At 66.1% G+C, this 56,382-nt stretch carries 52 protein-coding genes, 1 tRNA gene and 1 pseudogene (1 of these 54 only partly in view); 31 read left to right on the top strand and 23 right to left on the bottom strand.

Translation table 11 applies throughout. The features are described 5' to 3' along the window. Positions 1-55: 55 nt before the first annotated feature. The 5 genes from AC5RWD_RS05175 (at position 56) to AC5RWD_RS05155 (ending at position 6,055) form a co-directional block, all read left to right on the top strand. Positions 56-1,345 (top strand): ABC transporter substrate-binding protein, encoded by a 1,290-nt coding sequence (locus tag AC5RWD_RS05175; protein WP_494018988.1) that lies wholly within the window; start codon positions 56-58, stop codon positions 1,343-1,345. A gap of 22 nt (positions 1,346-1,367) precedes the next feature. Then, positions 1,368-2,315, top strand: coding sequence for a carbohydrate ABC transporter permease (locus tag AC5RWD_RS05170; protein WP_494018987.1), 948 nt, complete (start codon positions 1,368-1,370; stop codon positions 2,313-2,315). Next, positions 2,315-3,238 carry a carbohydrate ABC transporter permease gene (locus AC5RWD_RS05165; RefSeq protein WP_494018986.1) on the top strand — a complete coding sequence of 308 codons (924 nt, stop codon included), beginning with the start codon at positions 2,315-2,317 and terminating at the stop codon, positions 3,236-3,238. The genes AC5RWD_RS05170 and AC5RWD_RS05165 overlap by 1 nt, the downstream gene beginning before the upstream one ends. A gap of 52 nt (positions 3,239-3,290) precedes the next feature. Beyond that, positions 3,291-5,000 (top strand): glycoside hydrolase family 13 protein, encoded by a 1,710-nt coding sequence (locus tag AC5RWD_RS05160; RefSeq protein WP_494018985.1) that lies wholly within the window; start codon positions 3,291-3,293, stop codon positions 4,998-5,000. An 86-nt stretch (positions 5,001-5,086) separates the two neighbouring features. Further along, positions 5,087-6,055 (top strand): aldo/keto reductase, encoded by a 969-nt coding sequence (locus AC5RWD_RS05155; protein ID WP_494018984.1) that lies wholly within the window; start codon positions 5,087-5,089, stop codon positions 6,053-6,055. A 94-nt stretch (positions 6,056-6,149) separates the two neighbouring features. On the opposite strand, the gene AC5RWD_RS05150 is transcribed toward AC5RWD_RS05155, so the two are convergent. Further along, positions 6,150-7,070 (bottom strand): TauD/TfdA dioxygenase family protein, encoded by a 921-nt coding sequence (locus AC5RWD_RS05150; RefSeq protein ID WP_494018983.1) that lies wholly within the window; start codon positions 7,068-7,070, stop codon positions 6,150-6,152. Positions 7,071-7,113: 43 nt separating this feature from the next. Beyond that, positions 7,114-8,151, bottom strand: a complete 1,038-nt coding sequence (locus AC5RWD_RS05145) for an ABC transporter substrate-binding protein (protein ID WP_494018982.1) — start codon at positions 8,149-8,151, stop codon at positions 7,114-7,116. Positions 8,152-8,470: 319 nt separating this feature from the next. Between AC5RWD_RS05145 and AC5RWD_RS05140 the strand changes: the two genes are divergently transcribed. The 7 genes and pseudogenes from AC5RWD_RS05140 to AC5RWD_RS05110 all read left to right on the top strand — a co-directional run bounded on the left by AC5RWD_RS05140 (position 8,471) and on the right by AC5RWD_RS05110 (position 13,311). Then, on the top strand, positions 8,471-9,334 hold the full coding sequence (locus tag AC5RWD_RS05140) for an HpcH/HpaI aldolase/citrate lyase family protein (RefSeq protein ID WP_306924976.1): 864 nt from the start codon (positions 8,471-8,473) through the stop codon (positions 9,332-9,334). An 11-nt stretch (positions 9,335-9,345) separates the two neighbouring features. Next, a pseudogene (locus AC5RWD_RS05135) lies at positions 9,346-9,756 on the top strand (DUF2797 domain-containing protein); the annotation flags it as partial. Between the two features lie 83 nt (positions 9,757-9,839). Then, positions 9,840-10,064, top strand: a complete 225-nt coding sequence (locus tag AC5RWD_RS05130) for a DUF3188 domain-containing protein (protein ID WP_494018981.1) — start codon at positions 9,840-9,842, stop codon at positions 10,062-10,064. Between the two features lie 31 nt (positions 10,065-10,095). Then, on the top strand, positions 10,096-10,557 hold the full coding sequence (locus AC5RWD_RS05125; RefSeq protein ID WP_494018980.1) for an FAS1-like dehydratase domain-containing protein: 462 nt from the start codon (positions 10,096-10,098) through the stop codon (positions 10,555-10,557). A 2-nt stretch (positions 10,558-10,559) separates the two neighbouring features. Continuing rightward, on the top strand, positions 10,560-10,997 hold the full coding sequence (locus AC5RWD_RS05120; protein WP_494018979.1) for a MaoC family dehydratase: 438 nt from the start codon (positions 10,560-10,562) through the stop codon (positions 10,995-10,997). 94 nt (positions 10,998-11,091) lie between these two features. Then, complete coding sequence (locus AC5RWD_RS05115) at positions 11,092-12,159, top strand: UDP-N-acetylmuramate dehydrogenase (protein ID WP_494018978.1); 1,068 nt, start codon at positions 11,092-11,094, stop codon at positions 12,157-12,159. 45 nt (positions 12,160-12,204) lie between these two features. Continuing rightward, the gene (locus tag AC5RWD_RS05110) at positions 12,205-13,311 is read left to right on the top strand and encodes a winged helix DNA-binding domain-containing protein (RefSeq protein WP_494018977.1); all 1,107 of its coding nucleotides are present in this window, start codon (positions 12,205-12,207) and stop codon (positions 13,309-13,311) included. A 109-nt stretch (positions 13,312-13,420) separates the two neighbouring features. Here the strand turns inward: AC5RWD_RS05110 and asd are convergent, their stop codons facing one another. The 13 genes from asd to AC5RWD_RS05045 form a co-directional block, all read right to left on the bottom strand. Next, entirely contained in the window at positions 13,421-14,551 is a 1,131-nt protein-coding gene (gene asd / locus AC5RWD_RS05105; RefSeq protein ID WP_494018976.1) for an aspartate-semialdehyde dehydrogenase, read from the bottom strand. Positions 14,552-14,627: 76 nt separating this feature from the next. Continuing rightward, a complete protein-coding gene (locus AC5RWD_RS05100) occupies positions 14,628-15,029 on the bottom strand; it encodes a hypothetical protein (RefSeq protein ID WP_494018975.1) in 402 nt (133 codons plus the stop codon). After that, positions 15,016-15,669: a hypothetical protein gene (locus tag AC5RWD_RS05095; protein WP_494018974.1), complete on the bottom strand. Its 654-nt coding sequence runs from the start codon at positions 15,667-15,669 to the stop codon at positions 15,016-15,018. The genes AC5RWD_RS05100 and AC5RWD_RS05095 overlap by 14 nt, the downstream gene beginning before the upstream one ends. A 9-nt stretch (positions 15,670-15,678) precedes the next feature. Next, positions 15,679-16,758 (bottom strand): WXG100 family type VII secretion target, encoded by a 1,080-nt coding sequence (locus AC5RWD_RS05090; protein ID WP_494018973.1) that lies wholly within the window; start codon positions 16,756-16,758, stop codon positions 15,679-15,681. A 136-nt stretch (positions 16,759-16,894) separates the two neighbouring features. Then, positions 16,895-17,113, bottom strand: a complete 219-nt coding sequence (locus tag AC5RWD_RS05085; protein ID WP_494018972.1) for an NF038396 family protein — start codon at positions 17,111-17,113, stop codon at positions 16,895-16,897. A 3-nt stretch (positions 17,114-17,116) separates the two neighbouring features. Continuing rightward, a complete protein-coding gene (locus tag AC5RWD_RS05080; protein WP_494018971.1) occupies positions 17,117-17,701 on the bottom strand; it encodes a dihydrofolate reductase in 585 nt (194 codons plus the stop codon). Next, a complete protein-coding gene (locus tag AC5RWD_RS05075) occupies positions 17,698-18,501 on the bottom strand; it encodes a thymidylate synthase (protein ID WP_494018970.1) in 804 nt (267 codons plus the stop codon). Before AC5RWD_RS05075 ends, AC5RWD_RS05080 begins: the two co-directional genes overlap by 4 nt. Then, positions 18,479-18,979, bottom strand: coding sequence for a GntR family transcriptional regulator (locus tag AC5RWD_RS05070; RefSeq protein ID WP_494018969.1), 501 nt, complete (start codon positions 18,977-18,979; stop codon positions 18,479-18,481). The genes AC5RWD_RS05075 and AC5RWD_RS05070 overlap by 23 nt, the downstream gene beginning before the upstream one ends. Beyond that, on the bottom strand, positions 18,976-20,631 hold the full coding sequence (locus AC5RWD_RS05065) for a hypothetical protein (RefSeq protein ID WP_494018968.1): 1,656 nt from the start codon (positions 20,629-20,631) through the stop codon (positions 18,976-18,978). The genes AC5RWD_RS05070 and AC5RWD_RS05065 overlap by 4 nt, the downstream gene beginning before the upstream one ends. Positions 20,632-20,767: 136 nt before the next feature. Continuing rightward, complete coding sequence (locus tag AC5RWD_RS05060) at positions 20,768-21,739, bottom strand: NUDIX hydrolase (RefSeq protein WP_494018967.1); 972 nt, start codon at positions 21,737-21,739, stop codon at positions 20,768-20,770. Positions 21,740-21,750: 11 nt separating this feature from the next. Then, complete coding sequence (locus tag AC5RWD_RS05055) at positions 21,751-24,000, bottom strand: RNA degradosome polyphosphate kinase (protein WP_494018966.1); 2,250 nt, start codon at positions 23,998-24,000, stop codon at positions 21,751-21,753. Between the two features lie 105 nt (positions 24,001-24,105). Then, a complete protein-coding gene (gene mshD, locus AC5RWD_RS05050) occupies positions 24,106-25,077 on the bottom strand; it encodes a mycothiol synthase (RefSeq protein WP_494018965.1) in 972 nt (323 codons plus the stop codon). A 262-nt stretch (positions 25,078-25,339) separates the two neighbouring features. Beyond that, positions 25,340-26,038, bottom strand: a complete 699-nt coding sequence (locus tag AC5RWD_RS05045; protein ID WP_494018964.1) for a winged helix-turn-helix transcriptional regulator — start codon at positions 26,036-26,038, stop codon at positions 25,340-25,342. Positions 26,039-26,259: 221 nt separating this feature from the next. Here AC5RWD_RS05045 and AC5RWD_RS05040 point away from each other — a divergent pair, with 221 nt between their 5' ends. The 6 genes from AC5RWD_RS05040 (at position 26,260) to AC5RWD_RS05015 (ending at position 31,779) form a co-directional block, all read left to right on the top strand. Then, positions 26,260-27,051, top strand: a complete 792-nt coding sequence (locus tag AC5RWD_RS05040; protein WP_494018963.1) for a permease — start codon at positions 26,260-26,262, stop codon at positions 27,049-27,051. Between the two features lie 163 nt (positions 27,052-27,214). Continuing rightward, positions 27,215-27,859 carry a nitrobindin family protein gene (locus AC5RWD_RS05035; RefSeq protein WP_494018962.1) on the top strand — a complete coding sequence of 215 codons (645 nt, stop codon included), beginning with the start codon at positions 27,215-27,217 and terminating at the stop codon, positions 27,857-27,859. Positions 27,860-27,979: 120 nt separating this feature from the next. Continuing rightward, positions 27,980-28,702, top strand: a complete 723-nt coding sequence (locus AC5RWD_RS05030; protein ID WP_494018961.1) for a flavodoxin family protein — start codon at positions 27,980-27,982, stop codon at positions 28,700-28,702. A 41-nt stretch (positions 28,703-28,743) separates the two neighbouring features. Further along, entirely contained in the window at positions 28,744-29,829 is a 1,086-nt protein-coding gene (gene ygfZ, locus AC5RWD_RS05025; RefSeq protein WP_494018960.1) for a CAF17-like 4Fe-4S cluster assembly/insertion protein YgfZ, read from the top strand. Further along, the gene (locus tag AC5RWD_RS05020; protein WP_494018959.1) at positions 29,826-30,257 is read left to right on the top strand and encodes an ankyrin repeat domain-containing protein; all 432 of its coding nucleotides are present in this window, start codon (positions 29,826-29,828) and stop codon (positions 30,255-30,257) included. The genes ygfZ and AC5RWD_RS05020 overlap by 4 nt, the downstream gene beginning before the upstream one ends. Positions 30,258-30,261: 4 nt before the next feature. Continuing rightward, positions 30,262-31,779: a DHA2 family efflux MFS transporter permease subunit gene (locus AC5RWD_RS05015; RefSeq protein ID WP_494018958.1), complete on the top strand. Its 1,518-nt coding sequence runs from the start codon at positions 30,262-30,264 to the stop codon at positions 31,777-31,779. On the opposite strand, the gene AC5RWD_RS05010 is transcribed toward AC5RWD_RS05015, so the two are convergent. The 5 genes from AC5RWD_RS05010 to AC5RWD_RS04990 form a co-directional block, all read right to left on the bottom strand. Then, positions 31,776-32,501, bottom strand: a complete 726-nt coding sequence (locus AC5RWD_RS05010) for a GNAT family N-acetyltransferase (RefSeq protein WP_494018957.1) — start codon at positions 32,499-32,501, stop codon at positions 31,776-31,778. The genes AC5RWD_RS05015 and AC5RWD_RS05010 overlap by 4 nt on opposite strands. A 123-nt stretch (positions 32,502-32,624) precedes the next feature. Further along, positions 32,625-33,650, bottom strand: coding sequence for a 6-phosphofructokinase (locus AC5RWD_RS05005; protein ID WP_494018956.1), 1,026 nt, complete (start codon positions 33,648-33,650; stop codon positions 32,625-32,627). Positions 33,651-33,886: 236 nt separating this feature from the next. Next, positions 33,887-34,141, bottom strand: coding sequence for a PspC domain-containing protein (locus AC5RWD_RS05000; protein WP_494018955.1), 255 nt, complete (start codon positions 34,139-34,141; stop codon positions 33,887-33,889). Between the two features lie 3 nt (positions 34,142-34,144). Further along, the gene (locus AC5RWD_RS04995) at positions 34,145-34,429 is read right to left on the bottom strand and encodes a hypothetical protein (RefSeq protein ID WP_494018954.1); all 285 of its coding nucleotides are present in this window, start codon (positions 34,427-34,429) and stop codon (positions 34,145-34,147) included. A 1-nt stretch (position 34,430) separates the two neighbouring features. Next, complete coding sequence (locus tag AC5RWD_RS04990) at positions 34,431-36,128, bottom strand: PspC domain-containing protein (RefSeq protein ID WP_494018953.1); 1,698 nt, start codon at positions 36,126-36,128, stop codon at positions 34,431-34,433. A 125-nt stretch (positions 36,129-36,253) separates the two neighbouring features. Between AC5RWD_RS04990 and AC5RWD_RS04985 the strand changes: the two genes are divergently transcribed. Together AC5RWD_RS04985 and AC5RWD_RS04980 are read left to right on the top strand one after the other, a co-directional pair. Then, entirely contained in the window at positions 36,254-37,642 is a 1,389-nt protein-coding gene (locus AC5RWD_RS04985) for a PspC domain-containing protein (RefSeq protein WP_494018952.1), read from the top strand. Next, positions 37,642-38,319, top strand: a complete 678-nt coding sequence (locus tag AC5RWD_RS04980; RefSeq protein WP_494018951.1) for a LuxR C-terminal-related transcriptional regulator — start codon at positions 37,642-37,644, stop codon at positions 38,317-38,319. The genes AC5RWD_RS04985 and AC5RWD_RS04980 overlap by 1 nt, the downstream gene beginning before the upstream one ends. 133 nt (positions 38,320-38,452) lie before the next feature. Here the strand turns inward: AC5RWD_RS04980 and AC5RWD_RS04975 are convergent, their stop codons facing one another. Continuing rightward, positions 38,453-39,670, bottom strand: coding sequence for a pyridoxal phosphate-dependent aminotransferase (locus AC5RWD_RS04975; protein ID WP_494018950.1), 1,218 nt, complete (start codon positions 39,668-39,670; stop codon positions 38,453-38,455). A 273-nt stretch (positions 39,671-39,943) separates the two neighbouring features. Here AC5RWD_RS04975 and AC5RWD_RS04970 point away from each other — a divergent pair. From AC5RWD_RS04970 to rplL, 9 genes are all read left to right on the top strand, one after another. Continuing rightward, positions 39,944-40,016: transfer RNA gene (locus tag AC5RWD_RS04970), tRNA-Trp, on the top strand. Positions 40,017-40,097: 81 nt separating this feature from the next. Continuing rightward, the gene (gene secE / locus AC5RWD_RS04965; protein WP_494018949.1) at positions 40,098-40,382 is read left to right on the top strand and encodes a preprotein translocase subunit SecE; all 285 of its coding nucleotides are present in this window, start codon (positions 40,098-40,100) and stop codon (positions 40,380-40,382) included. A 116-nt stretch (positions 40,383-40,498) separates the two neighbouring features. Beyond that, positions 40,499-41,359, top strand: coding sequence for a transcription termination/antitermination protein NusG (gene nusG / locus AC5RWD_RS04960; RefSeq protein WP_494018948.1), 861 nt, complete (start codon positions 40,499-40,501; stop codon positions 41,357-41,359). Between the two features lie 133 nt (positions 41,360-41,492). Further along, positions 41,493-41,924: a 50S ribosomal protein L11 gene (gene rplK, locus AC5RWD_RS04955; protein ID WP_003803853.1), complete on the top strand. Its 432-nt coding sequence runs from the start codon at positions 41,493-41,495 to the stop codon at positions 41,922-41,924. 190 nt (positions 41,925-42,114) lie between these two features. After that, positions 42,115-42,822 (top strand): 50S ribosomal protein L1, encoded by a 708-nt coding sequence (gene rplA / locus AC5RWD_RS04950; protein WP_306924901.1) that lies wholly within the window; start codon positions 42,115-42,117, stop codon positions 42,820-42,822. Between the two features lie 208 nt (positions 42,823-43,030). Further along, complete coding sequence (locus AC5RWD_RS04945) at positions 43,031-44,122, top strand: GNAT family N-acetyltransferase (RefSeq protein ID WP_494018947.1); 1,092 nt, start codon at positions 43,031-43,033, stop codon at positions 44,120-44,122. Positions 44,123-44,203: 81 nt separating this feature from the next. Beyond that, positions 44,204-45,313 (top strand): GNAT family N-acetyltransferase, encoded by a 1,110-nt coding sequence (locus AC5RWD_RS04940; RefSeq protein ID WP_494018946.1) that lies wholly within the window; start codon positions 44,204-44,206, stop codon positions 45,311-45,313. 293 nt (positions 45,314-45,606) lie between these two features. Continuing rightward, a complete protein-coding gene (gene rplJ, locus AC5RWD_RS04935) occupies positions 45,607-46,203 on the top strand; it encodes a 50S ribosomal protein L10 (protein WP_494018945.1) in 597 nt (198 codons plus the stop codon). A gap of 74 nt (positions 46,204-46,277) precedes the next feature. Then, positions 46,278-46,655 carry a 50S ribosomal protein L7/L12 gene (rplL, locus tag AC5RWD_RS04930; protein ID WP_306924895.1) on the top strand — a complete coding sequence of 126 codons (378 nt, stop codon included), beginning with the start codon at positions 46,278-46,280 and terminating at the stop codon, positions 46,653-46,655. Between the two features lie 135 nt (positions 46,656-46,790). Here rplL and AC5RWD_RS04925 read toward each other — a convergent pair whose 3' ends face one another. Then, entirely contained in the window at positions 46,791-47,294 is a 504-nt protein-coding gene (locus tag AC5RWD_RS04925; RefSeq protein ID WP_494018944.1) for an aminoacyl-tRNA deacylase, read from the bottom strand. Next, on the bottom strand, positions 47,294-48,493 hold the full coding sequence (locus tag AC5RWD_RS04920; protein WP_494018943.1) for an acetyl-CoA C-acetyltransferase: 1,200 nt from the start codon (positions 48,491-48,493) through the stop codon (positions 47,294-47,296). Before AC5RWD_RS04920 ends, AC5RWD_RS04925 begins: the two co-directional genes overlap by 1 nt. Positions 48,494-48,885: 392 nt before the next feature. On the opposite strand from AC5RWD_RS04920, the gene rpoB reads away from it, so the two are divergent. Both rpoB and AC5RWD_RS04910 read left to right on the top strand, forming a co-directional pair. Continuing rightward, complete coding sequence (rpoB, locus tag AC5RWD_RS04915) at positions 48,886-52,392, top strand: DNA-directed RNA polymerase subunit beta (protein WP_306924889.1); 3,507 nt, start codon at positions 48,886-48,888, stop codon at positions 52,390-52,392. 101 nt (positions 52,393-52,493) lie between these two features. Further along, positions 52,494-56,382, top strand: the 5' portion of a protein-coding gene (locus tag AC5RWD_RS04910; RefSeq protein WP_003803831.1) for a DNA-directed RNA polymerase subunit beta'. It continues 11 nt past the right edge of the window; the window shows 3,889 of its 3,900 coding nt (coding positions 1-3,889); its start codon is at positions 52,494-52,496; the stop codon falls past the right edge of the window.

Below are 56,382 nucleotides of genomic sequence, written 5' to 3'. Positions count from 1 at the left end.
TCCGTTTCCCGCAGGGGCCGGCCATCCGTCTGCACCCGGCCCCGGTTACCGCGCTGTGAATGCACCTACGCTCAGCCGCCGCGCGCTGTTTAAGGCTGCCGGGCTCGCGGGCGCAGCAGCTGTCCTTCCACTGGCGGGCTGTGGTTCCGTGCCCAGCAGCCAGAACGGCGTCACCACGCTGCGCTTCATGCAGAACAAGCCCGAGGTGGTGGCCTACTTCAACAAGGTGATCAAGGATTTCGAGGCACTCAACCCGGACATCCGCGTCATTCAGGACTTCAATGAAGGCAACTTCGTTCCGGGCCTGGTCCGCAACGACCCGCCCGACGTCGTGACCCGCGGCTTCGCCCAGGCCACCGCCGACTTCGTCCGCAAGGGCGTGTTTGCAGACCTTTCTGACCATCCGGCAGCAGCCACGATCGACCCCAAGGTCCAGGACCTGGTCAGCTCGTGGGGGCAGTACGACGGGCACGAAACCAGTGCCCTCCCGTTCTCCCTGGCTGCTGCGGGAGTCATCTACAACCGGGACGTCTTCGAGGCCCAGGGCGTGTCCGTCCCCGCCACGTGGGACGAATTCGTCGCGGCCTGCGGGAAGTTCAAAGCTGCCGGCATCACGCCCATCTACGGCACGTTCAAGGACAGCTGGACCCTCGGCCAGGGCATGTTCGACTACGTCGCGGGCGGCTCCCTGGACGTCGCCGGCTTTTTCGCGAAGCTCACCGCCAAGGGCGCCGTCATCAGCGAAGACGCCAAAGAGTCGTTCACCAGCAACTTCGGCCCGGTCCTGCCCAAGATGCTTGAGCTGGCAGCCTTTTCGCAGAAGGGCGCCACCAGCAAGAACTACGCGGACGGCAACGCCGCGTTCGCCAAGGGCCAGGCGGCCATGTACCTGCAGGGCCCGTGGGCACTGTCCCAACTGGTGGCCGCCAACAAGGACGTCAGGCTCGGCAGCTTCCCGCTGCCCGTCACCAACAACCCCGCGGACACCAGGGCCCGGGTCAACGTTGACATGGCACTGTCCATCACGCGCAACACGCCGAATATGGCCGCGGCACGGCGGTTCGTCAGCTACCTGCTGGACCCCTCCGTAGTGAACACCTACAACGAAAAGAACGCGGCGTTCTCGCCGCTCAAGGAAGCTCCCGCCGTCGAGAATCCCCAGATCATCGGCCTCGCCGCCTCGGTGCGGGAGGGGCGGTACTACCAGGGGGCCACCACGTACTTCCCGCCGTCGGTACCGCTGTACAACTACGTCCAGTCCTTCGTATACGGCAAGAACGGCGAGCAGTTCCTTTCCGCCCTCGACGACGAATGGCGCCGGGTCGCCGAGCGCACCGCGGTCTGACCGCCCGAATTCAGGAGCCCCCATGACTTCAACCTCAGAGATGGCGCAGGCAGCCCCGGCCGCCGCGTCGGCCCTTCCCCCGAAGACCCCGGTGCGCGCCGGCCGCACCAAGGACCGCATCGACCCCGCGTACTACTGGATGGTGGTGCCGGTCCTGGCGCTGTTCGCCTTCTTCATCACGCTGCCGGCCCTCGTGGGCGTGTTCTTCAGCCTGACGAACTACGCCGGCTACGGCGACTGGAAGTTTGTCGGACTGTCCAACTACGTCAACATCTTCCGTGACCCGGCCATCCTGCAGTCCTACATCTTCACGTTCGTCTTCGCCCTGACCACCACCGTGGTGGTCAACGTCGTGGCCCTCGCGATCGCCCTGGGCCTGAACGCCAGGATCAAGTGGCGCACCGGCATCCGCACCGTCTTCTTCATCCCCATGGTGCTCTCCGCCTTGGTGGTGTCCTTCGTGTTCAACTACCTGTTCTCCAACACCCTGCCCGTGCTGGCGGACCGCTTCGGCGTGACGCCGCTGGCCACGAGCATCCTGGCCAACGAGAACCTCGCCTGGCTGGCCATCGTGCTGGTCACGGTGTGGCAGGCGGCCCCCGGTGCCACCATCATCTACCTGGCCGGACTGCAGAGCGTCCCGTCCGAGGTGTATGAAGCCGCGGACCTCGACGGCGCCGGCAGCTTCCGGCAGTTCCGGAGCCTGACTCTGCCGCTCATCCTCGGATACCTCGTCATCAACGTGATCCTGGGTTTCAAGGGCTTCCTGGGAACGTACGAGATCATCGTGGGCCTCACCGGTGGCGGCCCGGGCATGGCCACGCAGTCCGTGGCCATGCGGATCTTCTCCGGGTTCACCGGCGGGGACTACTCCTATCAGATGGCGAACGCGGTCATCTACTTCCTGATCACGCTGCTGATCTCCGTCATCCAGCTGCGCCTCATCCAGCGCCGGGGGGTTTCACTCTAATGACTGCACTTCCGCTCACCGGCCGCTCAACCGATACAGGCCGCTCAATCAAACCCGGGCGCTCAACCAGCCCACTCCGCCGGAAGAACCGCTCCGGCCGGGAGGGCTACAAGGTCAACTGGTGGCTCACCGCGCTGATGCTGGTGGCCTCCCTGACCGTGCTGCTCCCGCTGTACTTCACCCTGTCCATGGCCCTGAAGTCCCCGGACCAGATCGGGACCGGCACGGGGCTGGCATGGCCCACCCCGGTGAACTGGGATAACTTCGGTGCTGCCTACGTGGCAACGAATTTCCCGCGGGCATTCATGTCGACGGCGTTCGTCACCCTGCTCAGCGTCCTTGGTTCCCTGGCCTGCAGCTCGCTGGTGGCGTACGCCATCGCCAGGAACTGGAACCGCGGGTTCTTCCGGGGCTCCTTCGTGTACCTGCTCTCGGCCATGTTCATCCCGTTCCCAGTCATCATCCTGCCCCTGATCAAGCAGACGGCCCTCCTAGGCCTGGACAACCCCGGCGGCGTGGTGTTCCTGCACGTGCTGGGTGGCATCTCGTTCAACACGCTGCTGTACATCGCCTTCGTCCGCTCCATTCCGGTGGAGCTGGAGGAATCGGCACGGCTTGACGGCGCCACCACGTGGCAGGTGTTCCGCAGGATCATCTTCCCGCTGCTGGCCCCAATGAACGCCACCGTGGGCATCTTCGCCTTCCTCGGCTCGTGGAACGACTTCCTGCTCCCGCAGATGATGATCGCCGATCCCGCCCTGCAGACCCTCCCCGTGGTGCAGATGCTCTTCCAGGGGGAGTTCAACACCAACTACAGCCTCGCATTCGCGTCCTACCTGATGGCCATGGCACCCACCTTGGTGGTTTACATCCTGGCCCAGCGTTGGGTACTCTCCGGAGTCATGCGCGGGGCCGTCAAGTAGACCCATCACACCAGTCCAGCAACAACCCCAACCACAAGAAAAGGATCATCCCTTGTCCACCACCGCCACGCTGGCAACCCTTTCCGATTCCGACCGCCTGGCCGATCCGAACTGGTGGCGCCAGGCGTCCGTCTACCAGATCTACCCCCGCAGCTTTTCCGATTCGAACGGCGACGGCCTGGGCGACATCAAGGGCATCACGGCCAAGGTCCCGTACCTGAAGAAGCTGGGAATCGACGCCGTCTGGCTCAGCCCCTTCTACCCCTCGGCGCTCGCCGACGGCGGTTACGACGTGGATGACTACCGCAACGTGGACCCGAAGCTCGGCACCCTGGAGGACTTCGATGAGATGGCCAGCGCCCTCCACGCCGCCGGCATCAAACTGATCGCGGACATCGTCCCGAACCACTCCTCGGACCGGCACGAATGGTTCAGGGAAGCCCTGGCCTCCCCGAAGGGCTCCCCGGCCCGGGACCGCTACATCTTCCGGGACGGCAAAGGCCCCAACGGCGAGTTCCCGCCGTCGGACTGGGACTCCGTCTTCGGCGGTCCCGCCTGGGAACGCATCACCGAACCGGACGGCACCCCCGGCCAGTGGTACATGCACATCTTCGCCAAGGAGCAGCCGGACCTGAACTGGGCCAACCGGGAAATCCGCGACGACTTCCTCAAGACCCTGCGCTTCTGGTCGGACCGCGGCGTGGATGGTTTCCGCGTTGACGTGGCGCACGCGCTCACCAAGGACCTCACCGAACCGCTGCTGTCCAAGCTGGAGCTGAGCGCCGCCAACACGGGCACGGACGGGTTCGACGACGGGTCGCACCCGTTCTGGGACCGCGACGAGGTGCACGAGGTCTACGCCGAATGGCGCGAGGTCTTCAACGAGTACAACCCGCCGCGCACCGCCGTCGCCGAGGCCTGGGTGCATGCCACCCGCCGGGCACGCTATGCCAGCCCCGAGGGCCTGGGCCAGGCGTTCAACTTCGACCTCCTGCAGGCCGACTTCGACGCCGAGGAGTTCCAGGAGATCATCACCCGCAACCTGGCAGAGGCTGCCGCCACCGGAGCCTCCTCCACCTGGGTGTTCTCCAACCACGACGTCGTCCGGCACGCCACCCGCTACGGCCTGCCCAAGGGCTCCAAGGGCAAGCACGCCAAGGGTCAGGACGGCAAGGCGTGGCTGCTGGCCGGCGGGCCGGAAAAGGATCTCGACGCCGGGCTCGGCGAGCGCCGCGCCCGCGCCGCCACGCTCCTGATGCTCGCGCTGCCCGGCTCCGCCTACCTGTACCAGGGCGAGGAACTGGGCCTGCAGGAAGTGGCGGACATCCCGGAATCCGAACGCCAGGACCCGTCGTTCTTCCGCAACAGGGGAGTGGAAGTGGGCCGCGACGGCTGCCGCGTTCCGCTGCCGTGGTCCGTGGAGGGCACGTCCTTCGGGTTCGGCGACGGCGGCGCCCACCTGCCGCAGCCCGACTGGTTCAGCAGCTACGCCGTTGAGGCGCAGGACGGCACCCAGGGCTCCACGCTCGAGCTCTACCGCACCGCCCTGAAGCTCCGCCGCGAACTGCAGGCCGCCGAAGAGCTGGAGTGGATCGAAACCGGAAACCCGGACGTCCTGCACTTCAGCCGCCCAGGCGGCTGGCAGGCAGTGACCAACTTCGGCGACACCGCCGTCGACCTTCCCGCGGGCACGGTGCTGGTGAGCAGCGCACCGCTGGAGGGCGGCAAGCTGCCGGCCAACACCACGGCCTGGCTGCGCTGACATAACCCAATATCAGTACAGGTGGCGGTGCCCTGCCGGGGTGCCGCCACCTGTGCGTCCGCCGCGACTCGTGAAAGAGTGAAGCAATGACTGATCAGAGCGTTCCATCGTCCGCGCAGGAGCTCATTTACGGCTGCATGGGCCTGGGTGGGGACTGGTCGACCGAACCCCACGAAATCACCGACGTCGAGACCGCAGCTGAGGCCATCGATGCGGCGCTGGACATCGGCGTCACGCTCTTTGACCACGCCGACATCTACCGGCACGGAAAAGCCGAGGCCGTCTTCGGCGAGGTCCTGGCCGGCACCAGCGGGCTGCGGGAGCGCATCCGGCTGCAGACCAAATGCGGGATCCGGCTGAACGAGCGCGGTCTGGAAACCCACTACGACCTGAGCGCTGACGCCATCATCGAGCGCGTGAACGGCAGCCTGGAGCGCCTGCGCACCGACTACGTGGACATCCTCCTGCTGCACCGCCCGGATCCCCTGATGGACCCCGCGGAGGTGGCGGCCGCCGTCGGGAAGCTGATGGCCGAAGGCAAGGTGCGGGCACTGGGGGTGTCGAACATGTCCGCCGCCCAGATCGAGGTCCTGCAGGACAGCCTCGAGACCCCGGTGGTGGCCAACCAGCTGGAGCTCAGCCTGCTCAAGCGCGACTGGCTGGAGAGCGCCGTGCTGGTGAACCACCCGGATGCCCACGCCTACAGTTTTCCGCACGGGACGCTGGAGTACTGTGCCCGGCAGGGGATCATGCTGCAGGCCTACGGAGCCCTGGCCCGCGGCCACTACACCGGCAACCCGCCCGAGCGGCCCACTCCGGCCGAGAGCGCCACCGCCGCGCTGCTGGCGGAGATGGCCCGGGAGAACGGCACCACCGTGGAAGCGGTGCTGCTGGGGTGGCTCATGAAGCACCCGGCCGGGATTGCGCCGGTCATCGGCACCGCCAACCCTGACCGGATCCGTGCGTGCGCCGGGGCGGCCCGCGCGGCCGAGACCATGACACGCGCGGAGTGGTACCGGCTGTGGGTCACGGCCCGCGGCGGCAACATCCCTTAAACCGAAGGCGGGCCGCAGCCGAGGGTATTCTGGGTGCCCAGAACGCCATCTGCTGCGGCCCACTTGGCCTGCACAGCCCGGGACCGACGAAAACCTAGACCGGGGCGATCTCCGAGTATGTGGAGGCATCACCCTGCAGGGCCTGGCTCTGCTTGCCGTCCACGCCCACCGGGATGTCCCCGGCGATGGTGACGCGGTTCAGCTTGCGCGGCTGGCCGTCGTAGTTGTCCGGTGCGTAGTGCTGGGTGATGCGGTTGTCGAAGAGCACCAGCTGGTTGGGCTCCCAGTTCACCCGGACCACGTTTTCGGGGCGGGTCACGTAGGCCTGGAGCAGGCGGATGATGTCCTTGGACTCGGTGTTGGACAGACCCACGATCCGCAGGCGCTGCGCGAAGCCCCCAATGAACAATCCGCGCTCGCCGGTCAGCGGGTGGACGCGCACCACGGGGTGGGCCGTCTCGAACTTGAGCCGCGTGAACTCCTTGCGGCGCTCCTCGGCGTTCGCGTGCTCCAGGTTCTTGGGCACCGAGTAGTCGTAGTCGTTGGTGTGGATGGCCCAGAGGGTGTCCGCGAAGTTCCGCAGCTCATCCGGCAGGTCGCTGTAGGCGCCGGCGGAGGAGGCGATCAGCGTCTCGCCGCCGTAGGCCGGCAGGTCAATGCTGCGCAGGGTGGACGCCTGCGGCGGGTTGACCACGAAGGTGACGTCGGTGTGCCAGTTGTTGGCCGAACCGTTCTCGCTGTCCACCGGCAGGACGTTCTCCTCGCCCTCCACGGACGCCACGGTGGGGTGGGCCTTGGTGAGCGGGCCGAAGTGGCTGGCGAACTTCACCTGCGCCTCGTCGGAGAGGATGTTGGCTTCACGGAACACGAGCGCCTTGTGCTCGTTGAGGGCCGCACGGATCTGTGCAACGGTCTCCGCCGGCAGGTCGCCGCTGAGGTCCCGGCCGCGGATCTCGGCGCCGATGCGGGAGCCCAGCTTGGAGAATTCGAGTTTTGTTTCGGTAATGACAGTCATCGTTCTTTCCTCACTTTGTGCTGCGGATACTTTGAATCGGGCGTTACTTTGAATCGGTCAGGAGTCCGTTGAACTCATTGGTGTACAGCTTCTTGGCGTCCAGGTCGGATTTGATGATGCCGGCGGACTTCAGGTACTCCTCCCAGCGGGTGAAGTCCTCGTCCTTGATCTCGCCCTTGGCGGGGACGCCGACGCTCTTCCAGTACTGCAGGGCGGCGGGGTTCTCGTTGCGGCCGCGTTCCTTCAGGATCTTGGTGAGCCGGGCAATGACTTCCTTGCGGGGCGTGCTCCGCTCCCACTCGATGGCCTTCGCCACGCCCGTGGTGAACGTCCGGACCGTGTTGGGGTTCTTGGCGAGGAAGTCCTCCCGGAAGACATATGGTCCGCCGGCAAACGTGCCGAACAGGTCGAAGTCGCTGAAGACGGACCGCAGCCCGCCGTTGGCGATGGCCTTGTCCTGCAGGATGCTGCCCAGCGAGCCGGCGTCCACCTGGCCGCGGCGGATGGCTTCCTCCGTGTCGTTCGGCGGAACCACCACGAGCTGGACCTGCTTGATCTCGTCCGCGCTCAGGCCGTTCTTGCGGAGGTAGGTGTTGATGACCGCCTCGGAATGCGCGCCGAGGGTGTTCACGGCGATCTTCTTGCCGATGAAGTCCCGGGCAGTCCTGATCGGGCTGTCTTCCTTCACGTAGAAGCCGTTAAAGGTCTTGCTGTCCTCGCCGTAGTAGTTGATGACGGCCTTCACCGGAGCGCCGGCCTCCACGAGCTTCACTACGGCGCCGGCGAACGCGCCGCCGAAGTCGGTCTGGCCCGTCGCCGCGGACTGGATGTCCTGCGGGCCGCTGATGGTGTTGCCCACCCAGTTCAGCTTGACGTCGCCCAGGTAGCCGAGGTCCTGCGCCAGCTCCGGAAGCGTGACGTTGTTGGCCCAGCCCTGATAGCGGAGCTCTTTCACTTCATTGGCACCGGCGGCCCCGGTGGCGGCCGTGCTGTCGCCGGCGGCGCTCCCGCCGCAGCCGGACACCGTCAGGGCGATGACGACGGCGGCCGCAGCACTCAGGATGGTCAGGTGTCGTTTCATTGGGGGGTTCCTTCAGGGGGTTGGTTGGCTGGTGAGCCAGGTTCTTGGCGGCCGCTGTAACGGCCGATGAATCGATGTAAGCGCACTCGACAGGGCCCGGAAAAGTGCCCAGGTCACGGCGGGCAACCGTTGGAAATCCGCGGAAATACGGCGCAACAGCGGGTCATGAGGCGCCCCGTTGCGGCCGGTGAATCTCCATGACGGGCGGTGCCCGGGCGTTGTTCCGACGGCGGTAGACTGTGGCTTTTGTTCGTAATGGTCTGCCCGGCGGGGTTGATCTGCGTCGCGCACACGGGCGCGCGCCCGATACGGTAGAACCATGACGTCTACTTCCACAGCCGAGATCACCCGGCACGAACGCAATATCCCCGCCGAGATCGCCCGGTCGTGGCTGCTTGTCAACGCAATGAAAACCGAGCTTTTTGACCAGTCCGCTGTGTCCCGCGCGGACTCGATCATCCTCGACATCGAAGACGCCGTTGACCCCTCGCAGAAGGACGTTGCCCGCGAGAATGTGGTGAACTGGCTCTCCGGCGGAGGCCGTGCCTGGGTTCGGATCAACGACGCCACCAGCAAGTTCTGGGCCGACGACCTCGCGGGCCTGCGCGGCACGCCGGGGCTGCTCGGCGTCATGCTGGCCAAGACGGAGTCGGCCGACCAGGTCACCGAGTCCTTCCACCGCATGGACGGCAAGACGCCGGTCATCCCGCTCGTGGAATCCGCGCTCGGCATCGAGGAGGCCAACCACATCGCCAAGGCCCAGGGTGCGTTCCGCCTGGCCTTCGGTTCCGGCGACTTCCGCCGCGACACCGGCATGGCGAACACCCAGGAGGCCATGGCCTACCCGCGCGCCAAGCTCGTCGTCGCCAGCCGCGTGGGCAACTTGCCGGGCCCCATCGACGGACCCACTGTGGGCACCAACCACCCCATCCTGCGCGAGCAGACCGGCGTCACAGTGATGATGGGCATGACCGGAAAGCTCTGCCTGGCCATCGACCAGACCAGCGTCATCAACGAGGTCATCAGCCCCACCCCGTCGGACGTCGCCTGGGCCACCGACTTCATGGCCGACTTCGAGGCCAACGGCCGCGTCATCCGCGACGGCTCCGACCTGCCCCGCCTCGGCCGCGCAGAGAAGATCATGAAGCTCGCGGTAGCGTTTGGCGTGCAGCCCGCGCTCTAGCCCGCATCAGCATCACCAGGAGACCCCGTGACCGATCCCGTTATCTGGTGCACGGGGTCTTTTGGGATGGGCCGCCGGCCGTGTCCACAGCGTCCGACGGCGGCAGGCCGGTTCTCCGCCTCCAGTACCGTCCCGACGGGTTCAGTGAGATGACGCTCGACCCGGCCGGCCTGCGGGACTATCTCATGCAGCCGCACTGGCTCTATGTGGCCACGTTCGCCAACGGTGCCAGCAAGATCGGCACGGCCTCGCAGCCGCGCAAATGGAACCGGCTGGCTGAGCAGGGTGCGGTGGTTGCCCGTTACGTAGCGCTGGCGGAGGACGGGCGGGTGGTGCGCGTCCTGGAGGACCTGGCCACGAGCGAAGCGGGCCTTGCCCACCAGGTGCGCGGCGCGGCGAAGGCTGCCGCCCTGACGGACCCGCTGGGGGAGTACAGCTCGGAAGTGCCGGCGGTGCAGGAAGCACTTTTCTGAGGGCATCCAGCCTGACTGGGTAAACTGGCCCGGTGCTGCACGAATTCTGGGCCACCGCGCCCAAGTCCTACAAAATCCTGGTCTTCGCCGCGATGGGCCTCATCGCCGTCGGTCTCATCCTCAACATCGCAGGCAATGCCGCCGGCAACCAGGGGCTCATGGTCGGGTCGCTGCCGGTGATCGGCCTGGGCCTGGTGCTGCACATCGTCGGTCTAGTGGTCCGCGGCCAGAGTGTGCGGAAGAACATTCCCAAGTAGGAAACCCGCCGGCCCCGATAGGCTTGAACCCATGACTATCAATCCTGACCTGCAGGGCCGAAGCTACCCTGCCGCAGAGGTGTATGACGTCGGCCGCGAGAAAATCCGCGAGTTCGCCCGCGCCGTCAAGGCCACCCATCCCGCCCACTTCGACGTTGACGCCGCACAGGGCCTGGGCCACCCCGACCTCGTGGCACCGCCCACGTTTGCCATCATCATCGCCCAGCGCGCCGACGCCCAGCTGATCGAGGACCCGGCGGCCGGCATCGACTTCTCCCGCGTGGTCCACGCGGACCAGCGGTTCACCCACCACCGCCCGATCTTCGCCGGCGACCGGCTCGTCGCCGAACTGCACGTCGATGGCGTGCGCGCCATGGGCGGCGGCGCCATGATCACCACGCGCAGCGAGATCTTCGCGCTCACGGACGGGGACGGGCGCGAGCCGGTATCCACCACCAAGTCATCCATCCTGGTCCGCGGAGAGGGACAGTAGCCATGAGCCCCACATTCGAAGAACTCAGCGTCGGCCAGGACATCGGCAGCCGCAGCATCCAGGTGACCCGGCAGGACCTGGTTAAGTACGCCGGCGCCTCGGGCGACTTCAACCCCATCCATTGGAACGAGGCCTTCGCCACGGGCGTCGAGCTTCCCGGCGTCATCGCCCACGGCATGTTCACCATGGGTGCAGCCGTGCAGCTGGTCAGCGACTGGGCCGGTGACCCGGCCGCCGTCGTCGACTACCAGACCCGCTTCACCAAGCCGGTGCTGGTCACGGACACCACGGGAACCGGCGACGCCGGTGCAGTGATCGACGTCAGCGGAGCCGTCGGCGCGCTGGATGCCGGCGCCCGCACCGCGCGCGTGGACCTCACTGTCGTGTTCGACGGGCAGAAGGTGCTGGTGAAGGCCCAGGCCCTCGTCCGGTTGGCCTGACGCGATGCTGTTCTGAGGTCCGGCGCCTTCCTGGGGCGGAAGCCAACCTCAGGCGCAATGCCGTCCCTGTTTCTGTTCCCTATAGGCTGGACTGGTGACCTCCCCAATGCTTTCCGATCTGACCACGGCCGCCGTCGGCGGTCCCGCCGGCAATTACGTCGAGGCGCGCACCGAGGCTGAGATCATCGAGGCGGTGCGCGCCGCGGACGCCGCCGGTGAGCAGCTGCTGATCATCGGCGGCGGGTCCAACCTCCTGATTTCCGACGACGGGTTCCCCGGAACCGTCCTGAAGATCGCCTCCGAGGGGTTCACCGTCAATGCCGAGGACTCCTGCGGGGGCGTGGCAGTGGTGGTGCAGGCCGGACACAACTGGGACGCGCTCGTGGAGCATGCCGTGCTGCACGCCTGGTCCGGCATCGAGGCGTTGTCCGGGATCCCCGGGGCCACCGGGGCCACGCCGGTGCAGAACGTCGGCGCCTACGGCGCGGACGTTTCGCAGACCATTGCCGCGGTCCGCACCTGGGACCGGGAGCGCAACGCCGTGAAGACCTTCACCAACTCGGAGCTGAAGTTCGGGTACCGCGATTCCATCCTCAAGCAGACCACCGTGAACGGCTCTCCGCGCTACGTTGTCCTGACCGTCGAGTTCCAGCTGCCGCTGGGGCGCATGAGCGCACCGATCCGCTATGCGGAGCTGGCGCGGGTCCTGGGCGTCGAGCAGGGCCAGCGGGCCTACTCCAACGACGTCCGCCGCGAGGTCCTGCGGCTGCGCGCCTCCAAGGGCATGGTGCTGGACCCAGCGGACCGGGACACCTACTCCACGGGTTCGTTCTTCACCAACCCGATCGTCCCGGCCGACGTGGCGGCAGGGCTTCCGGAATCCGCGCCACGCTTCCCGGGCGGCGCCGACGGGCAGGTCAAGTTGTCCGCGGCCTGGCTGATCGACCACGCCGGCTTCGGCAAGGGCTTCGGGCTGGAAGCCGGGAGCGTCTCCGGCGGCCGGGCCTCGCTGTCCACCAAGCACACGCTGGCCATCACCAACCGCGGCTCGGCCCGGGCCGCCGATATGTTGGCGATCGCGCGCGAGGTGCGTGCCGGCGTCGCCGGGCGTTTTGGCATTGAGCTGCACCCCGAACCGCTCCTGATCGGCCTCACGCTCTAGCGGTGCGGGCGCCTGCTCCTTTCCCGGGCATCCTAGGATGGGCTCATGGCAGCTGCGGTGAAGACCAGGGTTTCGCCCAAGGTGATGGGCCGGTTAAGGCTGGCGTCGCAGGGGCTGCTGGGGTCCGGGTTCGGCGGCGTGCCGGAGGCCGTCCGTGCGATGACCGCGATGCAGGCCCAGGACCTCCAGTCGGCGCTGTGGGCCGTGGGTATCCGGGTTCCCGGCGCGGGCCTGAGCGACGTCCGCCGGGCTTTGGATGACGGGTCCGTAGTCCGGTCATGGCCGATGCGGGGCACGCTGCACCTGCTGGCGCCCGAGGACCTGCGCTGGATCCTGAACATCACCACGGCCCGGATGATCCAGGGCACCGCCGGCCGGCACCGGCAGCTGGAAATCACCGGCAGCGACGTGGAGGCCTGCCGGGAGACGGCCCTCGGCCTGGTTGACGGAGGACGGGCCGCCACCAGGGAAGAAGTGTTCGCGGCGTTCGAGGCCGCCGGGCAGGCCACCAAGGCCCAGCGCGGGGTCCACCTGCTGTGGATGCTCTGCCAGAGCGCCTCGCTGGTGCAGGGGCCGCTGGACGGCAACCAGCAGAAGTTCGTTGCCTTCGACCGGTGGATAACGTCCTCACGGGACCTGGGCCGCGAGGAGGGGATCGCGGAGCTGTTGCTGAGGTACCTGCGCGGCCACGGGCCCGCCACGCTGCGAGACTTCGCCTGGTGGTCCGGCATCCCTTTGACGGAGGCGCGGCGGGCCCTGCCGGCGGTGAGCGGCGGGTTGGTGGAGCTTGAGCACGGCGGGACCCAGTACTGGCTCTCGCCGGAGGCCGCGGCCCTGCTTGACGCCGGTGTTCCGGGCCAGCGCTCGGTGCTCGCCCTTCCGGGGTTCGACGAGTTCGTCCTCGGCTACACAGACAGGAGTATCGTGCTGCCGCCCGAGCACGCGCAAAAGATCGTCCCCGGGGGCAACGGGGTGTTCAAGAAAGCCATCGTGGCTGGCGGCGAGGTGACCGGAACCTGGGTAAGACAGGGGAGCGGGCGGAAGGCCGCCGTCGTACCCGTTCCCTTCGACGACACGAAGCCCCTGGGCCCGGCCGCCCTGACCGGCTTCCGCCGCGCTGCCGAGCGGTACGAGCGGTTCCTCCTGTCCTGACCGGTGAGGAAGCGTCGGGTGGACGCAGACGCAAAACCGGCCCCGCTCCGCATGAACGCCCCGGAAGGGACAGGTCGTGCGGGGCAGGGCCGGTTAACGTGAAGCCTGGTTACAGCGTGCCGGTGGCGATGTTGAGCATGCGGCGCAGCGGCTCGGCGGCGCCCCAGAGGAGCTGGTCGCCCACGGTGAAGGCGCTGATGTACTGCGGGCCCATCTCGAGCTTGCGGATACGGCCCACCGGGATGTCCAGGGTGCCGGAGGCAGCCACCGGGGTGAGCTCGGCCATCGACGCTTCCTTGGTGTTGGGCACAACCTTGGCCCATTCGTTGTCCTCATCGAGCAGCTTCTCGATTTCGGCAACGGAGAGGTCCTCGCGCAGCTTGAGCGTGAGCGCCTGGGAGTGCGAACGCATGGCGCCGATCCGGACGCAGAGGCCGTCCATGATGATGTGGTTCTCCTCGGAGGTGCCGAGGATCTTGTTGGTCTCAACACCAGCCTTCCATTCTTCCTTGGACTGGCCGTTACCGAGATCGGCGTCGATCCACGGGATGAGGGAGCCTGCCAGCGGCACACCGAACTGGGTTGCATCGATGCCGGTGCGCTGGTGGGCCAGCACCTTGCGGTCGATGTCCAGAATGGCCGACGCGGGGTCACGCAGTTCCGTGCTGACCTCGGCGTTGAGGGTCCCGAACTGGCTGAGCAGTTCGCGCATGTGACGGGCGCCGCCGCCGGAGGCGGCCTGGTAGGTCATGGACGTGCCCCACTCGACGAGGCCGTTCTTGAAGAGCCCGCCGAGGCCCATGAGCATGCACGAGACGGTACAGTTGCCGCCGATGAAGTCCTTGACGCCGTTGGCCAGTCCCTTGTCGATGACGTCGCGGTTGATGGGGTCAAGGACGATGATGGAGTCATCGTTCATGCGCAGGGTGGAGGCGGCGTCGATCCAGAGGCCGTCCCAGCCCCGGCTGCGCAGCTCGCCGTGGACCTGCTTGGTGTAGTCCCCGCCCTGGGCGGTGACTATAATCGGCAGCTTCGCCAATGTCTCGACATCGAACGCGTCCTCGAGCTTGCCGGCCCCGTCAGCGAAAGTCGGGGCGGCACCTCCCGCGTTTGAGGTGGAGAAAAATACCGGGTTGATGCTGGCGAAGTCGCCCTCGTCCTGCATGCGCTGCATCAGGACGGAGCCGACCATGCCGCGCCATCCGACCAGGCCGACGGAGGGGGTAGCTGCTGTAGTCATCCAGCCAGTTTATCTTCGTATTTGGCAGGCCGCAGTCGGTTACGTCACTGCCGCTGCCGCGCTGGACGCAGAGATGTCAGTCGACGGGCCGCGGAAGGTTGCGGGCTTTGCGTAGCTTCTCGGCCCTGCGTTCCTTGGCGTACGCGGACCACGCCGCCAGGGGTACGAGAATTCCGACAGGCACCACCCACCAGACCTCGCCCAGGATTCCCCACGTACCGTCGAGCGCGATTCGGGCAATGCCGTAGACGATCCCGCCGGTGAACAATGAGGCAAGAATCGCCAGGAAGAGCAGCCCGCCGGAGCTGTTGACGGGCTTGACCAGGCCGTGGCCGTCGTCCTTGCGGACGCCATATTCCGCCGGCGTGTAGGCCACCATTTCGCCGTTCCCGGCCCGGCGGTGAATCAGCTTGTCGTCGGGGGTCTGCGACGGAACGTAGCCCGGCTCCTGTGGGACACCCTCGCTACGCCTCGCCACGGGCATCCTCAATCGCCGCCAGCAGCCCGGCATCGTCCAGCCCTGCTGTTTCTGCTACCGCGTCCTTGTCGAAATCGGGAACGCCGGTGGTCCAGGAGGTCTCCTCACGGCGGACCAGCAGGTGCTGCTCGGAAGCCAGGGTCTTGAAAACCAGGTATGCGGAGGCGCCACGGTTTTGTTCGACGTGCTGGCGGATCACCCGGAGTGTCGCCTCCGCCGAGGAGATGGCGGGATCCTGGGCGAAGACGAACCAGGTGCCCAGGAGCCGGGGCTGGAGCATCAATGAAACGCCTGGTGCCTCCAGCATTGCCACGTTGTCCATTGTTTCGCCGGTCAAGAGGGAGATTTCCGTCCACCGGGTCGCCCGTCCCAGCGCAGTGGCGACGGCAGCCGCCACACCTTTCACGCCCAGGTCGCCGTCGTCATCAACCGCAGCCAGGTCGCGGGCCAGCAGCGAAGACGCGCCGGCGGTGGCCAGGGTGACGTCGTCGATCATTTCCTCAGCACGGAAGACGCTGACTGAACGGTCGCGGGCGGGGCCTTCAAAAACGTTCAGCAGGTAGGCGAACTCGCCCACGCCGAAGCCGATGACGTCAGCGCCAAGGCGCGGTTCCTGCTGGGTTGGGTCCTGAACCGTCATGCTTGTCTCCTAATCGCCGAATCCGAAGAACTTGCCCACGGACTTGCCTGCATCCACCAACGTATCCTTCGTGTCGCTGACGAACTTTCCGGGGTCCTTCACGGCGTTGACGACTCCTTCGCCGATGTTCTTGCCAACGCTGCTGATGGTGTCCCAGTTCTCGTACACCGCTATGCCGACGCTGGCGACCTGGCAGACGGTCCCGGCGGGAGGCGGCAGGAAGCACCCGACACCCAAGAGCCCCTTACCCGCGCTGGCCAACCCGCCCTTGATGTCGCCGTCGGAAAAGCTCTTTACGGAGTCATAGGCGCTGAAGCCGACGCCCGCCCAGCCAAGTCCCCGCGCCAGGCCCGACTTGCCGAGCCATTCGAGCTTGGTCCCGGCCCCGATCCACGGTTTCTCCTCGAGGAGGGGACCGAACTTGGAAAGGACGCCAATGTGTTTGTTCAGATTCTTCAGCGACGCAATGTCAGTGGCCTTGTCGATCAGCCCGAGTCCGCGGTGGGCGGACGCCGACCCCTTGAGCAGGTCGTCCAGGGCGGAATTGCCGAGGAGCCGGTGTGCAGCAAAGCCGGGGCCTCCGATGCGGTGGCTGCCCTGCAGGAACGACTTGATGAAATCTGCCCGCTGGTTCTTTAGCACCCAGCCGTACTGCCCGAGGTGCTTGGCCAGGGTGAACGGAGCCTTGATGAACTTGTGCAGGGTCATGCCCGCCCTGAGCGCCCCAATGCCCCCGAGCAGCACGCCGCCCAGTGTTCCCGCCAGCGAGCCGCCGGGATCGCCAAGTGTGACGGGGCCGCCGCCAGAGCCGGGGGCGGCGTCGCTGGCCTTCTCCTGTTCGTTGGCGTTGTCCAGGAGCTTCCGGGACTCGTCCTTGAGGGCGCGCGCAGTCCGCTGGATGAGCGCCCGGTGGTTGCCGTTCCAGTCCGAGCGGAACTGGGTGGCGTCGTTGCCCTTCCAGGAAGGGTTGTTGTTGATCTGGTTGGTGAGCTGGGATGACGTCTGCAGCAGGGTGTCGGAGACCTTGCCGAACTGCTGCGCGAGTGTGCGAAGCTGCGCGACGTCGGCGCCCCACAAGTTACCTGTCACTGCGGCATCATCCCCCAAAATCCTGACCGTTCCGCGCTGGCACGGTTGCTGCTAAGTCCAGCCATCACTCTAGTTCGGGCCCAAGGCCGCCGCGATGGGCAGCACTCCCCATGCTGGCGCTAGGGGTGGTCGGGCTCTACTGGCGGTCGGGTTCTTCCAAGAGCGCGTTCTTGCGGGCGCGCAGGGCAAAGAAGGCGCCGAAGGCGAACGCCTGCGTCACCACCACCAGCACGATGATGCCGGCGATCTTGTTGCCGCCCAGGATCATGGTCAGGCCCACGATCGCGGACAGCAGTGCCAGCAATGGCAGCAGCATGTAGCCGAGCACGAAAAGGGTTTCGGGTTTGCGCAGCATCTTCTAACCTTCCGAGCGGTTCCACTTGGTGAACCGGTAGCGGGTGCCGTTGGCCCCGGTCAGCCAGCCGTCGGAGGGCACGGACGTGCCGGCCACCCAGCCGTCGCCGAGTTCCGGGGCATAGGTGTCGCCGTCGGCGTCCACATCGATGGTGGTGACCACGGCGACGTTGGCCAGGTCCGTGGACTCCTTGAAAATTTCGCCGCCGCCGAGGATCCAGACTGCTTCGCAGCCCGGGGCAAACTGTGATTCCAACAGGGCATCGTCGAGGGATTTGACGACGACGGCGCCCTCCGCCTCGGGCGTGCTGCCCCAGTTCTCCTGCCGGGTGATGACGATGTTGGTCCGGTTGGGCAGCGGACGGTACTTCTCGGGGAAGGAGAGCCAGGTTTTGCGGCCCATGATGACTGGGTGGCCGGTGGTGACCCGGGTGAAATGCTTCAGGTCCTCGGGCAGGTTCCACGGCATGTCGCCGTCCTTGCCGATGACGCCGGCAGGCGTCTGTGCCCACACCAACCCGATCCCCGACATCCCCGCGGCGATCTCATCGCTGAAAGCCTGCCCGTCCATAGTGCCCTCCGTGCTCATACGGCGATCGGCGCCTTGATCGTGGGGTGGTGCCGGTAGCCCACCACTTCGAAGTCGTCCAGGGTGTAGCTGAAGATCGACGCCGGCCTGCGGGTGATCTTCAGCTGCGGGTACTCGTACGGTTCCCGGTCCAGCTGCTTCAGGACCTGGTCCATGTGGTTGTCGTAGATGTGCACGTCGCCGCCGGTCCAGACGAATTCGCCGGGCTCGAGTCCGGTCTGCTGCGCTAGCATGCAGGTCAGCAGCGAGTAGGAGGCGATGTTGAACGGCACGCCCAGGAACATGTCCGCGGAGCGCTGGTACAGCTGGCAGGAGAGCTTGCCGTCCGCAACGTAGAACTGGAAGAACGCGTGGCAGGGCGGCAGTGCCATGTCCTTGAGCTCACTCACGTTCCAGGCGGAGACGATGTGCCGGCGTGAGTCCGGGTTCGACTTCAGGTTTTCCACGAGTTCGGCGATCTGGTCGATGTGTCCGCCGTCCGGCGTGGGCCAGCTCCGCCACTGGACGCCGTAAACCGGCCCGAGTTCACCCTCGGCGTCGGCCCACTCGTTCCAGATGGTCACGCCCTGGTCCTGCATCCACTTCACGTTGGAGTCGCCGCGGAGGAACCAGAGCAGCTCGACGGCCACGGATTTGAAGTGCACCCGCTTGGTGGTGATCAGCGGGAAGCTTTCGCTCAGATCGAAGCGGATCTGCCGCCCGAAAACGCTGCTGGTTCCGGTGCCGGTGCGGTCTGATTTGTGCGTGCCGTTGGCCATGACGTCGCGCAGAAGGTCTTCATAGGGCGTTGGGGTGCTCACGCGTCCAGTCTAGTCGGAGGGCCGCCGGAGGACCTGAAGGCAGGCCGCGGCGGCGCTGCAGGCTGACACGGAGGAGCGCAAGAAGCTCCTCGTCGGGCAGGCCCGCCTTGGTTCCGGCCGTGATGAGGCGCTCGACGGCGGCACCCAATTCCGCTGCGGCCGCACCCGGACCGGCGGTACTGGAACCGGCCCCTCCGGAGGCGGGCACGCCGGCTTCCGGCACACCGTGTGCCGGAAGCCCGACGACGACAGTTCCATTTCGGCGCCGGGTTTCGATCAGCCCGCCCTGTTCAAGTTCCTTGTACGCCCGGGCCACGGTCCCGGCGGCAAGGCCTAGATCGGCCGCCAGACGGCGGACTGCCGGCAGCCGCGTCCCGGCTGTGAGCCCGCCCGCGGCGATCAGCGCGCTGATCTGCAGCCGGATCTGCTCGTACGGGGGAGTGGGGGAGCTGAGGTCCACCGAAATGCCGGCCGTCATCGCGCAGGTTCCACCCGTGCACGCCGAGCGGCCGGCACGCTCCTCGGGCCGAAGGAGGTCACGCGGATCAGGGAAAGCACCACGGCAGCCGACACCAGCACGTACCCGGCGGCGGCCGCAGCCGCTTCCCACAGTTCCGCCGGAACCGCCTGCGTTCCCAGCAGCACACCCCACGCCCGGTTTGCCGATATCAGCAGGCCGCCCGCCTGTGCCAGCAGCAATGCGGCCAGGATCCGCATAATCCTGTTGAGCGTGACGGCGCGGAGCGCCGCGTCCAGCCCTTCATCCGACGTGACGATGCCGCGGCGCCGGCGCACGGCAAGGGTTGCGGGCACAGCCGTGACGGCGACGGCGGCAGTTGCCACCGCCGTCGGAATCCAGCCCGGGACCACAGGCGTTCCGGACGGAAGTGCTGCTTCTCCCACGGAGGTCATCACGATCACGACTGCGAGCAGCAGCAGGCCAATGATTGCGGCGGTGAGGAGGGCCGGCGCCACCGGCTGGACGGGCCAGCCACGGACTGCCGAGTCCGTACCGTAGTTCCGATCGAGGAGAAGCTCGCCGCCCAGGATGGCCAACAGGACGCACGCGGCCATCACAGCTGAGATGACGGTGGCGAGGAGCGGACTGGTGGAGCCCAGAAGGATCAGGACGGCAATCCCCGGCGCCACTGCTGCCAGCCCGAGGAGGGCTCCGAGGGACACGGTGAGCACCCCTGCTGGGTGCTTCTCGCTGCGGAGGTTCCGGACATTTTTCCGGCCGGACGACGAAGCCCGGCCCCGGACATTGCGGTTCTGGACACTGGCCAGCTGCGGCGGCTGCCACAGCCACATCACGAAAAGCACCACCACCGGCACCAGCCCGACGGGGTTGATCCATGTGGTGGTAACTGCCGGATCCGGACGGGTGGCGTAGTTGCCGGCGATGGCCGCGAGCCCCGCAGCAATGGTGGAGACGGTCCGCAACAGACGGTTCATCGCGATAGTGCGGAGGACGACGTTGTCGCCGGCATCCAGTGCTTCGAGCTGCCGGCGGCGGGAAATCAGCCACAGCACGAGAGTGGTTCCGGCCGCCAGTAGCAGGAGGGCGGCGCCAAGGCAGGCCGCCAGTTCGGTGCCGGCAATACGTCCGTCGCCGCCCACCGTGGGACCCGGTTCCCCGTATGGCGGGGAAGCATACGGCAACGGACGGTATGCCTGCTGCGTGGCCGCCCACGCGATGGCTGCGCCGGCGCCAGCGAAAATACCGAGCGTCGTCCAGGCGAGCTTGCGCGGTAGAAAATCCCTCACCCGGCGGACGGACAGGGTTGCCAGCCGGCGCGGACCGCGGGGACCCGGATAACTGAGCTGGCCAAGGGCGTGGACGCCGAGGGAGCCGGCTATTGGCCACGCCAGCGCCCCCAGGATGTCGGCAGGTTGCTGCAGGGACGGTGTCTGCGGGTTGAGCGGGATGATGCCGGCGTTCGCTGCTCCCTGCAGCGTGCTTGCCAACCAACCGACAACGCCAACCCAGAGCGCGTGGTCCGAAACTGACTTGGGCGACGTGCCGCCGCCCGGCGCCCAGACTACCCAGCGCAGTAATCCGTAAATTCCCGTTGCAGCCAGCAGCGGTCCCAGCAGCGCCATGGGCGGCGACTCAAACTGTATTGGCATCAGATCCCCCAATGATCCCCAAAGCGCCTGTCCTCCAGCGCCATCTTTGTACCAAGTATTTGATACAAAGGTGGCACCGTCAACGAGGGCGGCGTCAAGGCGAGGGGCGGGCGTCTAAGCGGCGGACCGGATGATCTCAGTCGTCGAAAGGCTTGAACTGCTCCACGGACACGATCCTGCTCTTGCTGGCGTGCGCCACGTGGCAGATGATCATTTCCCCCGGGGCGAGGTAGGGGTCCGCCACCGGCAGCAGGCCTTTGAGCCGGGGGGTCATGTAACCGGCAAGCTGGCCCAGGACGGTGGGGAGGGCCGGCCGGTGGGTACACAGGACCACCGGCCGCTGCTTGTCGAACAGCGCGTCGACGACGGCCGCCGTCTTTTTGGGGTTCCGGGCATGCCGGTGCTCCGTCAGCGCATCCACCAGTTTGACCTTGGCGTCCGAGGACTTGACGTACGGTGCGATGGTGGCCACACAGCGCAGCCACGGGCTGCTGACCACACGCATAGGCTTCCACGCCTTCAGCAGCCGGTGCACGGCCTGTGCCTGGCGGACACCGGTGGCAGCCAGGGGCCGCTCGCCTTCGGCCTTGGTCCATGACGAGCGCGGTTTGGCCTTGGCATGGCGCACAATGACGAGCGGCCAGGTCTGCAGTTCCTTGCGGGCGTGCGCCGCTGCGAGGTACTCCAACGGCGCCCTGTCCGAGGGGTTGGACAGCAGCTGGGCGGCCCGTTCCGGGGTACACCACATGACGCTGTCCACTTCCTTGCCGTCGGGCCGCAGGGAATTGCCCGTGACCTCAACGGCCCAGTAGTGCACAATCTTCAGCCCGGCCGCAACGTGGTAGTGGATAGGCGGAAGCGGGATGCCCAGCGGCGCCACGAGGCCGATCTCCTCCTCCACCTCGCGGACGGCGCACTCGGGCACGGTCTCGCCCGGGTCAAGTTTGCCCTTGGGCCAGGACCAGTCGTCGTACCGCGGGCGATGGATCAGGAGGACTTCCAGCTGGTCTTTCTTGACGCGCCAAGGGAGGGCGCCGGCGGCCGTGACGGCTACCGGCTCGCCCGGGTGATCGGTCTGATCCGCTATGGGTGAGTCGCTGCTCTTCAAAGGCCGGGTTCCTACCGCCGGACGACGGCGCGCTGCCGGGAGCGGGATGCCAGGAGCCAGGTTTGGACGTCGTCAAGCTTTCTGCCGTCGTCGCCGATATGGTGGCGGGTCCACTCGCCGTCGTTGTCCAGGTGCCAGCTGGACGTCTCGGGATCCATGTACCGGCGCATCAGGTCCAGGACGTAGGCGGTGTCTTCACCGCCGGACAGCTGCACCAGCGCCTCCACCCTGCGGTCCAGGTTGCGGTGCATCATGTCGGCGGATCCGATGTACACCACGGGGTCGCCGCCGTTGCTGAAGGCGAAAACGCGTGAGTGCTCAAGGAAGCGGCCCAGGACGGAGCGGACGGTGATGTTCTCGCTGAGGCCTGGGATGCCGGGGCGCAGTGAGCAGATGCCGCGGACTATGACGTCCACCTGCACGCCGGCCTGGGAAGCGCGGTAGAGGGAATCGATGATGGATTCATCCACCATGGAGTTGACCTTGATCTGCACGCGCGCGGGAATCCCTGCCCGGGCGTTGCGGATTTCGGCCTCGATCCTTTCGATCAGTCCCGAACGCACGGAACGGGGCGCCACGAGGAGCCGCTTGAAGGTCGACTTGGGGGCGTACCCGGAAAGCTGGTTGAACAGCTTGGAGAGGTCCTCGCCCACCTGCTCGTTGGCGGTCAGGAGCCCGAGGTCCTCGTAGTAGCGCGCGGTCCGCGGGTGGTAGTTGCCGGTTCCGATGTGGCAGTAGCGGCGCAGCCCGTCCACCTCCTGGCGGACCACGAGGGAGAGCTTGCAGTGGGTCTTCAGGCCCACGATGCCGTAGACCACGTGGACGCCGGCCTGCTCCAGCTTGCGGGCCCAGGAAATGTTGGCCTGCTCGTCGAACCGGGCCTTGATCTCCACGAGGGCCAGCACCTGCTTGCCTGCTTCGGCGGCGTCGATGAGGGCATCGACGATGGGGGAGTCGCCCGAGGTGCGGTACAGGGTTTGCTTGATGGCCTGCACCTTGGGGTCTGCCGCCGCCTGTTCCAGGAACGCCTGGACGGACGTGGAAAACGAATCGTACGGGTGGTGCAAGAGGATGTCCCGGCGGCGCATGGCGGCGAAGACGTTCGCGGCTTTGGACGTCTCGGACTCATTCAGGTACCGCGAGGTGTGTGGCACGTGCTTGGGGTAGTGCAGGTCCGCGCGGTCAATGCTGCCGATCACGGACAGGCCCCGCAGGTCCAGGGGAGCCGGAACGGAATAGACCTCCGACTCGTCCACGCCGAGCTCGCGGATCAGCAGCGCGCGGATGTTCGGGTTGATGTCGTTGGTGACTTCCAGCCGGACGGGCGGCCCGAACCGGCGGCGCAGCAGTTCCTTTTCGAGCGCCTGCAGGAGGTTCTCGGCGTCGTCCTCTTCCACCTCGACGTCCTCGTTGCGGGTCACACGGAAGGTGTGGTGCTCCAGGACCTCCATGCCGGCGAACAGCTGGTCCAGGTGGACGGCGATGACTTCCTCGAGGGCGATGAACCGTGCCACGCGGCCGGGCACCGAACCGGCGCGGGGGCCATCGATGGAGATCAGCCGGGGCAGCTGGTCCGGCACCTTGACGCGCGCGAACAGCTCCTTGTCGCTGACCGGGTTCCGGACCACGACGGCGAGGTTCAGGGAAAGGCCCGAGATGTAGGGGAACGGGTGGGCGGGGTCCACCGCCAGCGGAGTGAGGATCGGGAAGACCTTCTCCGCGAACATGGCGCTGAGCCGGTGCCGGGCCTCGTCGTCGAGCTCGTCCCAGTGCATGAGGTGGATGTGCTCATAGGCCAGGGCCGGCCGGATCTGCTCGGCGTAGACCTGCGCATGCCGCTGCTGCAGGCGGTGGGCTGCCTCGCCGATCTGTTCCAGGACCTGGACGGGGCTTAACCCGGCGGGGGAGGGGACGGCGAGCCCGGTGGCGATGCGGCGCTTCAGGCCGGCCACGCGGACCATGAAGAATTCGTCAAGGTTGGAGGCGAAGATCGAAAGGAAGTTGACGCGTTCCAGCAGGTACAGGTCGGGGTCTTCGGCGAGTTCGAGGACCCGGGCGTTGAACGCTAGCCAGCTCAGCTCGCGGTCCAGGAACCGGTCAGGGCTGATCTCGCCTTCCGGTTCCAGGATGGCGGCGAACTCGGGGATGTCGATCCGGTCCTGCGTGGCGCGGGAGGCCGGCACTTCGGAGGAGCCGAACCGGGCGCGCACAGGGGCCACCTTGATTTCGGTCGTGGCTGTTCCGGCGGATTCCGGTTGCATGCGCTCTCCTTGAGTACTGGCGGGTTTAGTTTCAACCTTACAAGCATTCACCGGTCCGGGACCCGAAGATTTCAAGGCCGGCGGCACGCGTGCCGGTGGGGGTGATCAGCGTCCCTCAAGCGGCCCGTACATGACGTCCATGTCCCAGCGCGTGAAGCCCAGCCGCCGGTACAGCGAGACGGCCGGAGTGTTGTCCGCATCCGTGTACAGCATGACGGCGTGCAGGCCCTGCTGCTGGAGGTGCCGGATCCCGGCAATGGTCAGCGCCTTGCCCAGGCCCATGCCCTGCGCGGCGGGCGTGACGCCCACGACGTACACCTCGCCGATGGCCGGGTGGGTCCCGTGTTGCGGGTGCACCTTGGTCCAGTGGTAGCCGAGAAGCCGCCCCTCCCGGTCCTCGGCCAGCAGGAACCCGGCGGGGTCGAACCAGGGTTCGTCCATCCGGGCCTGCAGGTCTGCCCTGGTGAGGGAGCCCTGCTCCGGATGGTGGGCGAAGGCCTCGCGGTTGGCCGCGAGCCACGCTTCCTCATCCTTGCCCGGCACGAAGGCGCGGATGGAGACCCCGTCCGGAAGGCCGGCGTCGGGCAGGTCGGCGGCGGCGGTGGTGAGCCGCATCTTCCACAGTTCGCGAACCGGACCATAGCCGTACCGGGCGGCCAGGTCTGCTGCTGCCTCATGGTTGCCGTGCGACCAGGCCTTGAGTCCGTCCAGGCCGCGGGAGGACTTGAGGGTGCCAACGAGCCGGTCCGCGACGCCCTGGTTCCGGTAGCTGGGGTGGACGGCGATCTCCACCACGCCCGTCCCGTCCGGCTCTTCGACCACCACGGCGAAGCCGGCCAGGTCCTGTCCCGTGGCGGGGTCCGACTGCTCGTCGGGCGCGTAGAGGGCAAGGGTCAGCAGCGTGTGCGGGCCGGTGTCCGCCGCGCGCATGGTCACGAGGGTCTGTTCGGAGACGGAGGGGTTGCCGTCCGATTCCTCGGCGGCGGCCAGCAGGACGCGGACGTCCCGCAGCAGGTCTTCATCCACACCGCCCTTGACGACGAGGACGGGCCATTTCTCCGGGTGCGCAGGACTCATGCTGTAAGGCTATACGGACGCTGCCGGGGCACGCCCGATTTGAAACAGGCCGTGGCGCCCCGTATAGTCATTACCTCAGCCGGCATTCATGGCAGGTTGTGAGGGGGATCCACCACTGGGGTGGCCTCGATACGTTCGACCCGTATGTCCTCCACTTGTAGTTAGAAATGCAGAACGGCCCGGCTCTGGTGAGCCGGGCCGTTCTGCATTTCTGCTGCGGGCCGTGCCGGGAAGTCGGCACTTGGGCGGGCGTTTTGGCGCCTTAGGCCTCGGTGAGTTCGTCCTCCTGCTGGCGCATGAGCGTGAGCCGGTAGCCGACGTTGCGCACGGTGCTGATCAGGTTCTCGTGGTCGGCGCCCAGCTTGGCGCGCAGCCGCCGGACGTGGACGTCCACGGTGCGCGTGCCGCCGTAGTAGTCGTAGCCCCACACCTCGGTGAGGAGCTGCTGACGGGTGAAAACCCGGCCCGGGTGCTGCGCCAGGTACTTCAGGAGTTCGAATTCCTTGAAGGTCAGGTTCAGTGCCGCGCCGTTGACGCGGGCCGTGTAACTCGCCTCGTCAATTACGACGCCGGCGGCCCGGATTTCGGAGGGAGCCTCCTCCTGTTCCGGTACAGCCCGGGCAACGGAGAGGCGGATCCGGGCCTCCACTTCGGCGGGGCCGGCGGAGTCGAGCACGATGTCGTCGACGGCCCAGGCGGAGGAGACGGCGGCCATGCCGCCTTCGGTGAGGATCAGCACCAGGGGAGCGCTCAGGCCGGTGGCCTTCAGGAGCTGGGTGAGGGAGCGGGCACCCACGAGATCTTTGCGGGCGTCCAGGAGCACGATGTCGCAGGGGTCCGTCTCGAGCAGCGCGGTGGGCTCGGCGGGAAGGATGTGTACCCTGTGGTTCAGGAGCTCCAAGGCAGGCAGAATGTCCACGGATGAACCGGTGCTGTTGGTCAGTAACAGGATGTGCGACATTATTCCTCCATGGGGCTGTCCGCGCATCGTCGGGCGACTGAGCTGATGTCTGAGTATACCCAACGGCCCGTGGACGGACACTGATCGGCCGCACGCGCGCGCCTTGTTTACGACATATGGCGTTCACATAGGGCAGGATTGAAACCGTCAGGGGGCCGAGCCCTGCCCGTCAACGGCACAGCCAGGATGAGGTCGCAGCAGATTTGAGTGCAGAGTCCGAGATGAGTACGCCGGGGCCCGCTCCGGACGTGGGTGTTCCGGCCGCTGCAGGCCGGACGCTGAAATCATGGAGCATCGGGGTCATCGGCCTGGTGGGCCTGGCGACGCTCGTGGCCAGCGTCTTCCGGACTCCGGATGTCCTCCTTGCGGTTGCCGTGCTGTTTGCCCTGGCTATCGGCGCCGGCTGGCCGCACTACCTGGAGATCCCGGCCAAGAAAACCCTCGCCGCAGTGATCGGGCTGTCAGGGGCCGGCTCGGCGGTTGCCGCCTCCTTCACCGCCGCCCCCGGCTACCTCAACTGGACGCCCGGCTTCATCGCCCTGGGTGTCACCGCCGTCTTCCTCGTCCAGCTGGTGCGCGGCACCGGCCAGGCGCAGCGCCTCGAATCGACGCTCGGCTGCTGCGTGGGCGTCCTCCTGTCCTGCCTGGGTTCGGGATGGATCGCCGGGGCCAGGTTCAACGGCGTCAAGGAGATGGTGCTGGTGGCCGGCATCAGCGCTGCTGTCGCACTGCTCACCGGCCTTATCCGCTGGCCGGACCGGATCATTGCGCCCCTGGGCATCACCCTGGCCGGACTGGCCGGCCCCCTCGCCGGCCTGGTGTTCTCCGACATCGCCGTTTTGCCGGCCGCCGTGTTCGGCGTTGTGGTGGGTGCTGTCCTGGTCAGTTTCCGCAGGCTGGTGACACTCCGGGGCGCCCCGCTGAACTTTCCCGCTGCCCTGGGCATGGGACTGGCGCCGATTGCGGCGGTCGGTTCGATCGCCTACTTCATAGACAAACTACTCATCTCCTGACGTATTAGGATGGCATCATGTCCGTACTTGCATTTGAAATCTTCTTCCTTGTCCTGCTCGGCGTTGCCAGCCTTTCCATGGCCTGGTTTGCTGGTTTTGTTGTCTGGCGGCTGTTCAAAGGACAGCGGTAACCCCTGTTTAGCGGTTTCGAGAGGTAGCGGCTGTGCCTATTGAAATTCCTACAGACCTGACCCCCGAACTGGTTCCCCTCTCCTGGCTCATCGGTGAGTGGGAGGGCCGTGGCCGGCTAGGGGCCGGTGATGAAGGTTCGGAGCACTTCCTGCAGCATGTCTCCTTCACCCACAATGGTCAGCCGTACCTGCAGTACCGTGCTGAAAGCTGGCTGACCGACGAGGACGGGACCAAGCTCCGGCCACTCACAGTTGAGACCGGATTTTGGGCCCTGGAGCGCAAACAGCTGGAGGCCGACAGCGGCCCCGGCCTGGTTCCGGGGGACATCGTGCCAGTGCTTAAGAGCGCCGATGAGGTGGAGGCCCTCCGCAACAAGGATGGCGGCTTTGACATCTCGGTGTCGATCAGTCATCCCGGTGGTATTTCGGAGCTGTACTACGGCCAGATCAAGGGGCCACAGATCCAGCTCAGCACCGACATGGTGATGCGCGGCAGCCACTCGAAGGAGTACAGCGCGGCCACCCGGATCTTCGGGCTGGTTGACGGCAACCTGCTGTGGCGGTGGGATGTGGCCACCGGCCGCCCGTCGGCGACCGGCGCGGCCGCCCAGCCTGCTGCCGAGGCCGGCAACGGCCTCGAGGCCCACGCCTCGGCGTTCCTCAAAAAGGTCAGCTGAGCGCAGCCACGCCGCTGTTCCGCACGCCTGTGTCCGCGGCACTTTCCGCGGGCGCTCCCTTCGGCTACTTTGGCCTCAGGTTTCCAATCCTGAGTCCGCAGCAAACCGATGGAGTGTCTGATGGATGAGTCCCGGCCCCCGGCTGACTACAGCGACCTCAAAGCCGTCTACTTCAACGGCACGCTCAAGCGTTCGCCGGAGAAGAGCAATACCGAGGGCCTGATCACGGTGAGCCGGCTGATCATGGAGAAGCAGGGCGTGGCCACACAGGTCATCCGGACTGTCGACCACGACATCGCCAGCGGGGTGTACCCGGACATGCGGGATTACGGCTGGGCAACTGATGAATGGCCGGAGCTGTACCCGGCCGTCAGGGAAGCGGACATCGTGGTGGTGGCCGGTCCCATCTGGCTGGGGGACAACTCCTCGCAGACCAAGAAGCTCATCGAGCGGCTCTACGCCCATTCGGGCGAGCTCAACGGGAAAGGCCAGTGGGCCTTTTACCCAAAGGTGGGCGGCTGCCTGATCACCGGCAACGAAGACGGCATCAAGCACTGTTCCATGAACGTCCTTTACAGCCTGCAGCACATCGGCTTCACCATCCCGCCGCAGGCCGACGCCGGCTGGATCGGCCCCGTCGGGCCGGGACCCAGCTACCTCGATGAAGGATCGGGTGGCCCGGAAAGCGACTTCACGAACCGGAACACCACATTCATGACCTGGAACCTCTTGCACCTGGCCCGGACGCTCAAGGACGCCGGCGGGATTCCCGCCTACGGCAACCTTCCGGAAGAATGGAAGGCCGGAACCAAATTTGGTTTCGAAAACCCGGAGTACCGCTAGGCGGCCGGAATACCCTCCCAGCCAAGGACGTTCCCCTTCATATGACTACCAAGAGCCCTCTGTTGTCGCGCCCCGGCGCCGTTGAAGCGACCGGCGCCGACGCCGGCGTCGCATCCCACTACGGCGAACCCCTGCGGGAGCAGCGCGCCCTGGCGGCCGGAACCGCCGTCGTCGATCTTTCCCACCGCGGCGTGGTGACGGTCACCGGACCGGACCGGCTGAGCTGGCTCAACACGCTGTCCTCCCAGCAGGTCACCAACCTCCAGCCCGGTGAGTCCAGCGAGCTGCTGCTCCTGAGCGTCCAGGGCCGGATCGAGTTCGATGCCCGCGTGGTGGATGACGGCGGGACCACCTGGCTGATGGTCGAGGCCGCCGAGGCGGGTCCCTTGGCCGAGTGGCTGACCAGGATGAAGTTCATGCTCCGCGTGGAGGTGGCGGACGTGTCGGCCGAGTGGGCAGTGGTGGGATCCACGAAGGCTGTGCCCGAATGGTCCGGCCTGCTGGTGTGGCAGGACCCCTGGCCCCACATCGGCGCCGGCGGCTACTCATACGCCGTGGTCCCGGAGGACACCCACCCCGGCACCGAACGCCCGTGGTTCGAATACCTCGTGCCGGCGGCGGAGCTCGAAGAGACGGTGGGGGACCGGAAGCTGGCAGGCATCCTCTCCGCCGAGGCCCTGCGCGTTGCCGCCTGGCGTCCGCGGCTCGGCGCTGAAACGGACGACAAGACCATTCCGCACGAACTGGACCTGCTCCGGACCGCCGTGCACCTGGCGAAGGGCTGCTACAAGGGCCAGGAGACGATCGCCCGCGTGCACAACCTGGGCCACCCGCCGCGGCGCCTCGTGTTCCTGCAGCTCGACGGCTCCCAGCACACCCTGCCGGCCCCCGGCAGCGAGGTCAGGGTGGGGGAGCGCAAGGTGGGCACCGTGACGTCCGTTGCGCAGCACTACGAGATGGGCCCCATCGCGCTGGCAGTGATCAAGCGTTCGGTCGCCCCGGATGAAATACTGACGGTAATGGACGGGGACGAACCGTACACAGCCGCGCAGGAAGTGATCGTGGCGCCCGACGCCGGACAGGTGGTCGGAAGGCAGACAGGATTCCTGAGGGGGACCAACAGATGACAGACTCCACCGCGTCCGGAGCCGGTGCTTCAGAGCAGCCCGCATCGCAGCAGCCTGACGAGGAAACGCTTGAATTGGCGCGCACCCTCCTCGATGCCGCCCGCAATGGCGAGACCGAGTTGCTGCGCAGCTACCTCAATGCAGGCGCTCCGGCCACGCTGACCAACTACGCCGGCGACTCGCTGCTGATGCTCGCCGCGTACCACGGCCATGCCGAAACCGTGCAGCTCATCCTGCACCACGGCGGCGACGCGAACGCCGCCAACGACCGCGGCCAGACCCCGCTGGCCGGCGCCGTGTTCAAGGGCTACTCGGACGTCGCCCGGGTGCTGCTCGACGCGGGCGCAGATCCCGACGCCGGCACCCCCTCGGCGCGTGCCGCCGCCCAGATGTTCGCCCGGGCCGACATCCTGGAATTGCTGGGCTGAGCTTTTGGAGAACGTCAGCAGGCCTTGGCCTGCGCTCTGGTCCCTCGTCATCGGGTTCTTCATGATCCTGATCGACACCACGATCGTTTCAGTGGCGAATCCCCGCATCATGGAGGGGCTTGATACGGACATCAACGCCGTCATCTGGGTCACCAGCGCCTATTTGCTGGCGTATGCGGTGCCGCTGCTGATCACCGGCAGGCTCGGCGACAGGTTCGGACCCAAGCGGCTGTACCTTGCGGGCCTCGTGGTGTTCACCCTCGCGTCGCTGTGGTGCGGGCTGTCCGACACTGTGGGGATGCTCATTGCCGCCCGCGTGCTGCAGGGCTTTGGCGCGGCACTGATGACGCCGCAGACCATGGCCGTGATCACCAGGATCTTCCCGCCGGACGGGCGCGGCGCCGCCATGGGCCTGTGGGGTGCCACCGCCGGAGTGGCCACACTCGTCGGACCCATCCTGGGCGGCGTGCTCGTGGACGGACTTGGCTGGGAGTGGATCTTCTTCATCAACGTGCCCATCGGGATCGTGGGCTTCATCCTCGCCTGGCGCTTCGTTCCGTCCCTCACCACCCACCCGCACAGGTTTGACATCCCAGGCGTGGTGCTCAGTGCCGTCGGGCTCTTCCTCCTGGTCTTTGGCATCCAGGAAGGCGAGACGTACGACTGGGGAACCATCTCGGGGCCGGTGACGGTGTGGGGGCTGATCATCAGCGGCATCGTGGTGCTGGCGCTCTTTGTCGGCTGGCAGGCGGTCAACAAGGGCGAGCCGCTGCTCCCGCTTTCCCTGTTCAAGGACCGCAACTTCTCGCTGGCGAACATCGGGATCACCACCGTGGGCTTCACTGTCACGGCTTTTGGGCTGCCGCTGATCTTCTACTACCAGATGGTGCGGGGCATGACCCCCACGCAGTCGGCCCTCATGATGGTCCCCATGGCGCTGATTTCCGGCGGACTGGCGCCGCTGGTAGGCAAGATCATTGACCGGGTGAACCCCAAATACATCACGTCCACGGGCCTGCTCCTCATGGCGGTGGCCCTGTTCTGGAATTCTGCACTCATGCATCCGGACACCCCGGTATGGCTGTTCCTGCTGCCCAGCGCGGTGCTCGGCTTCGCGAACGCAGGCATCTGGGCGCCGCTGAGCTCCACCGCCACCCGGAACCTGCCGATGCGGCAGGCGGGAGCCGGGGCAGGCGTCTACAACACCACGCGGCAGATCGGTGCCGTGCTCGGCAGCGCCGCCATCGCCGTCCTCATGCAGGCCCGGCTCGCTGCGGAACTTCCGGCGGCATCCGGCGGAACGCCCGGGAGCGGCGGTGAAGCCGGCGGCTTCGGCGGCCAGCTGCCTCCCGCCCTCCATGACGGCTTCGCGACGGCGATGGGCCAGTCGATCATGCTGCCTGCGGCTGTGATTGTGCTCGGCGCCGCGGTTGCCCTGTTCTTCGCCCGGCCCAAGGCGGTCCAGGGCTGGGGCGGGCAGCAGCCCGCGGCCGGCCAGGACGCGGAGGCGACGACGCGCTAGCGCGTCGGGCCGAGCAGCACGCTGGTCTGGATGCCGCCGGTGGAAAAGCCCAGGCTGCGTGCCGTGGCCAGCGAGCCCTTGTTGCTGACGTCGGTGCGCCACTGCAGCGTGAGCCCGGAGGCCAGGGCCTCGTGGGCGGCCACCGAAGCCGCAAGCGATCCCAGACCGCGGCGGCGCCACTCGGGGGCCACGAGAACCCCCATGTGGGCCAGGATCCCTTCCCATTCGGCGTAGGCGCCGCAGGCCACCGGCACCCGCTGCCCGTCGTCGTCGTGAATGATGGTGTACCGGTTCTCGAGGTCGGACAGGCCCACCTCATTCACGTCATCGGGCGGGCACAGGCCCTCAAGTTCGATCGCCTCCGGGTTGCCGTGCGACACGGTCAGTTCCTCCGCGGGCTGCAGCAGCGGCAGGTCGTCGGCGAAGAAGAGCGCGGCGGAGCCCTGTCCGTGGCCGCCGTGCCTCCGGGTGATGGTCAGCAGGGTGACGTGCTGGGCCATCTCCTCGTCGGAAATGCCGGCCGCGGCGTCCAGCGCCCACTGCGGACCCACCAGGGCCGAACTGCCGAACAGGCGCACGAACTCGACTGAGTGCGCTGAGTCGTCAACCCTGGTGATCCGCTCGCCGGATTCCAGTGCGCGGGCAAAAGCGCCATCGTCGAGCCCCAGACGGCGCGCCCAGGCAAGCTGGATGATGGCGGCGGATCCGGGGTCGAGACTCATGCTCCCAGCCTACCGACCCCTGCCGCCCATACAGCGCGAACGTACAGTTGTGGCCCCTGACTCCGCAGAATCAGGGACCACAACTGTACGTTCGCGCTGCGAGAAGACAGCCCGGGGACGGGCTTAGCCGAAGAGGACCGCGGCCTCGTCGTAGCGGTGCTGCGGGACGGTCTTGAGCTTGCCCAGTGCGGCTTCGAAGCCCACGTGGTCAATGTCGGTGCCGCTCAGCGAGACCATGGTGCCCCAGCGTCCCTCCACCACGGAGTCGACGGCGGCCATGCCCAGCCGGGTGGCCAGGACGCGGTCGAACGCGGAGGGGACGCCGCCGCGCTGGATGTGGCCCAGGATGGTAGCACGGGTTTCGATGCCGGTCCTGGCTTCGATTTCCGGGGCCAGCTGGTCGGCGATTCCGCCCAGCCGCGGCCGGCCGAAGGTGTCCAGCCCGCGCTCGGAGTGCGGTGATTCCATATGGGCCGGGACGAAGCCCTCGGCCACCACCACCAGCGGCGCACGGCCACGGTCGTGGGCCTCGGTCACCCATTTGGTGATCTGCTCGATGCTGGTCTTCTGCTCCGGGATGAGGATGGCGTGGGCGCCCGAGGCCATGCCTGCGTGCAGGGCGATCCAGCCGACGTGCCGGCCCATGACCTCGGCGATCATGCAGCGGTGGTGGGACTCGCCGGTGGTCCGCAGCCGGTCGATTGCCTCGGTGGCGATTTGCACAGCGGTGTCGAAGCCGAAGGTGTAGTCGGTGGCGTCGAGGTCGTTGTCCACGGTCTTGGGAACGCCGACGATCTTCAGGCCGGCGTCGGTGAGGCGCTTGGCGGCAGCAAGGGTTCCTTCGCCGCCGATGGCGATGATGGCGTCGATGCCCAAGCGGTCCATATGGGCTTTGATGACGTCCGGTCCGCCGCCGTTCTCGAAGGGGTTGGTCCGGGAGGTGCCCAGGATGGTGCCGCCCTGCTTGGCAATGCCGCGGACGAGCGTACGCGGAATGGGGATGATGTCACCCTCAACCACTCCGCGCCAACCGTCGAGGAACCCCACGAATTCGTGGCCATGGATGGCAATGCCTTTGAGGACGGCGCCGCGGATAACGGCGTTCAGTCCGGGGCAGTCGCCGCCGCTGGTGAGGATTCCGATTTTCATTTTCTTGGCTCAAATCCTGGTTCGAAGGTTTTACGGGCAGAGCGCCACGCTGAGCTCAATTAGAGATTCTAGTGGGGAGTGTGGGGTAGGACACAAACGGTTACACCCCCGAGCGGTCCGGGCGCCGGTGCCCGTACAGCGGGAGCGGTAAGGGCCTGAACGGCCGAGTGCCCCCGTTCCGGCGGGAACGGGGGCGCCGTATAACAGACGACGGCGGGTGCCCGCCGTGGCGGTGACTACCGGCCTATGCCGCGCTTTTCGAGGAAGGACTCAAGCGCGATTGAGTTGTTCTGGTCCGGCAGGATCAGCCACGCCGCGAGGTAGAACACGACGGCCGGGCCCGGCAGCAGGCAAACGATGAGGAAACCGATCCGGACGAATGCCACGTCCACGTTCAGCTTCTCGGCGATTCCGCCGCACACGCCGCCCAGCCAGCGCTGCGGTCCACGTTTAAGGCCGAGGCCCCTGACAATGCTGAAGAACTTTTCCATGGTTCAAGACTTCCCGTTTGTGGTGCTGTTGTCACGTTTTCGTGCTGCGAGGAGCCCGCCGATCACCAGGGCGGCCCCGGCCCCGATCATGAGGCCGATCAGCACATAGGTCCCGTTCAGGACCACGATTCCCAGTTGGGAGATGACGATCAGGACGGCCAGGGCGAGGACCACGAGCCCCCAGACGATGGTGCCTACCCGTGCCGGCGCCTCGGCGGGTTCGTCCGTTCCCGTGCTGGCCGGTTTGGGCAGGGGGTTGGTTTCCGGTGAGGGATCAGAACTGCTCATGTCAGTTTCCTTCCTGGATGGCGATGTTGCTCACGGTGCCGTCGATCTGGAGGATCAGCCTGGCGCCGGGCTTGTCCGAGTTGTAGCTGCTTTGCCGGGAAGTGATGCCTCCCCGGCTGCCCGTGCCCTCGTTCAGGTTGCCCAGCGTCATGTCGGCGCGGACATCCACCGGCACGGTGCGCGGAATGATGACCGTCACGTTGCTGGTCGTGGCGTCGAGGGGGATCACGACGTCAGTGCCCAGTGGCGGGTTCAGGTTCAGGCCGGTCAGGTCGACAGTTCCGCGGCCTCCGGTGATCTGGAAGCCCTGGCGGGCCTGTTCGATGGTGACGGGATTCCAGTCGGCGTTCTGGAAGCGGAACCTGTCACCGTTGGGCACGGCGCTGAAGACACCGCCGACGATGAGCGCCACCACGGCGAGGAACCCGAGGACGCCCGAGGTCCTGCCGCGCATTCCGGCCAGCAGGATGCCAAGGCCAAGGACGGCTGCACCGGCTGCCCAGACCACGGCGTTGGCCGAATTACCGAGCTCAATCAGGTTGCCGGCGTCGAGCGCTTTGAGCGTGCCGCCCGTCAGCAGCGCCAGTCCGGCGGTGATGGCTACGGCCGGTGCACTTGGGCCGCTTGGCCGCGACTTGGGTGCCGGCGCAGGGACCGGGACGGGAGCGGGCCGGCGTGGCGGAACGCCGCCGCCGTAGGGGGCTGTGGGGCCCGTGGAGCCGTACCCTCTGCTCGAGCCGTACTGCTCATTCGGGCCGTACGACGGGATGGCGTCCGGAGTAGGCGGGACCGTGTAGGGCTGGCCCGGCGTATGGCTGCCGGCAGCGAAGGAGGACCCTTCGAATGGCGAGGTGGCGGATCCCGCCGCGGCAGTCGTCGGCGTATTGCCGGGGGCTGTGTAGCCGTAGGCGGCGCGCGCGCCGGTGCCGCTGTCCATTGGTGTTCTGGTCCGGTCCTTGTTGCGCTGGGTCAGGAAGTAGATGAGGTAGATGACGCCGCCGATCCAGAACAGCGCCCAGAAGAAACCGAAGCCGTCACGGCCCCAGCCCCAGAAGCCGCCGCCCATGCCGGTGAGTCCGAGGATCGAGGTGATGAGGGCGCCTGTCATGCCGGTGCTCCAGCGCCCGGCGCCCGCCTCCTGGGTATGGATCCGGCCGTCGGGCTCAGGCAGCAAGGCCCAGCCGAGGCCGTACAGGAGGACGCCGATGCCTGCGAACAGCGTCAGCACGATGAAAATGCCCCGCACAATCAGCGGATCGATGCCCATCCTTTCCGCGATGCCGCTCGAGACGCCGCCGATCCAGCGGTCGCGTCCCCGGTGCACTCCGTGGCTGCGGATCCAGTCGAAGAAGTTCAGCTGCTGGGCGGTGCGGCCGTAGCCGGAAGCACCGTAGCCGGGGGCACCGTAGCCAGTGGCACCGAATGCGGGAGCGCCGGGTGTGGGCCCGGCGTGCGATCCGGCGTGTGATCCGGAAGGAGGGGTGGTTCCAGCGGATGTGTGCGGTGGCTCGTCCCCGGCGGGAGGCGGGAACAGCGGCTCCGTGGGATTCTCCGGCGCAGTGTGGCCTTCCGGCGGAGTGTGGCTCTCCGGCGCCGTGGTTTCCGGTTCGACGGCGCGCTCCGGTTCCTGCCCGGTGCTGCCCTCGGACGGGGTGTCCGGCTGCTGGCCTTTATTGGGGTTGGGGTTCTGCGAGTTCATACTTCGATACTGCCGTTTGCGCTGGTCAGTCCTCTATTGGGGAACACCCTGAGCCGCCCCTGACTTACCCCGGGTTCACCCTCACAACGGGACTCAGGAACCCTGATCCGTGTTTGGATTGATGCATGACCACAGCCCCCGTCCGCCCGCCTCTGGTCCGCAGCAGCGACCGCGTGATTGCCGGCGTCTGCTCCGGCCTGGCGGTTCATCTTGGCTGGCCGGTGCGTATGGTCCGGATCGGAATGGTTGTGGCGGCTTTCGCCGGGGGTGCAGGGCTGGCGTTCTACGCCTGGTTGTGGATCATGGTTCCCACCACGGACGAGAACGCCAAGCGCAATGCCCGCCGCCCGGCGTCGCCCATTGCCCCTGCCGTGAGCATGCCGCCCGAGAGTTTCCAGCCCGCGCCCACCCCGTCATACACCGCTCCTTCCTTCACCGCCGTTCCCCGGCCTGCGGGGGCGTACGACGCCGGTACCCCCTCCCAGCCCGCGGCGCCTGGCGCCGCTCCCGGGGCAGGCACGTGGTTCCGGATCCGGGGCATGCGCTACGGGAAGGAGATCCTGCTTGGCGCCGGTCTCCTGCTCGTGGCCGCCATCCTGATCGCCAGGCTGCTGGGCGTGGAAGTGCCCCTCGGCACACTGATTCCGGCGGCCGCGATACTCGGCGGCGCCGCGATTGCCTGGATGCAACTGGATGAAACCCGGCGGGCCGGGCTCGTCGATAAAACAAAGGCCGATCAAGCCGGTGGATGGGCACGGCTGGCAGCGGGCCTTGCCCTCGTGGTGGCCGGGGTGCTGGTCATGGTTTCCGGGTCGGGCTCATGGCAGCAGACCTGGCTCGCGCTGCTTGCGTCCGTGGCCGTCCTGGGCGGGGTGGCGCTGGTGCTGCTGCCTTGGGGCCTGAAGTTCTGGCGCGACCTGGAGACCGAACGGGCCGGCCGCGTCCGGGAGACCGAACGGGCCGAGATCGCCGCCCACCTGCACGACTCCGTGCTCCAGACCCTTGCCCTGATCCAGCGCCGCGCCGGCAACGAGCACGACGTCGTCCGCCTGGCCAGGGCACAGGAGCGCGAGCTGCGGGGCTGGCTTTTCAAGGACCCGGCCCGCGACGCCGGCCAGCTTTCGGACCGGATCAGGGCCGCCGCCGCGGAGGTTGAAGACGGCCTCGGGCACGCCGTCGACGTCGTGACCGTGGGCGACACTGAGATGACCGAGCGCCACGAGGCGCTGGTCCAGGCCAGCCGCGAGGCCATGCTGAACGGTGCCCGCCACGGCGGCGGTCCCGTTTCCGTCTACCTCGAGGTGTCCGACGGCGGCGCGGAGGTCTTCGTCAAGGACCGCGGCCCGGGCTTCGAACTGAGCACAGTCCCGCATGACAGGCTGGGCGTGCGCGAATCAATCATTGGCCGGATGAAACGGCACGGCGGCAACGCCGCAATCAACAGCGGACCCGACGGCACGGAGGTGCGCCTCAGGCTGCCTGCGGACGTCGCGGACAACGGGGAGGGGAAGTAATGAGTACACCAGCAGCGGCAGGTGCTTCGGGCAGAACCGTGCGGGTGGTGATCGTGGACGACCACGCGATTTTCCGGTCCGGCCTCAAGGCTGACCTGGACCCGAGCGTGGTGGTGGTCGGCGAGGCCGGCACCGTGGAGCAGGCCGTCGAGGTTATTGCCGCGGCACGGCCCGACGTCGTGCTGCTGGACGTGCACCTGCCCGGCGGCCGCGGCGGGGGAGGGCGGGAAGTCATCACAGGTTCCGCGGCGCTCCTGGGAACCACACGTTTCCTTGCCCTGAGCGTCTCGGACGCCGCCGAGGACGTCGTCGCCGTCATCCGTGCCGGTGCCCGCGGCTATGTGACGAAGACCATTTCCGGGGCGGAGATCACCGACGCCGTGTTCCGGGTTGCCGGCGGCGACGCCGTATTTTCCCCGCGCCTTGCAGGCTTCGTTCTCGACGCGTTCGGCACCGCCCCGGCCGACATTGCCGATGACGAACTGGACAAGCTCTCCGCCCGGGAGCTCGAGGTGATGCGGCTGATTGCCCGCGGCTACAGCTACAAGGAGGTGGCCAAGGAGCTCTTCATCTCCATCAAGACCGTGGAAACCCATGTCTCGGCCGTGCTCCGGAAGCTGCAGCTGTCGAGCCGCCACGAACTGACCAAGTGGGCCGCCGAACGCCGCCTCCTCTAGCCCGCCCACACCCCTCCTCACGTCCCGTCGCCTTTTCCCCGATCCTCCCTCACATCCTGCCGTTAAACCCGAATCGCTCTCTCACCGGGTGAGAGAGCGATTCGGGTTTTCCTGCGAAAGGTGAGAGAGCGTCCTACTTGGCTTTGCCGAGGAAGTCCTGCAGGCGGCCCACGCCCGTGGCGAGGTCTTCGTCGCCCAGGGCGTAGGACAGGCGCAGGAAGCCGGACGGGCCGAAGGCTTCACCGGGAACTACTGCCACCTCCACCTCGTCCAGGATCAGCGCGGCGAGTCCGGCCGAGGTCTCGGGGCGGACCGGACCGTTCGCCGTCGGGAATTCCCTACCCAGCAGCGCGCGGACGTCCGCGTACACGTAAAAGGCGCCCTTCGGCGTCGGGCATTCAACGCCCTCGATCGCGTTGAGGCCGTCAACGATGGCCTTCCGGCGGCGGTCGAAGGCGACCTTCATCTCGTCCACCGCGGTAAGCGGACCGGAGACGGCTGCCAGGGCGGCGATCTGCGGGATGTTGGACACGTTGGAGGTGGCGTGCGACTGCAGGTTCGTGGCGGCCTTGATGACGTCGGCGGGCCCGATCATCCAGCCAACGCGCCAACCGGTCATCGCATAGGTCTTGGCAACACCGTTCAGGATCACTACCTTGTCACCCAGTTCCGGCGCGGCGGTGGCGATGGAAGTGAAGGGAACACCGTCGTACGTCATGTGCTCGTAGATTTCGTCAGTGACAACCCACAGGCCCTTGGCTGCGGCCCACTTGCCGATTTCGGCGACCTTCTCGGGCGAGTAGACGGAGCCGGTGGGGTTCGACGGCGACACGAACAGCAGGATCTTTGTGCGGTCCGTGACGGCTGCTTCGAGCTGCTCCACGGTCACCAGGTAGTCCTGCTCCGGGCCGGCAAAGACTTCCACCGGGACGCCGCCGGCCAGGCGGATGGCTTCTGGGTAGGTAGTCCAGAACGGCGTGGGTACGATCACTTCGTCGCCCGGATCCACGAGGGTGGCGAACGTGTTGTAGACGGCCTGCTTGCCGCCGTTGGTGACCAGCACCTGGGAGGGGTCGGCCTTGTAGCCGGAGTCCCGGAACGTCTTCTCGGCGATGGCCTTCTTCAGCTCGGGCAGGCCGCCGGCGGGGGAATAGCGGTGGTACTTCGGCTGGCTGGCGGCGTCGATGGCGGCCTGGACGATGTAGTCCGGGGTGGGGAAGTCGGGCTCGCCCGCACCGAAGCCAATCACCGGCCGGCCGGCGGCCTTCAGCGCCTTGGCCTTGGCGTCGACAGCCAGGGTGGCGGATTCGGCAATGGCGGAAATGCGTTGGGAAACGCGGGCGGAAGACATGGCAGGTCCGTTCTTCGCTTGCAGCTGGTGGGCTGAATGGTGGATTTCGACGGAATCTACTCTATGCTGTTCACCGGATCGTTCGAGGTGGAACACGGATTTGTGACTGCGGTGCGGCGCGGATCCGGAAGCTGAAAACGGTCCTAGATGAGGCCGGTTCGACGTAAGCGCAGTTGTTGCGTAGACTGGTTCTCCGGTGTTGAAAACACGGATGATGACGTGCGCCCCAGACGGCCTTGGGGAAAGTGCGGCCTGCATCGGTTTTTGATCCATAGGGTAGTGGCGCAATTGGTAGCGCAGCGGTCTCCAAAACCGCAGGTTGCAGGTTCGAGTCCTGTCTGCCCTGCGCAGGCTGTTCCGGCGAAAAGCCGGAGCAAGCGCAGCAATCAAAGGTTCAGTTCAGAGCCGGGTAATCCGACTTGCGAGGATGAGTGAGGAACAGGTGACCGAAACAGCTGCCAGCAGCTCCAAGGGCCGCCCCGCAAAGAATGCCGCCAAGGCTGGCTTCTTCGCTCGCATCGCACTCTTCATCCGCCAGGTCATCGGCGAACTGAAGAAGGTCGTCGCCCCCACCCGCAAGGAACTGATCAACTACACGCTCGTGGTGCTCGTATTCGTAGTCATCATGATGGTGATCGTCACTCTGCTGGACCTGGCGTTCGGCACCGCGGTGAGCTGGGTCTTCAGCGGTACAGGCGCCACGGACCAATAAGGCGATCGGTCCGCAGACTGCGTGGGCTCCCCGGCCGGATTCGGCCAGGAGCTGCGGGGTGTGCGGAATTGAGCCATTTAAATAGGCAATTAGGCAATGAGGAAGCAGGAGACCAAGTGTCTGAGCAGGAGCTCGAGGTAACTGAGACTGAGCTGGATGAAACCCAGAACCCCGCGGCTGAGTCCGCCGAGGGCTCCGAGGTTGAGTCTGCTGCGCCCGAATCCGAAGGCGACGCCGATTTTGAAGACGACGCTGACGCCGACGCTACTGACGACGCCGAGACCGACGACGCTGCCGACGCCGACGACGTCACCGGAGAGGACGCCGAGGAAGGCGCCGAAGGGACCGACGTCCTGGCCGCTGCTGCCGCCCAGGCCACCGACCCGGCCGAAGAGTTCAAGGCCAAGCTGCGCCGCCAGGAAGGTGACTGGTACGTCATCCACTCCTACGCCGGCTACGAAAACCGCGTCAAGGCCAACCTTGAGACCCGCATCCAGACCCTGGACATGGAAGATTACATCTTCGAAATCCAGGTTCCGATGGAGGAAGTCGTTGAGATCAAGAACGCTCAGCGCAAGGTCATCAACCGCGTCCGCATCCCCGGCTACGTGCTGGTCCGCATGGACCTGACCGACGCCTCGTGGGGCGCCGTCCGCCACACCCCGGGCGTCACCGGCTTCGTGGGCAACGCCCACAACCCCGTGCCGCTGCGCCTCGATGAGGTCTTCTCCATGCTCGCGCCGGTCTTCGAAGAGGAGCAGGCGGAGAAGGGCAAGCCCACCAAGCAGGCCGCCGCTCCGGTGAACGTCGACTTCGAGGTCGGCGAATCGGTCATCGTCAAGGAAGGCCCGTTCGAGACCCTTCCCGCCACGATCTCCGAGATCAAGGTGGATTCCCAGACCCTCGTGGTGCTGGTTTCCATCTTCGAACGCGAGACCCCGGTCACGCTGGCCTTCAACCAGGTCACCAAGATCTAGCTGACCACCACAGATTTCGTTCCGGAGCGGCCCGCTTTAGCAGTTCCGGAACGGCCGACCGCCTCGCCATGGCGGTCAACCACCTGAGGCACGCTCCTGTGTCCCAGGACGCATTTGAGAGAAGGACCCTACATTGGCTCCCAAGAAGAAGGTCACCGGCCTCATCAAGCTGCAGATCCAGGCAGGTGCCGCCAACCCGGCCCCGCCGATCGGTCCTGCGCTTGGCCAGCACGGTGTCAACATCATGGAATTCTGCAAGGCGTACAACGCCGCGACGGAAGCCCAGCGCGGCAACGTTATTCCTGTTGAAATCACGGTCTACGAAGACCGCTCGTTCACGTTCATCACCAAGACCCCGCCGGCTGCAGAGCTCATCAAGAAGGCTGCAGGCGTCGCCAAGGGTTCCGCTACCCCGCACACCGTCAAGGTTGCCAAGCTGACCCAGGCCCAGGTCAACGAGATCGCCTCCACCAAGATGGAAGACCTCAACGCCACCAGCCTCGAAGGCGCAGCGAAGATCATCGCCGGCACCGCCCGCTCCATGGGTATCACCGTCGAGGGTTAATTCCCTCACCGCTGGTGCGGTGCCGCGCCCGGGAAACCGGGAACGACGCCGGGCAGCACCGCCGGGAAACCGGCACCACTGAAACATTGAAATGTTGGAGATCGGTCCGGACAAAAACGGCCGGAGTTCCAACTGTGGCAGGGCCCAGCGCGGTCCGCAGACCACAACTGCACAAGGAGAAATAAGCAGCATGGCAAAGCGCAGCAAAGCATACGAGGCAGCCGCAGCCAAGATCGACGCGGAGAAGTTCTACGCGCCGTTCGAGGCAGTGACGCTCGCCAAGGACACCAACCCGTCCAAGTTCGACGCCACCGTTGAGGTCGCCTTCCGCCTGGGCGTTGACCCCCGTAAGGCTGACCAGATGGTCCGCGGCACCGTCAACCTGCCGCACGGCACCGGTAAGACTGCCCGCGTCCTCGTGTTCGCCACGGGCGAGAAGGCTGAAGCAGCAATCGCTGCCGGCGCCGACTTCGTTGGTTCCGACGACCTGATCGAAAAGATCGCCGGCGGCTGGACCGACTTCGACGCAGCCGTTGCCACCCCTGACCTCATGGGCAAGGTCGGCCGCCTCGGTAAGGTCCTGGGTCCGCGTAACCTGATGCCGAACCCGAAGACCGGCACCGTCACCCCCGATGTCACCAAGGCTGTCAACGACATCAAGGGCGGCAAGATCGACTTCCGCGTCGACAAGCACTCCAACCTGCACTTCATCATCGGCAAGGTTTCGTTTGACGCCGTCAAGCTGGCCGAGAACTACGCCGCTGCCCTCGAAGAGGTGCTCCGCCTGAAGCCGTCCGCTTCCAAGGGCCGCTACATCCAGAAGGCAACGGTTGCCACCACCTTCGGTCCCGGCATCTCCGTTGACCCCAACGTCACCAAGGTTCTGACCGAGGCGTAAGTCTCGCGAACCACCGGCCGGTTCCTCCGGCTGGCAACAAAAGGACCGTCCGGCATGTGCCGGGCGGTCCTTTTTCATGTGCGGTGGCCCTTTGAGTACGACGGCGGGACTCCGGTCGGGCGCGCCGTCGCCCAGGGAGGGGCCCTGTCGGGCGCCGCCCAGGGAGGCGCCCTGTCCCGCGCAGGGGTGTTGCGGCTAGTCTGATCCGGTGACGACGCCCTCCTACCGGATCGAGCCGCTTTTCCTGCCTGTGTCGGTTGACGCGCCCGACGCCACCGACTTCCTTGAGTTCAGCGACCTCAGCGATGCCGTGGTGCTGGAGACCTGGGGCAACCTGGACCGGGCAGCGCCCCGCAAGGCCAGGCTTGAAGCGTGGCGTGACGACGACTACGGGAAGCTGCGGCTCTTCTTCGTGCGGCTGGACGGCCGCATGGTGGCAAGGTCCTGGATAAGGCTCTCTCAAAAGGAGAACCTTCAGGATGCGTTCCTCAGGGTGGACGTCCTCAACGAATTCAGCGGCCGCGGAATTGGCCAGGCTCTCTTGCGGCATGCGGAGGCACTGGCGGCGGAGGACGGGCGCAGCACCCTGCAGTCCTTCACTGAACACGCGCCTGGCTTCGATCCGGACGGCCCGGGAATCCTGCGGCCAGGAACGGGGACGGGCGGCGTCCCGGCCGCGGCCCGCGGCGTAAGGTTCGCCGTGGCGGCCGGCTACACCCTCGAGCAGGTGACGCGTTTCAGCGCACTGGACATGCCGCCGTCGGACGGCGTCCTTGACGCGCTGGAAGGCGAGGCCGCCGCCATCGCCGGGGACCAGTACGAGATTCTCGGCTGGACCGACCGCTGTCCGGAGGAGTATGTCGACGAGATGGCCGTGCTTATGTCCAGGATGAGCACGGACACTCCGGCCGGGGCGCTGCATTATGACGCCGAAGTGTGGGATTTCCGGCGCGTCCGGCACGTCGAGGACGAGTGGAAGCGGACGGGGCTGGAGTCGCTGGTGGCGGTGGCCCGGCATAAGGGGAGCGGCGAGCTGGCCGCCTACTCGGTACTGCAGCACTCGGACGAAAAGCCGTGGCTGGCCGAGCAGGACGACACGCTTGTGGCGAAGGCACACCGCGGGCGCCGGCTGGGGATGCTGGTGAAGGTGCACAACCTGCGGCGCCTGCAGAAGGACCATCCCGAAGTGGAACGGGTCCTGACATTCAACGCCGCGGAGAATGACCACATGCTGGCCATCAACGTAGCCCTTGGCTTCCGTGCGGCCGGGTACGACGGTGAGTGGCAGCGCCGGCGCTAACCGTCATATGCTGGCGACGGATACACCGCGTGGACTCAAGCCCGCAGCCTTCACGGCAAGCGGCGGAAACGGCTGGGGATGATGGCAATAGAGGTGCGGATTGAGCGGCTGTGGATTCCGGACTCCGTGGATGCCCCCGACGCAGCGGATTTCCTCGCCGCGGTAGAGGTGGGGCGCAAGGTTCGGATGGATACCTGGGGCAGTGACGACCTCGCCTACACGCCGCTGGAAAAGCTCCTCGAACTGGACGACCCGTACGAACGCCAGGTGATCCTCGTGGCAAAGATCGGCGACGACATCGTGGGCACCGTGGACATCGCGCTGCCCCTCGCCGACAACCTGGACCTTGCCGAATTCACCCTGGACATCCTCCCCGAGTATCAGCGCCAGGGCGTGGGCAGGCAGCTGCTGGAGGCCGCGGAGCAGTTCGCCCGGAACGAAGGCCGCACCATGATCCTGGTGGACACCAACCATCCCGGGGCCTCCTTGCATGAGTTCGCGCCAGAGCAGCTGGTGCCCGGCTCCGGGCAGGGCTACGTGCCGCTGGGCAGCCGCGAGGTGGACTTCGCCCAGCGCACCGGCTACACGCTGCAGCACATTGAACAGTTCAGCTCGTGTGCGCTGCCGCTGGACACCAAGCTGGTGGCCGAGCTCGAGGCGGAGGCGCAGGAGGCCAACAACGGCCGCTACCGCCTTCACCACTGGACCGACCGCTGCCCGGAGCGCTGGCTTGAAGAGGTTGCCGCCCTCGAAAACCAGGCCGGCGGCGACGCCGGACCGATGGAAGACGCCGACAGCATGGTTTTCGACGCCAGGATCCTGCGTGAAGCCGAGGAAGTCACTATCGCCCAGGGGCGGCGCACGGTGGTGACCGCCGTCGAACATATCGCCACGGGGACGCTCGTGGGGCTGACCACCATCAGTGTCCTGGCGCAGCGGCAGGACGTCGTCTTCCAGGACGATACCGTGGTGCTGCAGGCCCATCGCGGCAACAAGCTGGGCCTGCTCATCAAGGTGGCCAACATGGAGCGCCTCACCGAGCAGTTTCCCGCTGCACGGGTGATCTACACCTGGAATGCACCGGAAAACCGGTACCTGCTCACGGTCAACCGCCAGCTCGGGTTCACGACGGCGGGAGTCACCGGGATCTGGCAGAAGGAACTGCCGGACCTGGGACCCAGCAGGAGCTAGGCCGATTTGGTTATCCGCAGAACCCTCCCGTAAGCTTGAACTACCAAAGACCGTCGGTTGTTGGATTCCCACTCTTTCAAGCTCAGCTCAACTCTGCAGTTGTGTGCGAAAGAGCCAGTGGGTTTCCGGACGAAGGACCCTGAACGTAGGGCGGCCGGCGCAGGTGAACGAAGCAAAGCTCCGCTGTTTGAACAGCGTTGAGCCAAGCCCCGTGCATCTGCGCGGGGCGTTTTTAGTTTTAGCTCACCTGAGCGGGGACCCGGAATACCGGCACTATCCCCGGAAGGAGGGTTATGGCAACGCCTACCAAGGTTTCAGCAGTAGCTGAGATCACTAACGATTTCAAGGAATCGAACGCCGCTGTCCTGACCGAATACCGTGGGCTCACCGTTGCACAGCTCAAGCAGCTGCGTGTTTCTCTCGGCCAGGACACCAAGTTCGCGGTCGTCAAGAACACCCTGACCGCCATTGCAGCCAAGGAAGCTGGTGTCGAAGCATTCGACGGCCAGCTCGCCGGCCCCACTGCAATCGCGTTCATCAAGGGTGACGCAGTTGCAGCTGCCAAGAGCCTGACGGATTTTGCCAAGGCCAACAAGCAGCTGGTCATCAAGACCGGTTACTTCGAGGGCAAGGCACTGAACGCCAGCGAAGTTGCTGCCCTGGCAGCACTCGAGTCCCGCGAGCTGCAGCTCGCCAAGGTTGCAGGCATCCTCAAGGCTCCTGCTGCCGCTGCTGCACGCATCATCGACGCACTGCGCCTCAAGCTTGAAGAAGAGAACGGTGCTCCGGCTGAAGCCGAAGCTCCCGCCGCTGAAGAAGCTCCCGCCGCAGACGCAGCCGCAGAAGAAGCAGCCGAGGCTCCGGCCGAAGCCGCTGCCGAAGAGAACTAACTCTCTCCCCAAAAGACTCCGGTGGAACGGAAAGCATTCAGCCCCCGCCCACCTTTATAGGAAGGACGCCAACCATGGCGAAGCTCACCAACGAAGAGCTCATTGAAGCTTTCAAGGAACTGACCATCATCGAGCTCTCCGAGTTCGTCAAGCTCTTCGAAGAGACCTTCGAAGTTACCGCTGCTGCTGTTGCTGTTGCTGGCCCCGCTGCCGGTGGCGCTGCAGAAGAAGCTGAAGAGAAGACTGACTTCGACGTCATCCTCGAAGCTGCTGGCGACAAGAAGATCGCAGTGATCAAGGAAGTTCGCGCCATCACCTCCCTCGGCCTCAAGGAAGCCAAGGACCTGGTTGACAGCGCTCCCAAGGCTGTTCTCGAAGGCGCCACCAAGGAAGCTGCCGAGAAGGCAAAGGCTCAGCTCGAAGAAGCTGGCGCCACCGTTACCCTCAAGTAACACTGCTTGTCCAGGAATCCCCGTCCACTCCGGTGGGCGGGGATTCCTGCGTTTAACCGCGCTAACCGCAGCCGCAGGGTACTGGGCGCATCGGTTGAGGGCGTTCCCGTGGCGGGGAACGCCCTCAACTTCTACTTAGTTGGGCTCGCTGATGTCCGCGAGCACCGCGCCGAGGGCGGAGACCAGGGCGTCCGCGTCCACGAAGGCGCTGTAGCCGTGCTGGCCGGCACCCATGGAAATGCGCTTGCCGGCGATGGTCCGGTCCGCATAGACAGGGCACGCCGTGGTGCTGCCGAGCGGGGTGATGGTGCCGCGCTCATAGCCGGTCGCCTCCAGCGCCACGTCGGCCGCCGGGAGCGACAGCTTGTTGACGCCCACCAGGCTCCGCAGCTTGGGCCAGGAGATCTGGCGGTCGCCCGGGATGAGGGCGAACAGGAAGCTGCCGTCCTTGTGCTTCACCACAAGGGACTTCACAATGTCCGCCGGGCTGATGCCAAGGATCGCGGCCGCCTCCTCGAGGCTGTGGGCCGCCAGCCGTTCGACGAGTTGGACGTCCAGGCCGCGCGCGGCGGCGTCGGCAAGGAATCGCTCCCTGCCGCCGTCCGTCCCGGTGGCGCCCGGCGCCGGTACCCCGTTCATCAGTCGCGGAACAGCAGGAGGGCCTCACCCTGGCCGCCGCCTCCGCAGAGCGAGACTGCCGCCTTGCCCTGGCCGCGGCGCTTCAGTTCGTGCGCCGCGTGAAGTGCCAGCCGCGCACCGGAGGCGCCGATCGGATGGCCCAGCGCGATGGCGCCGCCGTGGATGTTGCACTGCTCCAGCGGATAGTCCAGATCCTTGAGGGACTGCACGGCCACCGAACCGAACGCCTCGTTGATCTCGATGAAATCCAGGTCCGCGGTGCTCCAACCGGCCCGGTCCAGCGCGTCCCGGATGGCGTTGGAGGGCTGGGAGTGGAGGGAGTTGTCCGGCCCTGCCACCTGTCCGGGCTTGCCCACGACCGCCAGGTACTCCAGGCCGTTCTCCTCCGCGAACCTGCGGGAGGTCAGGACCAGGGCGGAGGCGCCGTCGGACAGGGGAGAGGAGTTGCCGGCCGTGATGGTGCCGTCGGTGACGAAGGCGGCACGCAGGCCGGCCAGGGACTCGACGCTGGTGTTTGGCCGGACACCCTCGTCGGTGGAAACCACCACCGGGTCACCCTTGCGCTGCTTGACGCTGATGGGCGAGATCTCATCGTCGAAAACGCCGTTCTTCGCGGCGATCGCTGCGCGCTGGTGTGAATTGGCGGCCACGTTGTCCTGCGCGGTCCGGTCAATGCCGAGCGTCAGGTTCTTGGACTCGGTGGACAGGCCCATCGACTGGCCGTCGAACGCGTCGGTCAGGCCGTCGTTTGCCGCAACATCCAGCGCCTGGACCGTGCCGTAGTTCCAGCCCTGGCGGGAGCCGGGAAGGACGTGGGGCGCCCGCGTCATGGATTCCTGCCCGCCGGCGACGACGACGGTGGCGTCGCCGGCACGGATCATCCGCGCCGCGTCGATCACCGCGGTAAGCCCGGAGAGGCAGACCTTGTTGATGGTCACCGTGGGCACGTTCCATCCGATGCCCGCACCGATGGCGCTCTGCCGGGCCGGGTTCTGCCCGGCCCCGGCCTGCAGGACCTGGCCCATGATGACGGCGTCCACCTGGCCGGCGTCCACTCCGCTCGCCGCAATGGCCGCCTTGATGGCGTGGGCCCCGAGCTCGACGGCGGTGAAGCTCGCCAGTTGCCCGTTCAGCCGGCCCTGCGGGGTGCGCGCGCCGGACAGGATGACAACGTCGCTGTTGTCCGCGGAATTGTTCATGGATGTCCTCTTCCGATCTTTGGTCGATGGTTGGCCTAAGGGTATCGTGAGCCCGGTCACCTATCCATTCAACGCTGGGAAGGCGGGGTGCATTCCGGTTAGGTGCCCGTGGCAACGGTGCTTGCATTCTGCTGGCAAGTGGGGTAGACACGCGTGGGGTTTTGCCGTATCGTAGATATTTGCGTCTTCCCTGTTTACCTTCAGCCTTCATATAGCGGTGGGCTTAGCCTGTTAGCTGTTCCATCAATGTGCCGTGAACAACGTCACCAGCATGGGCAGAACCAGGTTCCGGGTCATATAGCGGAACCGGATGGTAGCACTGCGGAGTCACTCCGCAGGGTGAAAAGCGGGGGAGATCTGAAAACGCCTGAAGGTCTGTGGAAGGATCCCTCTTGGTCGCCTCGAGCACCTCTAATAACGAAACCGCTAATACGGCAAGCACCGATGGTGCGACTCGCCGGCTCTCATTCGCAAAGATTCACGAACCTCTTGACGTTCCGAATCTGCTTGCCCTGCAGACGGACAGCTTCGACTGGCTGGTCGGAAATGAACGCTGGCAGGCCCGCGTTGCGAAGGCCGTCGAAGAAGGCGACCTGAGCGTCGCCACCACCTCCGGTCTTTCCGACATCTTCGAAGAGATCTCCCCGATCGAGGACTTCCAGGGCACCATGTCCCTGAGCTTCTCCGATCCGGAGTTCGCTGATCCGAAGTACACCATGGCTGAATGCAAGGACCGGGACGCTACGTACTCGGCACCGCTGTACGTCAAGGCCGAATTCATGAACAACAACACGGGCGAAATCAAGCAGCAGACCGTGTTCATGGGTGACTTCCCGCTGATGACCGAGAAGGGCACCTTCGTCGTCAACGGCACCGAGCGTGTCGTCGTTTCCCAGCTGGTCCGTTCCCCGGGCGCCTACTTTGAGCGCGCCGCCGACAAGACCAGCGACAAGGACATCTTTACCGCAAAGATCATTCCGTCCCGCGGCGCCTGGTTCGAGCTCGAGATCGACAAGCGCGACCAGGTCGGCGTCCGCCTCGACCGCAAGCGCAAGCAGTCGGTCACGGTGCTGCTGAAGGCCCTCGGCTGGACCGAAGGCCAGATCCTCGAGGAGTTCGGCCAGTACGACTCCATGCGTGCAACGCTGGAGAAGGACGCCACCGAAACCCGCGAAGACGCCCTGCTGGACATCTACCGCAAGCTGCGTCCGGGCGAGCCGCCCACAGTCGAGGCTGCCCAGTCCCTGCTGGACAACCTGTACTTCAACTCCAAGCGCTACGATCTGGCCAAGGTTGGCCGCTACAAGATCAACCGCAAGCTCGGCATCGACCGCTCCCTTGGCGACAAGGAAGCCTCGGTCCTGCACGTTGAAGACATCGTGGCCATGATCAAGTTCCTCGTTGCGCTGCACGCCGGCGAGAAGACCCTCATGGGCAAGCGCGACGGTGAAGACCACGAGCTGCGCGTCGAGATCGATGACATCGACCACTTCGGCAACCGCCGCATCCGCGCCGTCGGCGAGCTCATCGAGAACCAGGTCCGCACCGGCCTGTCCCGCATGGAGCGCGTCGTCCGCGAACGCATGACCACGCAGGACGTCGAGGCCATCACGCCGCAGACCCTGATCAACATCCGTCCCGTGGTGGCAGCCATCAAGGAGTTCTTCGGAACCTCCCAGCTGTCCCAGTTCATGGACCAGAACAACCCGCTCTCGGGTCTGACCCACAAGCGCCGCCTGTCCGCGCTTGGCCCGGGTGGTCTGTCCCGTGACCGTGCCGGCATGGAAGTCCGAGACGTCCACCCGTCCCACTACGGACGTATGTGCCCCATCGAAACCCCTGAAGGCCCGAACATTGGTCTGATCGGTTCGCTGGCGTCCTACGGCCGCATCAACCCGTTCGGTTTCATCGAGACGCCGTACCGCCTGGTCAAGGACGGCGTCGTCTCCGACGACGTCCAGTACCTGACGGCCGACGACGAGGCAGAGGTCCTGATCGCACAGGCCAACGCTCCGCTCGACGAGAACAAGCGCTTCGCTGAAGAGACCGTCCTGGTCCGTGCCCGCGGTGGTGGAGGCGAGCCCGTGCTCGTTCCCGCCGCTGACGTTCAGTTCATGGACGTTTCCCCGCGCCAGATGGTGTCGGTGGCAACCGCCCTGATTCCGTTCCTCGAGCACGACGACGCCAACCGTGCACTCATGGGTGCCAACATGCAGCGCCAGGCTGTGCCGCTGGTCCGTTCCGAGGCCCCGTTCGTGGGTACCGGTATGGAGCGTGCTGCCGCCGTCGACGCCGGTGACGTTGTCATCGCGAAGAAGCCCGGTGTGGTCACCGAGGTCTCCGCCGAGCTCGTTGTCATGCTCAACGACGACGGCACGGAGACCAACTACCGCATCAACAAGTTCGCCCGCTCCAACCAGGGCAACTGCTACAACCACCGCGTTCTGGTGAACGAAGGCCAGCGCCTGGAAGTTGGTGGCATCATCGCCGACGGTCCGGCAACGGACCAGGGCGAGCTTGCCCTCGGTAAGAACCTCCTCGTGGCATTCATGTCATGGGAAGGCCACAACTTCGAGGATGCCATCATCCTGTCCCAGCGCATCGTGGCAGAGGACGTCCTTTCCTCCATCCACATCGAGGAGCACGAGATCGATGCCCGCGACACCAAGCTTGGTGCCGAGGAAATCACCCGTGACATCCCCAACGTGTCCGAGGAAGTCCTGGCCGGCCTGGACGAGCGCGGCATCATCCACATCGGTGCCGAGGTTGAAGCCGGCGACATCCTGGTCGGAAAGGTCACCCCGAAGGGTGAAACCGAACTGACCCCGGAAGAGCGCCTGCTGCGCGCCATCTTCGGTGAGAAGTCCCGCGAAGTCCGCGACACCTCCCTGAAGGTTCCGCACGGCGAGTCCGGCACCGTCATCGGCGTGCGCGTCTTCGACCGCGACAACGACGACGAACTGCCCCCGGGCGTCAACCAGCTGGTTCGCGTCTACGTGGCCGCCAAGCGCAAGATCACCGACGGCGACAAGCTTGCCGGCCGCCACGGCAACAAGGGTGTTATCTCCAAGATCCTCCCGGTCGAGGACATGCCCTTCCTTGCCGACGGTACCCCCGTTGACATCGTCCTGAACCCGCTGGGTGTTCCGGGCCGTATGAACGTCGGCCAGGTGCTCGAAACGCACCTCGGCTGGGTTGCCAAGACGGGCTGGAAGATCGAAGGCGAGCCGGAGTGGGCCAAGCAGCTGCCGAACCTGCCGCGCGAGAGTGGCCAGACCACTGTTGCAACGCCGGTCTTCGACGGCGCCCGCGAAGAGGAAATCACTGGGCTGCTGGACTCCACCAACCCGACCCGTGACGGCGAACGCCTGATCAACTCCTCGGGCAAGACGCGCCTGTTCGACGGCCGCTCCGGCGAGCCGTTCCCGGATCCGATCTCGGTCGGCTACATGTACATCCTGAAGCTCCACCACCTGGTGGACGACAAGATCCACGCCCGCTCCACCGGCCCGTACTCCATGATCACGCAGCAGCCGCTGGGTGGTAAGGCACAGTTCGGTGGCCAGCGCTTCGGTGAAATGGAAGTGTGGGCGCTCGAAGCTTATGGCGCCGCCTACACGCTCCAGGAACTGCTCACGATCAAGTCCGATGACATCCACGGCCGTGTGAAGGTCTACGAGGCGATCGTCAAGGGCGAGAACATCCCCGAGCCGGGTGTTCCCGAGTCCTTCAAGGTGTTGATCAAGGAAATGCAGTCGCTGTGCCTGAACGTGGAAGTGCTTTCCACGGACGGAACCACAATTGAAATGCGTGACTCTGATGACGCAGTCTTCACGGCTGCGGAAGAACTGGGCATCGATCTGTCTCGTGCAGAGCCCAGCTCCGTAGAAGAGGTCTAGCAGGGGTCCCGACGGCGGGTGGTGACCACCCGTCGTCGGCCTCTCCCTCTCCCCGTAAACAAGACTTCAGAATTTAGAGAACAAGAGAGAACAGGGACCATATGTCCAGCGAATCCTCCTTCGGCCTCATGCAGATCGGCCTCGCCACCGCGGAAGACATCCGCGGCTGGTCGTACGGCGAGGTTAAGAAGCCGGAAACCATCAACTACCGCACGCTCAAGCCCGAGAAGGACGGCCTCTTCTGCGAGAAGATCTTCGGCCCGTCCCGTGACTGGGAATGCTACTGCGGCAAGTACAAGCGCGTGCGCTTCAAGGGCATCATCTGTGAGCGGTGTGGCGTTGAGGTCACCCGCGCCAAGGTGCGCCGTGAGCGCATGGGCCACATCGAACTGGCTGCTCCCGTAACCCACATCTGGTACTTCAAGGGTGTTCCGTCCCGCTTGGGCTACCTCCTTGACCTGGCTCCGAAGGACCTCGAAAAGGTCATCTACTTCGCCGCCTACATGATCACCAGCGTCGACGAGGAAAACCGGCACGCGGAACTGCCCAACCTGCAGGTTGAGCACGACGTCGAGAAGAAGCAGTTGATCGACAACCGTGACTCCGACATCGCCGCGATCGCCCGCGACCTTGAGAACGAGCTTGCCCGTCTCGAGGGCGAGGGTGCCAAGGCTGCCGACAAGAAGAAGGCACGCGACTCCGCCGACCGCCAGATGGCGAACGTGCGCAAGCGCGCCGACGCCGAGATCGAGCGCCTCGAGCAGGTCTGGGACCGCTTCAAGAACCTGAAGGTCGCCGACCTCGAAGGTGACGAGGGCCTGTACCGCGAGCTGCGTGACCGCTACGGCATGTACTTCGAAGGCTCCATGGGTGCCGAGGCCATCAAGAAGCGTCTTGAGAACTTCGACATGCAGGCCGAGTCCGACAACTTGCGCGACATCATTGCCAACGGCAAGGGCCAGCGCAAGACCCGCGCCCTGAAGCGCCTGAAGGTGGTCAACGCGTTCCTGACCACCAACAACAGCCCGCTCGGCATGGTGCTGGACGCCGTCCCGGTGATCCCGCCGGAACTGCGCCCGATGGTCCAGCTGGACGGTGGCCGCTTCGCGACCTCCGACCTCAACGACCTCTACCGCCGCGTGATCAACCGCAACAACCGACTCAAGCGACTGCTTGACCTGGGTGCTCCGGAGATCATCGTCAACAACGAGAAGCGCATGCTTCAGGAAGCTGTTGACAGCCTCTTCGACAACGGCCGCCGCGGCCGTCCGGTCACCGGACCGGGCAACCGTCCGCTGAAGTCCCTGAGCGACATGCTCAAGGGCAAGCAGGGCCGTTTCCGCCAGAACCTGCTCGGCAAGCGCGTCGACTACTCCGGCCGTTCGGTCATCGTCGTCGGCCCGCAGCTGAAGCTGCACCAGTGTGGCCTGCCCAAGCAGATGGCGCTGGAGCTCTTCAAGCCGTTCGTGATGAAGCGCCTGGTTGACCTCAACCACGCCCAGAACATCAAGTCGGCAAAGCGCATGGTCGAGCGCTACCGTCCGCAGGTCTGGGACGTGCTGGAAGAGATCATCACCGAACACCCGGTGCTGCTCAACCGTGCACCTACCCTGCACCGCCTCGGCATCCAGGCATTCGAGCCGCAGCTTGTTGAAGGCAAGGCCATCCAGCTCCACCCGCTGGTTTGTGGCGCGTTCAACGCTGACTTCGACGGCGACCAGATGGCAGTCCACCTGCCGCTGAGCCCCGAAGCCCAGGCTGAGGCACGCATCCTGATGCTGTCGTCGAACAACATCCTGAAGCCGTCTGACGGCCGTCCGGTGACTCTGCCTTCGCAGGATATGATCATCGGCCTCTACCACCTGACCACCAAGCGTGTGGGTTCAGCCGGTGAAGGCCGGATCTTCGGCTCGGTGTCCGAGGCCATCATGGCGTTCGATGCACACGAGCTGCACCTGAACTCCCAGGTCAAGATCCGTCTTGAGGGCTTCGTTCCTTACGCCGGCTGGGAAGCTCCGGAAGGCTGGGAGCAGGGACAGCCCGCACTGGTGGACACCTCCCTGGGCCAGGTCCTCTTCAACGAGACACTGCCCGAGGACTACCCGTGGGTTGAGGCCGTTGCCGACAAGGGCGAACTGTCCCGCATCGTCAACGACCTCGCAGAGCGCTACCCGAAGGTTGTCACGGCCGCAACGCTGGACAACCTGAAGGACGCCGGTTTCTACTGGGCCACCCGCTCGGGCGTCACCGTCGCCATCTCCGACATCGAGGTTCCGGAAGCCAAGCCGGCCATCCTTGCCGGTTACGAGGAGCGCGCCGCCAAGATCCAGGGCCAGTACGACAAGGGCCTGATCGACGACGACGAGCGTCGCCAGGAACTGATCGAGATCTGGAACAAGGCGACCAACGAGATCGCCCAGGCCATGCGCGACAGCCTGTCGCCGATGAACACCATCAACCGCATGGTGTCCTCCGGTGCACGTGGTAACTGGATGCAGGTCCGCCAGATCGCGGGTATCCGTGGCCTGGTGGCCAACCCGAAGGGTGAAATCATCCCGCGTCCGATCAAGTCCTCCTACCGCGAGGGCCTGTCGGTGCTGGAATACTTCATCGCCACGCACGGTGCACGTAAGGGTCTTGCCGACACCGCGCTGCGTACCGCCAACTCGGGTTACCTGACCCGTCGTCTGGTGGACGTCTCGCAGGACGTCATCGTCCGTGAAGAGGACTGCGGCACCGAACGCGGCCTCGTCACCCCGATCGCCGTGGCTGACGCCAACGGCGAGCTGACCCTGGACGAGAACGTCGAGAACAGCGCCTACGCCCGTACGCTGGCCGTGGACGTCGTCGACTCCAAGGGCAACGTCCTGGCTCCGGCCGGCACCGACTGCGGTGACGTCGTGATCGCTGAGCTGTTCGCAGCCGGCATCACCGAGGTCAAGGTCCGCTCCGTGCTCACCTGTGAGTCCAGCGTCGGAACCTGTGCCCTGTGCTACGGCCGTTCGCTGGCCACCGGCAAGACCGTGGACATCGGTGAAGCTGTGGGCATCATCGCCGCACAGTCCATCGGTGAGCCCGGTACCCAGCTGACCATGCGTACGTTCCACACCGGTGGTGCTGTGTCCGCCAGCGGTGGCGACGACATCACCCAGGGTCTGCCCCGTATCCAGGAGCTCTTCGAAGCCCGTACCCCGAAGGGTGTGGCGCCGATTGCGGAAGCGGCCGGCCGCATCACCATCGAGGAATCCGAGCGTCAGATGCGCCTGGTGATCACTCCGGACGACGGTTCCGAAGAGATCGCCTACCCGGTCCTGCGCCGGTCGCGTCTCCTGATCGAGGACGGCCAGCACGTGTCGGTGGGCCAGAAGCTCATCAACGGTCCGGTCGACCCGAAGCAGGTCCTGCGCATCATGGGCCCGCGTGCCGCACAGAAGTTCCTCGTGGACGAAGTGCAGGGCGTGTACCGCAGCCAGGGCATTGGCATCCACGACAAGCACGTGGAAGTCATCGTCCGGCAGATGCTGCGCCGCGTCACGGTCATCGAATCCGGCGACTCCGACCTGCTCCCGGGTGAGCTGGCCGAGCGCAGCCGCTTCGAGGACGCCAACCGCCGCGTTGTATCCGAGGGCAAGACTCCGGCTTCCGGACGTCCCGAGCTCATGGGTATCACCAAGGCGTCGCTGGCCACCGAGTCCTGGCTGTCCGCGGCATCCTTCCAGGAGACCACCCGCGTCCTGACGCAGGCGGCCATGGAAGGCAAGAGCGATCCTCTGCTCGGCCTCAAGGAGAACGTCATCATCGGTAAGCTGATCCCGGCCGGCACGGGTCTCCCGCGCTACACCGAGATCACGGTGGAACCGACTGAAGAAGCAAAGGCCAACCTGTTCACCGGCCCGAGCGCATTCAGCGATTTCTCCTACGACACGCTGGGCGGCGACGGAGCTCCTGAGTTCCACGCCATCCCGCTGGATGACTACGACCTGGGCAACG

The sequence above is a fragment of the Arthrobacter sp. CMU6 genome, assembly GCF_059090205.1.
Note: the sequence above shows the minus strand (reverse complement) of the source record. Positions and strands in the feature narration are given on the sequence as shown.

What these genes read in the sequence shown, in the direction of transcription:
- AC5RWD_RS05170 (WP_494018987.1), top strand. Translation starts at nt 1,368, where the DNA reads ATGACTTCAACCTCAGAGATGGCGCAGGCAGCCCCGGCCGCCGCGTCG.
- AC5RWD_RS05165 (WP_494018986.1), top strand. Translation starts at nt 2,315, where the DNA reads ATGACTGCACTTCCGCTCACCGGCCGCTCAACCGATACAGGCCGCTCA.
- AC5RWD_RS05155 (WP_494018984.1), top strand. Translation starts at nt 5,087, where the DNA reads ATGACTGATCAGAGCGTTCCATCGTCCGCGCAGGAGCTCATTTACGGC.
- AC5RWD_RS05150 (WP_494018983.1), bottom strand. Translation starts at nt 7,070, where the DNA reads ATGACTGTCATTACCGAAACAAAACTCGAATTCTCCAAGCTGGGCTCC.
- AC5RWD_RS05145 (WP_494018982.1), bottom strand. Translation starts at nt 8,151, where the DNA reads ATGAAACGACACCTGACCATCCTGAGTGCTGCGGCCGCCGTCGTCATC.
- AC5RWD_RS05140 (WP_306924976.1), top strand. Translation starts at nt 8,471, where the DNA reads ATGACGTCTACTTCCACAGCCGAGATCACCCGGCACGAACGCAATATC.
- AC5RWD_RS05125 (WP_494018980.1), top strand. Translation starts at nt 10,096, where the DNA reads ATGACTATCAATCCTGACCTGCAGGGCCGAAGCTACCCTGCCGCAGAG.
- AC5RWD_RS05120 (WP_494018979.1), top strand. Translation starts at nt 10,560, where the DNA reads ATGAGCCCCACATTCGAAGAACTCAGCGTCGGCCAGGACATCGGCAGC.
- AC5RWD_RS05110 (WP_494018977.1), top strand. Translation starts at nt 12,205, where the DNA reads ATGGCAGCTGCGGTGAAGACCAGGGTTTCGCCCAAGGTGATGGGCCGG.
- asd (WP_494018976.1), bottom strand. Translation starts at nt 14,551, where the DNA reads ATGACTACAGCAGCTACCCCCTCCGTCGGCCTGGTCGGATGGCGCGGC.
- AC5RWD_RS05095 (WP_494018974.1), bottom strand. Translation starts at nt 15,669, where the DNA reads ATGACGGTTCAGGACCCAACCCAGCAGGAACCGCGCCTTGGCGCTGAC.
- AC5RWD_RS05085 (WP_494018972.1), bottom strand. Translation starts at nt 17,113, where the DNA reads ATGCTGCGCAAACCCGAAACCCTTTTCGTGCTCGGCTACATGCTGCTG.
- AC5RWD_RS05080 (WP_494018971.1), bottom strand. Translation starts at nt 17,701, where the DNA reads ATGAGCACGGAGGGCACTATGGACGGGCAGGCTTTCAGCGATGAGATC.
- AC5RWD_RS05070 (WP_494018969.1), bottom strand. Translation starts at nt 18,979, where the DNA reads ATGACGGCCGGCATTTCGGTGGACCTCAGCTCCCCCACTCCCCCGTAC.
- AC5RWD_RS05065 (WP_494018968.1), bottom strand. Translation starts at nt 20,631, where the DNA reads ATGCCAATACAGTTTGAGTCGCCGCCCATGGCGCTGCTGGGACCGCTG.
- AC5RWD_RS05055 (WP_494018966.1), bottom strand. Translation starts at nt 24,000, where the DNA reads ATGCAACCGGAATCCGCCGGAACAGCCACGACCGAAATCAAGGTGGCC.
- mshD (WP_494018965.1), bottom strand. Translation starts at nt 25,077, where the DNA reads ATGAGTCCTGCGCACCCGGAGAAATGGCCCGTCCTCGTCGTCAAGGGC.
- AC5RWD_RS05045 (WP_494018964.1), bottom strand. Translation starts at nt 26,038, where the DNA reads ATGTCGCACATCCTGTTACTGACCAACAGCACCGGTTCATCCGTGGAC.
- AC5RWD_RS05040 (WP_494018963.1), top strand. Translation starts at nt 26,260, where the DNA reads ATGAGTACGCCGGGGCCCGCTCCGGACGTGGGTGTTCCGGCCGCTGCA.
- AC5RWD_RS05030 (WP_494018961.1), top strand. Translation starts at nt 27,980, where the DNA reads ATGGATGAGTCCCGGCCCCCGGCTGACTACAGCGACCTCAAAGCCGTC.
- ygfZ (WP_494018960.1), top strand. Translation starts at nt 28,744, where the DNA reads ATGACTACCAAGAGCCCTCTGTTGTCGCGCCCCGGCGCCGTTGAAGCG.
- AC5RWD_RS05020 (WP_494018959.1), top strand. Translation starts at nt 29,826, where the DNA reads ATGACAGACTCCACCGCGTCCGGAGCCGGTGCTTCAGAGCAGCCCGCA.
- AC5RWD_RS05010 (WP_494018957.1), bottom strand. Translation starts at nt 32,501, where the DNA reads ATGAGTCTCGACCCCGGATCCGCCGCCATCATCCAGCTTGCCTGGGCG.
- AC5RWD_RS05005 (WP_494018956.1), bottom strand. Translation starts at nt 33,650, where the DNA reads ATGAAAATCGGAATCCTCACCAGCGGCGGCGACTGCCCCGGACTGAAC.
- AC5RWD_RS05000 (WP_494018955.1), bottom strand. Translation starts at nt 34,141, where the DNA reads ATGGAAAAGTTCTTCAGCATTGTCAGGGGCCTCGGCCTTAAACGTGGA.
- AC5RWD_RS04995 (WP_494018954.1), bottom strand. Translation starts at nt 34,429, where the DNA reads ATGAGCAGTTCTGATCCCTCACCGGAAACCAACCCCCTGCCCAAACCG.
- AC5RWD_RS04990 (WP_494018953.1), bottom strand. Translation starts at nt 36,128, where the DNA reads ATGAACTCGCAGAACCCCAACCCCAATAAAGGCCAGCAGCCGGACACC.
- AC5RWD_RS04985 (WP_494018952.1), top strand. Translation starts at nt 36,254, where the DNA reads ATGACCACAGCCCCCGTCCGCCCGCCTCTGGTCCGCAGCAGCGACCGC.
- AC5RWD_RS04980 (WP_494018951.1), top strand. Translation starts at nt 37,642, where the DNA reads ATGAGTACACCAGCAGCGGCAGGTGCTTCGGGCAGAACCGTGCGGGTG.
- AC5RWD_RS04975 (WP_494018950.1), bottom strand. Translation starts at nt 39,670, where the DNA reads ATGTCTTCCGCCCGCGTTTCCCAACGCATTTCCGCCATTGCCGAATCC.
- secE (WP_494018949.1), top strand. Translation starts at nt 40,098, where the DNA reads ATGAGTGAGGAACAGGTGACCGAAACAGCTGCCAGCAGCTCCAAGGGC.
- rplA (WP_306924901.1), top strand. Translation starts at nt 42,115, where the DNA reads ATGGCAAAGCGCAGCAAAGCATACGAGGCAGCCGCAGCCAAGATCGAC.
- AC5RWD_RS04940 (WP_494018946.1), top strand. Translation starts at nt 44,204, where the DNA reads ATGGCAATAGAGGTGCGGATTGAGCGGCTGTGGATTCCGGACTCCGTG.
- rplJ (WP_494018945.1), top strand. Translation starts at nt 45,607, where the DNA reads ATGGCAACGCCTACCAAGGTTTCAGCAGTAGCTGAGATCACTAACGAT.
- rplL (WP_306924895.1), top strand. Translation starts at nt 46,278, where the DNA reads ATGGCGAAGCTCACCAACGAAGAGCTCATTGAAGCTTTCAAGGAACTG.
- AC5RWD_RS04925 (WP_494018944.1), bottom strand. Translation starts at nt 47,294, where the DNA reads ATGAACGGGGTACCGGCGCCGGGCGCCACCGGGACGGACGGCGGCAGG.
- AC5RWD_RS04920 (WP_494018943.1), bottom strand. Translation starts at nt 48,493, where the DNA reads ATGAACAATTCCGCGGACAACAGCGACGTTGTCATCCTGTCCGGCGCG.